We start from the raw sequence: 56,964 nt of genomic DNA, 5'->3' as shown, positions 1-56,964 counted from the left end.
CTGACCGTCACGGAAATCCTGTCCGAAAACCAGGCCACGTTCGACGTCATGCTGCAAAGCCTGGCGATCACCACGCTGGGCAGTTATGGCGAGGGCGACAGCGCCAACGTCGAGCGCGCGGCCAAGGACGGCGCCGAGATCGGCGGCCATCCGTTGTCGGGCCACGTGGACTTCACGTCGCAGGTGCTGATGGTGAAGTCCTCGGACACCAACCGCCTGATGCGCTTCAGCATCCCCGAGGCCTTCCGCAAATACGTGTTCGCCAAGGGCTACATCGCCATCAACGGCGCCAGCCTGACCGTGTCGGAAGTGAACCGCGCCGAAGGCTGGTTCGAGGTCTGGCTGATCCCCGAGACGCGCCGCATGACGGTCTTCGAGGACAAGCAGGTGGGCGACGCGGTCAACATCGAGATCGAGCGCAGCACGCAGGTCATCGTGGACACCGTGCGCGAAACCGTGCAGGAAAGCCTGGGCAAGCTGCAACCGCTGCTGGAAGCGATCCTGAAGGAAAAGGGACTGACGCTGGAAGATTTCGTCAGCCCGCAGGGCAAGCTGAAGTAATACCGCGTTTCACTCCGCCGAGAACGGCCGCCCCTGCGGCCGCACCCGCATCCCGGGCGCCAGACGCGTCCACGGCAGATCCGCGGGATCGGCCTGCATCGGGCCGGGCGCCTTGGCCACCAGCACCTCGTGCGCGATGGGCTGGAAGTCGGCCCGGAAATGCACCGAGCTTTTCACCACCAATATCCCCATCTCCTCGGGCTGCACGCCGCCGACGCGGAACAGGTTGCGGTCCAACATCTGCGCCTTGCCGGCGCTGACCACCACCCGCACGCCGCCGATCCTCAGCGTGGCCGTCCCGCCCAGGTCCACGTCCATGCCGTTCATCATCGGGCCGTCAAAGCGCAGCTTGCCGTCCGATAAGGCCTCGACCACAAACTTCCCTTCAAAGGCTGCGTCGCCCGCCACGCCGGATTGCCCGCCCAGCTTGAGCGCGACGGTCGCGCCGACGCCTGCCTCTGTGGCCTGACGCACCACCTCGGGGTCGTACAACAAGCCCAGCGCCGCGTTCTGCGCGTCCGCTTGCACCAGCGCGCGCAGCATGCCGGTGGTGTTGGCGTCGCCGCCCGCGCCGGGATTGTCCTGCGTGTCCGCAATGACGACAGGCCGCGTCGCGCCCGCAGCCAGGGACTGCGCACGGCGCACGGCCTCGGCCGGTTCAAGAAAGTCAGGCGACCACTCGGGTTCCAGTTCTAGCACGCGCGCATACAGCGATTCCGTGACCTGCTCGACTGCGGCGGCGTCCGTGCCGTAGGCCCACACCACCGGCCCGCATTCCGGAAAGTCCGCCGCCGGAAAGCCCGGCGCGAAGGAAACGGAGACGACGCCAGGCGTCTGCTCCAGGTCCGCCAAGAACGCGTACACGCCCTGCGACGGTTCAAGCATCGTGCACATGCCGTTGATGGGAATCAGGAAGGGCAGGCGGCGTTCGCTGCGGGCCCATTTGCCGCCGGCCTGAATGCGCGCCATGAGCAGCCTCGCGGCCTGCACGCCGGTGTCGGCCATGTCCACGTGCGGATAAGTGCGGAACGCCACCAGGCCGTCCGCGCTTTGCAACATCTGCGCCGTGACATTCGCGTGCAGGTCCAGGCTGGCGACCACCGGCATGGCCGGTCCCACGATCTCGCGCACGCGCGCAAGCAGCTCGCCTTCGCCGTCGTCCAGATGTTCCGTGACCATGGCGCCGTGCAGGTCCAGATAGATGGCGTCGAAGCCGCCCGCCCGCACCGCGTCCAGGATCTTGCCGGCGATGCGTTCGAAGGCGTCCCGTGTCACATGGGCCGACGGGCTGGCGCCCGCCCAGATCACGGTCTGCACGGTGTGGCCTTCGGCCGCCACCGCGTTGATGAAGCCGCCGGCCGGAATGTTGACCTCGCGCAGCGCCAGCATGTCCGCGCCCCGCACCATCGCGGGAAAGCCTTCGCCGCGCACGAAGTTGTCGTAGCCCGCCTTGGAGGGCGCGAAGGTGTTGGTCTCGTGCTGGAAGCCAGCAACCAGGATGTGCATGAGCGTTTTTCCTTGCCGATGAGGGTGAGGGGAATTCAGGCGTGCGGAAATTATTGGGGGCGGCGCCGCGATCGGCAATACCGCCGTCCGCACCAGGACGCGCCAATGCATCAACAAACCCGCCATCGCGGGAAATCCCTGATGAATCGCGCGTTGCGTGCCCCGAAGTTGCTCGCTTAGAATATTTTTATGAACTACATCGGTATTGCTAAGCAATACTTGAAAAGTAGACGGCAAAGCAGGGCATCGAATCGGATGCGGGCTATCGCGCCGGCCACCCAGGCGCATCAAAGTTGCAGGGAAGTCATGCGGACGGACGAGTACGAAGGGCAGGACGGATTGGCGTTGGCGGGGCTGGTTGCACGCGGGCAGGTGATGCCGGCCGAGCTGATGGAATGCGCGTTGCAGTTGGCCGAAACGCGCGGCGCGCCATTGAACGCGCTGACCTACGTGCAGCCTGAAACGGGCCGCAAACTGGCGAGCGGCTGGACCGAGCGCGGCCTGTTTCGCGGCATTCCCTTTCTGCTCAAGGATTCGGGCCTGCCGAGCGTGCGCTTTCCGTCGAGCCTGGGTTCGGCGCTGTTCGACGACACCGAGTACGCGTTCGACGCGACGCTGGCCCAGCGTTTCGAAGCGCTGGGACTGATCCCGTTCGCGCGGACCACGGTTTCCGAACTGTGCATGGGACCGTCCACCGAGGCGCGCCGCAACGGCGGCGCCACGCTGAATCCGCGTGCGCTGGACCGGTCGGTCGGCGGTTCCAGCGGCGGCGCGGCGGCGGCGGTGGCGGCGAGCATCGTGCCGGTGGCCCACGGCAGCGACGGCGGCGGGTCGATCCGCATTCCGGCCGCCTGCTGCGGCGTGTTTGGGCTGAAGCCCAGCCGCGGACGCGTGCCGATGGGGCCGGCGCGCGGCGAAGGGTGGGGCGGCATGGCCTGCGAAGGCGTGGTGACGCGCAGCGTGCGCGATACCGCGGCGGCGATGGACGGCATCAGTGGATATGCCCCGGGCTCGCCCTATGCCGCGCCGCCCGCGCCCGGTTCGTATCTGGATTCGGTGCGCGAGCAGCGCCGCGAGCCCCTGCGCATCGCCGTGTGGCGGCAGGCCTGGAACGGCATTCCCATCGCGCCGGAATGCCTGGCCGCCGTGGAACGCACGGCCCGCCTGTGCCGGGAACTGGGGCACGAGGTCGTGGATGCACCGTTGCCGGACCTGGACTACTCGGGATTCGTCCGCGCCCACGGCACGGTGCTGGCCACCAACATCGTGCTGGCCGTTCAAGCGCGGCTGGCAATCCGCGGCCGCGCGCTGCGAGACGACGACCTGGAACCGGTCATCCGCGACGGCCTGTCGGTGGGCCGCGAACTGACCTCCATGCAATACGTGGATTCGATCAACCGCTTTCACGCCATCGGACGCGCCATCGAGTCGGCCATGACGGACGTCGACCTGGTGCTGACGCCCACGCTGGCGCAACTGCCGGCCAAGCTGGGCGACCTGGCGCTGGAAGGCGAATTCTGGGCGTTCCGCGAAAAGGTGTCGCGCTATGCGACCTTCCTGGCGGTGATCAACGCCTCGGGCCAGCCGGCAGCCAGCCTGCCGCTGGACTGGACGGAATCGGGCGTGCCGGTGGCCAGCCAGCTTATCGGGCACTTTGGGCGCGAGGACCAGATCCTGCGACTGGCGGCCGAGCTGGAACGGGCCGCGCCCTGGACGGGGCGGCAGATCCTGTTGCCCTGATCCGCACCAAGGCCCGCCGGCACGCCGCCGGCGCAGGACCAAACCATAAAGGGGAAGTAATGAAGCGATCCTTTCTGTTTTCCGCAGCAATGTTCCTGGCCGCAGCCGCGCCGCTGGCCGCCGTGCCTGCCGCCAGCCAGGCCCAGACCACCGCCAAGTTCGTGATGCACGCGCCGCTGCGCGTGCTGGACCCGATCCTGACGTCGGCCTACGTCACGCGCAACCACGGCTATCTGGTGTACGACACGTTGTTCTCGATGGACGCGTCGGGACGTCCGCAGCCGCAGATGGTGGAGTCGTGGACGGTGTCCGAAGACGGCATGAACTATGTCTTCAAGTTGCGCCCCGGGCTGGTGTTCCATGACGGCGCGCCGGTCACGGCCGAAGACGTGGTCGCGTCCTTGCAGCGCTGGCAGGCGGGCGATGCCACGATCGGCAACCGCCTGAAGAACGCCACCGCCGAACTGACCGCGACGGGCGCCGACACCTTCGCGCTCAAGCTCAAGGCGCCCTACGGACTAGTGCTGGAATCGCTGGCCAAGGAAAGCTCGCCGGTGCCGTTCATCATGCCCAAACGCATCGCGTCCGTGCCGGCCTCGCAGGCGATCAGCGAGTCGATCGGCTCCGGACCCTACAAGTTCGTGCAGGCCGATTTCCAGGCCGGCGTGAAGGCCACCTACGTGAAGTTCGACGGCTACGTGCCGCGCAAGGAGCCGGCCAGCGCGTTCGCGGGCGGCAAGGTCGTCACCGTGGATCGGCTGGAACTCTTGAACATCCCCGACAGCCAGACCGCGGTGAACGCGCTGCGCAACGGCGAGATCGACTTCCTGGAAGACGTGCCGCCCGACTTGATGCCGCAGCTGAAGGACGCCAAGGGGATCGCGCTGAAGTCCTACGGCAAGAACTCCAATATGTTCACGCTGCGAATGAACTGGCTGCAGGCCCCGTTCAACAACGTGAAGGTGCGCCGCGCGGCGCTGGCCGCCCTGAGCGAAACCGATTACCTGGACGCGCAGATCGGCGATCCGGACGTCTACCAGGTGTGCGGGGCGGTGCTGACCTGCGTGTCGCCCTACGCGTCCGAGGCAGGCGCCACGCAGATCAAGGCGCCGGATCTGGCAAACGCCCGCAAGCTGCTGAATGAAAGCGGCTACGCGGGCGAAAAGGTGGTGGTGCTGCATCCGACCGATCTGCCCATCTTCGCGAACATCGCGCCGGTCACGGCGCAGGCGCTGCGCAGCATCGGCATGAACGTCGAGATCCAGTCGATGGACTGGGCCACGCTGCTCAGCCGCCGCAGCAAGAAAGAGGGCGTGGAGCAGGGCGGCTGGAGCATCTTCCAGTCGAACATGTCCAGCCTGGATCTGATCTCGGCGGTGGGCAATCCCAACCTGGACGGGCGCGCCGACTCCACTTATCCCGGGTGGACGCACGACGCCGTCATGGACGAACTGCGCAGCCGCTTCGCCGCCGCCCGCACCGAGGACGAACGCCGCGAACTGGCCCTGGCCATTCAGCGCCGCAACTATGAGCAGGTGATGTACGTGCCGCTGGGCGGGTACTCCAAGTTCAAGGGCTACAACGCCAAGTTCGCGGACATGGTCGATGCGCCGATTCCGCTTTTCTGGACCTCGCCCAAGTAGCGGGAAGGGATCTCCATCATGCTCAATCTGATCTTCAAGCGCGTGCTGGCCGCCATCCCCGTGATGCTGGTGGTGGCCACCGTGGTGTTCCTGCTGCTGCGGCTGGCGCCGGGCGACCCCGCCCGCGTCATCGCCGGCGACATGGCCAGCGAGGAGGCGGTGGCGCAGGTCCGCGCCGACATGGGCCTGGACCGCCCGCTGCCCACGCAATACGCCCTGGCGATGGGCGCGCTGCTCCAGGGTGATCTGGGCTCCTCGATCATTTCGAAGGATCCGGTGACCACGCTTATCGGCCAGCGGCTGGGGCCGACGATGGCGCTGGCGATCTGCGCGATTCTGCTCACCATCTTTGCCGCGATTCCGCTGGGCGTGTTTTCGGCGTGGTGGCACAAGGGGCTGTTCGACCGGGTGACGCTGGCGGTCACGGTCCTGGCATTTTCGGTGCCGGCGTTCGTGGTGGGCTATCTGCTGATTCTTGCGTTCTCGGTGAAGCTGAACTGGTTTCCGGTGCAGGGCTACGCGGGGCTGGCGTCGGGGTTCGGGACGTTTCTTTATCACATGGCGTTGCCGACCATCACGCTGGCGACGGTGTTCGTGGCGCTGATTACCCGCATCACGCGCGGCAGCATGCTGGAAGTGCTGGGCGAAGATTTCGTGCGCACGGCACGCGCCAAGGGCGTGCCCGAACGCTACGTGCTGTACCGCCACGCCCTGCGCAACGCCGCGGTGCCCATCGTCACCGTCATCGGCCTGGCGCTCACCACGCTGATCAGCGGGGTGGTCGTCACCGAGACCATCTTCAATATCCCGGGCGTGGGCCGCCTGATCGTGGACGCCGTGCTGGCGCGCGACTATCCGGTGGTGCAGGGCACGATCCTGTTCTTCTCGTTCGTGTATGTCTTCATCAACCTGGCGATCGACCTGCTGTATGTCGTGCTCGATCCGCGCATCCGCTACTGAGGCCGGACATGACCACAACTGCTCTGGATCGTCCCCGTTCCTTCTGGCCCGCGCTGACGCGCGATCCCATGATGTTCACCGGGCTCGCCCTGCTGGCGGCGCTGGTGGGGCTGGCCATGCTGGCGCCCCTGATCACCTGGCATGACCCCGCCACGCTGGCGCCCCGCATGCGGCTCAAGCCGGTCAGCGCCGAATACTGGCTGGGCACCGATTCGCTGGGCCGCGATCTGTTTTCGCGCGTGCTGTACGGCGGACGGCTGTCGATCACGCTGGCGGCGCTGGTCAGCGTGATCTCGGTGTGCGCCGGCCTGCTGCTGGGCCTCTTGGCGGGCTACTTCCGCCAGCTGGACGCGGTGGTGATGCGCATCATCGACGGCATCATGGCCATTCCCGGCCTGCTGCTGGCCATCGCCATGGTGGCGCTGGGCGGCGCGACCATCCCCACGATGGTGACGGCCATCGCCATCCCCGAGATTCCGCGGGTGGCGCGGCTGGTGCGCAGCGTGGTGCTGTCGGTGCGCGAGGAGCCTTACGTCGAAGCGTCCCTCGGCATGGGCACGGCGACCTGGCGCGTGCTGTGGCGCCACGTGCTGCCCAGCACGATCAACCCGCTGGTGGTGCAGGCCACGTTCATCTGTGCCTCGGCCATCCTGATCGAAGCGGTGCTGGGATTCCTGGGCCTGGGCTTTCCGCCCGAGATTCCCAGCCTGGGCAGCATCATTTCCGAGGGCCGCCCGTTCTTCCAGCGCGCGCCGTGGATCGTCCTGTTTCCGGGCGTCTTCCTGGCGCTGCTGATCCTGTCCGTGAACCTGTTCGGCGACGCGCTGCGCGATCGCCTGGACCCGCGCATGGCGCGCCAACGCAAGGGTTGAAGCCGATGTCCCCTCATCCCATTCTGGAAATCCGCGACCTGAAGGTCAGCCTGCCCGGCGCCGGCGACCGGCGTTATGCCGCCGAAGGCATCGCGCTGACCGTCAGCCCGCGCGAAATCGTGTGCATCGTCGGTGAATCCGGCTCGGGCAAGTCGGTCACGGCCAGCGCCGTGATGGGCCTCTTGCCCAAGAACGTGCTCAAGCTCGAAAGCGGACAGATCCTGCTGTCGGGCCGCGACATCACGCATGCGTCCCTGGCCGAGCTGCGCGCGCTGCGTGGCGACCGAATGGCCATGATCTTTCAGGAGCCCATGACGGCCCTGAACCCGCTGATGCAGGTGGGCGACCAGATCGCCGAGATCTTCCAGTTCCACGGTCCGTCGCTGTCGCGCCGCGAGGTCGTCCAGCGCGTGCTGGCGCTGCTGAACGATATGCGGCTGCCGTCGCCCGAAACCTTGCGCCACGCCTTTCCGCACCAGTTGTCGGGCGGGCAGCGCCAGCGGGTGATGATCGCGATGGCGCTGGCGATGGAGCCGGCGCTGATCATCGCCGACGAGCCGACCACCGCGCTGGATGTGACCTCGCAGGCGCAGGTGCTGCGCCTGCTGCACGGCCTGCGCGAGCGCCACGACACCGGCATCCTGTTCATCACGCATGACTTCGACGTAGTGGCCGAGATTGCCGACCGGGTGATCGTGATGCAGCACGGCCGCATCGTGGAGGCCGGCGCCGCCGCCGACGTGCTGGCCAACCCGCAGCATCCCTACACGCGCAAGCTGATCGACGCGGTACCCAAAGGCAAGTTCGGCGCCGGGGCGCCGCTGGCCGAGGGCGACCCCGTCATTTCGGTGGAGAACCTGGGCATGCGTTTCGTGACGTCCAGCCTGTTCCGCTCCAAGCGGCGCGAGGTCAATGCGCTGGACGGCGTGTCGCTGTCGCTGGCGCGCGGCGAAACGCTGGGCATCGTCGGCGAGTCCGGCTCGGGCAAGACGACGTTGGGCCGGTGCCTGGCGCACTTCGCACGGCCCACCTCCGGCCGCATCGTCATGAACGGCGAGGACGTGTCGAACCTGTCGCGCGCGGCCTGGCGCCAGTGGTGCAAGCGCATCCAGATGGTGTTCCAGGATCCGTACCGGTCCTTCAACCCGCGCCTGACCATCGAGGCCACGCTGTCCGAGGGGCCGCTGAACTACGGCGAGGACCCGGCCCGCGTGCAGGCGCGGATGCGCGACATGCTGGCGCTGGTCAGCATCGATGCCAGCGCGCTCAAGCGCTATCCGCATGAATTTTCCGGCGGACAGCGTCAGCGGATCTCGATCGCGCGGGCGCTGATGATGGAGCCGGAGATCCTGATCGCGGACGAGGCGGTGTCGGCGCTGGACGTGTCGGTGCAGGCGCAGATCCTGGATCTGCTGGAGCGCATTCGCGCGCAGCTGAACCTGAGCATGATCTTCATCACCCACGACCTGCGCGTGGCCGCCCGGCTGTGCCATCGCATCGCCGTGATGCAGCGCGGCCGCGTCATGGAGATCGGCCCCGCCGAGCAGATCTTCACGCGGCCCGGCAGCAGCTATACCCAGGAACTGCTGGCCGCCATTCCCGGCAAGGACGGGTTGGGCAGCCGGCCCCCGGCCGGACTGGCATTGGCCGGCGCTTGAAGGAAACTCCGATGACACGCGTTGCCTTATTGAGCCGATCGGCCAATCTTTCCTACTTTCAACCGTTGTTGCAGGGGCTGGCCCCCGAGCTGGACGTCGCCGTGTGGCCCGACCCGCGCAGCCTGCACGCCGACGTGGCGGTTTGCTGGAATCCGCCCGTGGGCGTGTATGACGACATGCCCAACCTGAAGCTGATCCACAGCATCGCCGCGGGCGTGGACAACCTGCTGGACGGCCAGCGCACGCGCGGGCTGCCCGTCTGCCGCGTGGTCGATCCGCAATTGGCGCAAGGGATGCTGCAGTACGTGCTGTGGTGCGTGCTGACGTTTCATCGCAAGCTGGACCTGGCGCTGTCCAACCAGCGCGCCGCGCGCTGGAGCCGGCCGCCGCAGACGCCGGCGTCGCAATGCCGGATCGGCCTGATGGGCCTGGGCGAACTGGGTGGCGCCATCGCCGCCGTGCTGCCCGCGATGGGCTATCCGGTCAACGGCTGGTCGCGCTCGCCGCGCGATATCGACGGCGTGCGCGTCTATGCCGGCGAAGCGGCCTTCGACGAATTTCTGGCCAATACCGACGTGCTGGTGTGCCTGGTACCGCTGACCGACGCCACCCGCGGGATCCTGAACCGCCGCACCTTCGACGCCTTGCCGCAAGGCGCTGCGGTGGTCAATTGCGGCCGGGGCGAACATCTGGTCGCGGCCGACCTGATCGACGCCCTGGAACGCGGGCAACTGCGCGGGGCCGTCCTTGACGTGTTCGCGCAGGAGCCGCTGGATCCGACCGATCCGCTGTGGTCGACGCCCGGCGTGATCGTCACCCCGCACATGGCGACCATGCCGTCGCCCGGCACCGTGGCCGAGCAGGTCGTGGCCAACATCCGCCGTCTGGGGCAGGGCGAGTCCCTGGCCCATACGGTGGACCTGACGCGCGGCTATTGACGCCGATACCCCGTTTTCCGATTGCCAACCCAAGACGAGACATTCCATGCATTTCGAAGATCCCGCGTTCACCATTCCGACTGGCACGCCTGCGCCCCTGGACCCGCAGATCGCCGAATTCCTGCGGCGCATGGCGGCGGACGCGTCGCAGTATCCGCGCCGCGACACGCTGTCCATCGAGCAGGGCCGCGCCAATGCCGAGAAGGTGCGCCTGCCGTGGGCCCAGGGCGGCCCCGAGATGGCGCGCACGGCCGAACATCAGGTTGCGACGCGCCATGGGCCGGTGCGCGTGCGGGTCTATTACCCCGCGCAGCGCCGGCTGCCGGGCGCCTTCATGTACATCCACGGCGGCGGATTCGTGCTGTTCAGCATCGACACGCATGACCGCGTGATGCGCGAATACGCCGAACGCGCCGGGGTCGTGGTCGTGGGCGTGGACTACACCCGCGCGCCCGAAGCCAAGTTCCCGCAGCCCCTGGAAGAGTGCGTGGACGTGCTGCGCTGGGTGGCCGCGTCGGCGGGCGAACTGGATATCGACGCGGGCCAGATCTTCGTGGGCGGCGATTCGGCCGGCGCCAACCTGTCCATGGGCACGGCGCTGACGCTGCGCGATGAGGGCGTGCCGCTCATCAAGGGGCTGGTGCTGAACTACGGCGGCTTCGGCAGCAACCTGTTCCGCAATTCCGTCGTGCGCTACGGCGCTGGCGAATACGGCCTGTCGCTGCACATGATGATCTGGTTCCGCGGCATGCACATCCGCCACGGCAAGGACTTCTTCGATCCGCGCGTGGACATTCTGCGCGCGGACCTGAAAGGCCTGCCGCCGGCGTGGCTGGTGGTGACCGAATGCGATCCGCTGCATGACGACAGCATCGAACTGGAGCGCAAGCTGCGCGACGCCGGCGTGGACGTCGCCTCCAAGGTCTACCCCGGCACCGCGCACAGCTTCCTGGAGGCCGTCTCGATTGCCGCCGTGGCGGGCGAGGCCTTCGACGACACGGCGCGCTGGCTGCACGCCAAGGCCTAGAGGGGGCGCCATGTATACCCCGCCGGCTTATGCCGAAGCCGATATCGGCGTCCTGCACGCGTTCATGCGCGCGCACAGTTTTGCCACCCTGGTGACCGTGGGCGCGGCGGGCGCGAACGCCACGCACCTGCCGTTCCTGCTGCGCGACGATGGCGGCCGGGGAACGCTGGTCACCCACCTGGCCCGCGCCAATCCGCAGTGGCGCGACCTGCAGGACGGCGCGCAGGCGCTGGTGCTGTTCCAGGGCCCGCACGCGTTCATTTCGCCAAGCTGGTATGTGAACCAGCAGACCTTCCCGACGTGGAACTACACCGCCGTTCATGCGCGCGGCACGCCGCGCCTCATCGAAGCGCCTGAGGCCATCCGCGCGGTGCTGGCGGAGACGGTGGCGCGCTACGACACGCCGCTGGGCGGCGAGTGGCGCTTTCCGGACATGCCCGAGACCCTGACGGCGCCGCGCCTGAAGGCGATCGCGGCGCTGGAGATCCCGATTGCCGGGCTGGAAGGAAAGATGAAGCTGAACCAGGATAAATCGGTGGGGGACCGCCTGGGCGTGATCCGCGAGTTGGAGCGGCGAGGCGACGCGGGGAGCCTGGCGATTGCACGGCTGATTCGCGCGCAGCCCGATCTGGCGGCAGACAACGCCTGAATTCAACCGGAGTCCTCATCATGCAAGAACCCACCGAAGCCCGCGTGCGCGACGAACTGGCGGCCCTGTACCGTCTGATCGCGCACTTTCGCATGACCGATCTGATCGACACCCACATCAGCGCACGGGTGCCGGGCACGAAAGATCATTTCCTCATCAACCGCTACGGCGTGCTGTTTCACGAAATGCGCCCGCAGGACCTGGTGAAGATCGATCTGGACGGCAATCCGGTCGATCCGGGCGACGCCGACAGTCAGCTGGTCAACGCGGCCGGCTTCACCATTCATTCGGCGGTGCATGCCGCGCGCCACGATCTGGCGTGCGTGGTGCATACGCATACCGCCGATGGCATCGCCGTGGCGTGTCAGCGCGATGGTCTCCTGCCGATCACGCAGCACGCGCTGCGCTTTTACAACCGGCTGGGCTATCACGATTACCAGGGCATCGCGCTGGACCTGGAAGAGCGCGAGAGCCTGGTTGCCAGCCTTGGCCGGCACAAGGCCATGATCCTGCGCAACCATGGCCTGCTCGCGGCCGGATCGTCGGTGGCGGAGGCCTTCGTCAACATCTATTACCTGGAGCGCGCCTGCCAGGCGCAGGTCAAGGCCCAATCGGCCGGCGCGCCGCTGGTATTCCCGTCGGAGGCGGTATGCGAACGCACCGCGAGCCAGTATGAACGGCCCACCGCCCCGATCTACACGCAGCGGGTATGGACCGCCGCGCGGCGTCTGTTGGAGCCGGACCTGGAGACAATCGAATGAAAGACAGCCTGACGACACCCCGCGCCGCAGTGGCCGGCCCGCAGTTCCTGCACACGCCCGGCCCGACGCACGTGCCCGATGCGGTCCGCGAGGCGATGGGCCGCCAATGCATGGACCTGTCCGATCCGCGGCTGGCCGAACTGATTGCGGATTGCGAGGCGGGCCTGGCGCGCCTGCTGGGCACCCGGCACGCGGATGTGCTGATGTACGCCGCCAACGGCCACGGCGCCTGGGAAGCCACCATTGCCAATCTGGTCGCGCCCGGCGCGCAGGTGCTGGTGGCGGGCAGCGGCCATTTCGCGGAAGCGTGGGCCGTGCATGCCGAGGCGATGGGCGCGACGGCCCTGCGCACGCCGACCCGGCCGGGACAGGCGCTGGATCCGTCCGCGATCGAGACGGCGCTGCGCGCCGACACGGCGCACCGCATCGCCGCCGTCTTTGCGGTGCATACCGACACGGCCAGCGGCGTGACCAGCGATATCGCGGCCGTGCGACGGGCCATGGACGCCAGCGGCCATCCGGCGCTGCTGGTGGCCGATGTGATCGCGTCCTTGGGCGCCACGCCGTTCTGCATGGACGAGTGGGGCGTGAACGTCGCGATCGGCGCGTCGCAGAAGGCGCTGATGGGACCGCCAGGGCTGTCCTTCACGGCGGTGGACGCGCGTGCAATGCAGGCGGCGCAGGCCAATCCCGCGCCGCGCGCCTACTGGGACTGGGCCAAGCGCAAGAGCGATCTGCTCTACCGAAAGTTCTGCGGCACGCCGCCGCAAAGCCTGCTGGCGGGCATGCGCGCCGCGCTGGATCTGATTGCCGCCGAAGGCGAGGAGACGGTGTTTGCCCGCCATCAGCGCGTGGCCAACGCAGTGCATGCGGCGGTGAACGCGTGGTCGGGCGGCGGCGCGCTGAAGCTGTTCGTTGAAGACCCGGCGGCGCGCGCGGTGTCGGTCACGACCATCTCGGTGGCCGACGGCGTGGACGTCGAGGCTATGCGAACCATAGCGCGCGAACGCTTCCACGTTGCGGTGGCGGGCGGGCTGGGGCCGCTTGCCGGCCGCATGTTCCGCATCGGCCACCTGGGCGACGTGCATCCCGCCATGATTCTGGGCGCGCTGGGCGGGGTGGACGCCGCGCTGCGGGCGTGCGCCATTCCCGTGGGCGACGGGGCGCTGCAGGAGGCGGTGAAGGCGCTGCACGATTGAATCTCACCGCTGAATCGCAAGACTGAAACGCACCCCTGAAACGGTTTTCTGGCGCGGCCCGGACGCGGCCGCCATTTCTTCTTCACCTTGAATCGGGATAAGACGATGAGACAACGTGGTTTCGCGGCGGCCGCCCTGGCCGTCCTCGCGGTGGCGGTTCCCCTTTTTCCGGCCCAGGCCGAGCCGGTCAACGCCAAGGTGGTCATGCATGCGCCCCTGCGCGTGCTGGACCCTGTGCTGACCAACGCGTACATCACGCGCAATCACGGCTACATGGTGTACGACACGCTGTTTTCGCTGGACGCGGCGTCACGCCCGCAGCCTCAGATGGTCGAATCGTGGACGGTGTCGCCCGACCAGCTGACGTACGTCTTCACGCTGCGGCCGGGCCTGAAGTTCCACGATGGCGCGCCGGTCACCGGCGAAGACGTGGTGGCTTCGCTCAAGCGCTGGGCGCAGCGCGATCCCATCGGTTCGCGCCTGTCAGCGGTCACGCAAAGCATGGAAAGTCCATCGGCCGACACCTTCCGCATCGTGCTCACAAAGCCGTATGGACTGCTGCTGGACGCACTGGCCAAGCCGGGTTCGCCCGTGCCGTTCATCATGCCGCGCCGCATCGCGGCGACGCCGCCGTCGGAAGCCATCAAGGAAACTGTCGGCTCGGGACCTTACAAGTTTGTGCAGGCCGAATTCCAGGCGGGCGTGAAGGCTGCGTATGTGAAGAATGCGGATTACGCCCCGCGCAAGGAACCCGCCAGCCGCTTCGCGGGCGGCAAGGTCGCCATGTTCGACCGGATCGACGTCGTCAACGTGCCGGACGCGCAGACCGCCGTCAACGCGCTGCGCCAGGGCGAAATCGACTTCGTCGAGAACGTGGCGCCCGACTTGCTGCCGCAACTGGACGGCGTGAAGACCGTGACGGTGCAAAGCTATGGCGACGCGTCGGAAACCTACACGCTGCGCATGAACTGGAAGCAGCCGCCGCTGGACAACGTGAAGGTGCGCCGCGCCGTGCTGGCCGCGCTGTACCAGGCCGACTACCTGGACGCGTCGCTGGGCGATCCCGCCTATTACAAGCTGTGCGGCGCCATGCTGAGCTGCATCTCGGCCTACCAGACCGAAGCTGGCGCCACGCAGACCAAACCCGCCAATCTGGCGCAGGCGCGGGCCTTGCTGAAGGACAGCGGCTATGCGGGCGAGAAGATCGTCGTGCTGCATCCCACCGATGTGCGCAGCCTGTCCACGCTGGCGCCGGTGACCGCCCAAGCTCTGCGCAGCATCGGCATGAACGTGGAAGTGCAGTCGATGGACTGGGCCACGCTGCTGTCGCGGCGCAGCAAGGATGCGCCGCTGGCCGACGGCGGCTGGAGCATCTTCCATTCCAGCCTGACCAGCATGGACCTGCTCAACCCCATCGTGAACGCCAATCTGGATGGGCGGGGCGAGGGCGGTTATCCGGGCTGGACCAAGGACGACACCATCCAGCGCCTGCGCGCCGAGTTCGAGTCGGTGACGGGATTGGACGCGCAAAAGCGCGTGGCGGCCGAGATCCAGCAGCGCGCCTACGAACAGGTGATGTTCGTGCCGTTGGGCGGCTATTCGGAGTTCAAGGCGTACGACAAGAAGTTCGACGGCATGGTGGCCGCGCCGTTGCCGTTGTTCTGGCGGGGCCAGTAGTCGGGCAGGGCGGCGGGCGGGCGGTCAGGACAACCCGACCTTGCCGCTCAGCCCCCGCGCCGCAGTCAGCAGCAGCGGCGAATAGCGCCGCGCGAATTCCGCCGGGGAGGCCCATTCGGACACCAGCCCCGCGATCTGAATGGCCGCCACCGGACGGTGGCGGTGATCCAGGATGGCGGCGGCCAGGTTCAGCTCGCCCAGCATGCTTTCCTCGATGGCCGTCGCATAGCCGTCCTGGCGCGCCTGCTGGACCAGGCCGCGAATGCGGTCCGGGTTGTTGTCGGTCTTGGGCGTGGTCGGAATGGTGGCAAGCGGCATGTCCTTGGACCGCGCCAGGATGTCCTCGACTTCCTCTTCGGGCATGTGGGACATGATGGCGCGGCCGCCGGCCGTCTGCACCATGGGCAGGGCGCGGCCGGCCAGCGTGCTGCTGAAGGTCTGGCGTTTGGTCTGGCGGCGCAGCGCAAAAATGATGTACAGATCGTCGAACAGGCTCAGTTCCACGCGCTCATTGGTCTCGCGCTGCATCTCGGCAATCAGCGGGGTGGCGCGTTCAAGCAGGGGCACGCTGCGCATGTAGTCGAAGCTGCGCTGCAGGATCTTCTTGCCGGGCGTGTAGCCCTTGCCGCCGGCGCCGCGTTCCAGGTATCCCAGCGTGACCAGCGTGTGCGTCATGCGCTGCGTGGTGCTGCGGTCGAAGCCCGTGATTTCCATGAGCTCGTTCATGCTCATGGTGGACGGGCGTTGCGCAAAGGCTTCCAGCAGTTCGAAGCCTTTGGCCAGGGATTGAACGAAGAGTGGGTCGGGACGGCTCATGGGAATCGCTCGAAAGGTGGCGGTGGGCGTCCGCGCCGGGACTGGAAACCAGTGATTTTATAAAGATTCCTAGGTATTTCCTAGAGATACTTGCGTGCTCGCAAACCGGCAGGGGGTTGGCGTCGGGCCGTGCCCGGGATTGACATAGAATGGCCGCACATCAGCGGTCATTTCGAGGTAACTATGTCGGTCACGTCCGATATCAAACTACGCCCGCTCGAACGCGGCGACCTGCACTTCGTGCACAAGATCAACAATAACGACGTCATCATGCGGTACTGGTTCGAAGAGCCCTACGAGGCCTATGACGAACTCGTCGCGCTATACGACCGCCACTTGCACGACCAGAACGAGCGCCGCTTCATCATCGAGCACGATACTGGGCAGCCCGCGGGGCTGGTCGAGCTTGTCGAGATCGACTACATCCACCGCCGCGCCGAATTCCAGATCATCATCGCGCCCAGCTACCAGGGCCGCGGCTACGCCAAGGCCGCCACGCGCATTGCGGTGGGCTACGCGTTCCGCGTGCTGAACCTGCACAAGGTGTATCTGGTGGTGGACAAGGACAATACCGCCGCGGTGCACGTCTACGAGCGCTGCGGTTTCCAGATCGAAGGCCTGCTCAAGGAAGAATTCTTTTCCAACGGCGCGTACCGCGATGCCTATCGGATGGCGCTGTTGCAGCACGACCATCTGCGCGACGTGGGACCGGGCGCGCCGGACGCGCCCGTGCTGCGGGACTGGCCGCAGGAAGACCAGGCGGGCTAGCGCCCGCCTGCGGTGTTTTACTTTTACTTCAGGGCTTGAAGAAAGCGGTCGGCGTCATCAAGCGGTTTTCCTGGCTGATCAGGTAGCCGGCCTCGGCGCTTTTCGTCAGATAGGTCGCCCAGGCCGGATCCTTCTGCAGCGACTGGCGCTTGGCTTCGCGGTCGGCGGCGCTGTCATAGACCCAGATGTGCATGTAGGAATTGACGTTGCCCGTCTCGGTCTGCATATAGGCGAGGGGCTTGCCCAGATGGCGGCTCTGCACCTCGTAGCCGTGCTCGGCATACAGCGCCAGGTGCTTCTTGATGGTGCCGGCGCGGCAGGTGTAGGTACGTACGTCGTAAAGCATGATGAATCCTTGATGTCGGTTGCAAAAACGGGTGTCAGTCGGCGGTGGCGCCGGACTGCTTGACCAGCACGCTCCAGCGTTCCACTTCCGTGTTGACGTATTTCTGGAAGGCGGCGTGGCCGTCGCCCACGGGGTCGGCGCCCAGGCCCTTGAGCTTGTCCTGCACGGCCGGGTCGGCGATGCCGTCGGTGATGGCCTTGGACAGTTTTTCCACCACGGGGGCGGGCGTGGCGGCCGGCACGAACAGGCCGAACCACGAACGCGCATTCATGGCCGTGTAGGCCGTCTCGGAAAACGCCGGCACGTTGGGCAGGGCGGCGTGGCGCTGCGTGCCGGTGACGGCGATGGGGGTGAGGCGGCCCGCCTGCACCTGCGACAGCACCTCGGGCAGATTGGCGAACATGATCTGGACCTGCCCGCCCATGAGGTCGTTGAGCGCCTGCGCGCCGCCCTTGTACGGGACGTGCGTCATCTGCGCGCCGGCCAGCGAATTGAACTGCGCGCCGGCCAGATGCGAGGCCGTGCCGGTGCCGCCGGACGCGTAGTTCACCCGGTTGCCGTTGGCCTTGGCGTAGTCGGCCAGTTCCTGCGGCGTCTTGGCCGGCACCGACGGGTTCACCACCAGCACCAGGGGTACCGATGCCAGATTCGACAGGCCGGCGAAATCGCGCGTCAGGTTGTAGTCGAGCTTGTGATAGAGCGAGGCGTTGATGGCGTGGCTGGACGTGGCCATCAGCAGCGTGTAGCCGTCGGCGTCGGAGCGCGCGGCCATGACGGCGCCGATGTTGCCGTTGGCGCCGGCCTTGTTTTCCACCACGACGGGTTGGCCGAGCCGGGTGGCCATGGACTGCGCCACGGTGCGCGCGATCACGTCGGTGGCGCCGCCTGCCGCGAACGGCACGATGATGCGCAAGGGGCGTTCGGGGAAATCGGCCGCGGTGGCCGAGGCGGCCGCGCCCAGCGAGGCGGCGGTCATCAGGAAGGCGGCGGCCAGGCGGCGCGGGGTCAGGGTTGTGGTCATGTCTCTCTCCAGTGTTGGATTTTTTTATGGGGTCACCGGGCCTGATTGATCAGGCGCCGGCGGTGCGCGCCTTTTCGCGCAGGCTCGTCAAAGTGGCCCGGGGCGTGATCACCTCGGGGTCCAGACTGAGTTCGATCAGATAGGGGGAACCGCTGTCCAGCGCACGCGCCAGCGCGGGGCCGAACGCTTCATGGGTGTCCACGCGTTCGGCCGCCACGCCAAACGATTGGGCGTAGGCCACGAAATCGGGGTTGCACAGGTCCGTGCCGATGGTGCGGCCGGGGTAATGCACCTCCTGGTGCATGCGGATCGTGCCGTACATGCCGTTGTTGAACACGATGAAGACGATGCCCAGCTTGTGCTGCTTGACGGTGGCCAGCTCCTGCGAGGTCATCAGGAAGCAGCCGTCGCCCGCCAGGCAGATCACCTGGCGTTCGGGGTGGCGCAGCTTGGCCGCGATGGCCGCGGGCACGCCGTAACCCATGGCGCCGCTGGTGGGCGCCAATTGCGTGCGCGGGTGGCTGAAGCGGTAGTAACGATGCGCCCAGGCGCTGTAGTTGCCCGCGCCGTTGGTCAGGATGGCGCGCGAATCGAGCTGGTCGCGCAGCGCGGCAATGACGCGCGCCGGGTCCATGTCTCCGCGTGCGGCGGGCGGCTCGGTGTAGCGCAGGTAGTTGCCGCGCAGGCGTTGCATCCAGTCGCGCCACGGCGATGCATCCACGGGCGCCAACGCCGCGGCCGACGCCGCAAAGGCGTCCATGCCCGATTGAATCTTCAGCGCGGGCTGATACACGCGGCCCAACTCTTCCGGGCTGGTCAGCACGTGGATCAGCGTCTGGCTGGGCACCGGCGATTGCAGCAGGGTATAGCCGCCCGTCACCATCTCGCCCAGCCGCGCACCCACGGCCAGGATGACGTCGGCCTGGCGCACGGCCTCGGCCAGTTCCGGGTTCACGCCGATGCCGACTTCGCCGACGTACTGCGCGTGGTGGTTGTCAAAAAGGTCCTGGCGGCGGAACGAGCACGCAACCGGCAGGCCGTTCATCTCGGCAAAACGGGTCAGGCCTGCCAGCCCCGTGTCGGTCCAGCCGGAGCCGCCAGCGATCAGCAGGGGACGCTGCGCGCCCGCCAGCAGCGTGCGCATGCTGGCCAGGGCGTCGGGCGCGGGGTAGGCCTGCGGCACCTGGATCGTGCCGCAGGGCAGGGCCGGGGCCACGTCCGTCAGCATGTCTTCGGGCAGCGCCAGCACCACGGGGCCGGGCCGGCCGGACGTGGCAACGGAAAAGGCGCGGTTCAAGTATTCGGTCACGCGCGCGGCGCTGTCGATCTGCGCCACCCACTTCGTGAACTGGCCGAACATGCGGCGGTAGTCGATTTCCTGGAAGGCCTCGCGCTCGACCATGTCGTTGCCGACCTGGCCGACCAGCACGATCATCGGTGTGGAATCCTGGAACGCGGTCTGCACACCGATGCTGGCATTGGTGGCGCCGGGGCCGCGCGTCACCATGCAGATGCCGGGCCGGCCGGTCAGCTTGCCGTGCGCCTCGGCCATGAATGCCGCCGCGCCTTCGTGCCGGCAGGACACCAGGCGGATGCGCTCGCGCTGCGCATACAGCGCGTCCAATACGTCCAGGTAGCTCTCGCCGGGCACGCCGAATACGGTGTCCACGCCGTGTTCCAACAAGGCCCGCACCACATGCTGGCCGCCCGTCATCAATGTCGAAGTGTCATTCATCGCAGTTTCAATCTGGCCGCAGCGCGGCGGGTTGAGTCCGGATGAACTTTACGCAGCCCGGGTCAGGGCGCGTTAGGACAGATCAGAGCTTGTTTTGCACTTTTTTGCGGGGCGGCCGTCATTCGATGGGGCGGTAATACTTCTTGCGGAAATCGCCGGGCGTGCAGCCCGTGTGCTTCTTGAAGAAGCGCGTGAAATACGCCGGATCCTCGATGTTCAGCTGGAACCCGATCTCGGCGATGCTCAGGTCCGTGTTGCACAGGAGCCGCTTGGCCTCCAGCGCAATGCGCTCCTGTACGAGCTGGCTGGCGGTGCGCCCCACGCTGCGCTTGACTGCGTCGTTGAGCTGGCGCTCGCTGACGCACAGGGCGTCGGCGTACTGGCGGATGGCCGAGAAGTCCAGGTAATGCTCTTCGATCAGCATGGTGAAGCGCTTGGCCAGCGAATAGCTGGGACCGGCGGCGGTCTCGCGATCGTCGGCCGGATACAGGCGGCGAAGCTGGGTCAGCAGGATCAGCAGGTACGAGCGCACCACGTCAAAGCGACCCGTCTGCCGGTCGCGCGTTTCGCGTTCAATTTCGGCCAGCAGCGGCAGCATGGCGTCGTGCTGCTCGCGCGTGAGGTAGATGACGGGCGGTCCGCCCGCCAGGTGAAAGAACGGAAATTTGGCGATGTCGTCCGCGCGCGGGAACATCTGCGCGAAGAACTCTGTGCTGATGTTCATGACGTAGCCGCTGGGCTTCACCGACGACGTCCACGCGTGGATCTGGCCCGGGGACAGGAAGAAGACCGAATGGTCGCGCACCGCGTGCTGCTCGAAGTCCAGCAGGTGCGTGCCCTGCGCCTCGGTCATCCACAGCAGGTGGTAATAGCGGTGCCGGTGCAGAAAGCCGCGCGGAATGTCGTCGTGATCCTGCAGGCGCACGAGATCGAAATAGAAGGATCCCTCTCCAGAGAAATCCGACGATTCAAAGGTGGGAAACGTTTCCGGGATGGGCGAATGCGAACCTGCGGACAAGCGGGAGTCTCCTTGATGGCGCGCGGGGCGGCTCTGTTTTTCGCCATCATACGGGCATTCGCTGCGGGGGCTGCGGCGGGGGGCGGCTCCGGATTGGCGCCGCCCGTGCAGTTCAGCGGCTGACCGGCGCGGCGCGCAGCAGCCGCAGGCCGTTGGCCACCACCAAGAGGCTGGCGCCCACGTCGGCAAACACCGCCATCCACAGCGTCGCGTGGCCCGTCACGGCCAGGGCCAGGAACACCACCTTGATCCCCAGCGCCAGCGCGATGTTCTGAACCAGCACGCGATGCGTCGCGCGCGACAGGCGCAGGAAGGTGCCGATCTTGCGCAGGTCGTCGTCCATCAGCGCCACGTCGGCGGTCTCGATGGCGGTGCCGGTGCCGGCCGCGCCCATCGCAAAGCCGATGTCGGCGCGGGCCAGCGCGGGCGCGTCGTTGATGCCGTCGCCCACCATGCCGACCCGCACGTCCGGCGCAAGCTTGCCTTCAATGGCGGTCAGCTTGTCCTCGGGCAGTTGGTCGCCGCGCGCCTCGTCAATGCCGACCTGACGCGCGATGGCCTGCGCGGTCGGCGTGTTGTCGCCCGTCAGCATGAGGGTGCGCACGCCCAGTCCATGCAGGTCGGCGATGGCTTGGGCGCTGGTGGGCTTGACCGTGTCAGCCACGGCCGCCAGCGCCAGCACGCGGCTGCCGTCGGACAGCGCGATGACGCTCTTGCCCTGGCTTTCCAGTTCGTCAAAGCGGGCGTCGAGCGCGGCGTTGGACACGCCCAGTTCGCGCATCAGGCGGCGGTTGCCCAGGTGGTAGGTCTGGCCGCCCACCAGGCCGCTGACGCCGCGGCCCGGCAGGGCAGTGAAAGCGTCGACCTCCAGCAGCGCGCTGCCGGCTTCGCGCGCCGCGTTGGCCACGGCAAGCGACACGGGGTGGTCCGAGCGCGCGGCCAGGCTGGCGGCAATCAGGGCGGCGGGGTGGGGACCGGTTTCGGGCGCGTCCCAGTCCTGCATGTCGGTCTGCACCGGCTTGCCGTGCGTCAGCGTGCCGGTCTTGTCCAGCGCCAGCCATTTCAGGTTGCGCCCTTCTTCAAGATAGACGCCGCCCTTGATGAGGATGCCGCGGCGCGACGCGGCGGTCAGGCCGCTGACGATGCTGACAGGCGTGGAAATGACCAGCGCGCACGGGCAGGCGATGATCAAGAGCGCCAGCGCGCGGTAGATGGCGTCGAACCACGGCTGGCCCCAGAGCAGCGGCGGCAGCACGGCCACGGCCGCCGCGATGACCACGACGGCGGGCGTGTAGATGCGCGAGAACCGGTCGATGAAGCGCTGCGTGGGCGCGCGCGCGCCCTGCGCCTGTTCCACCGCGTGGATGATGCGCGCCAGCGTGGTGTTGCCGGCCGCGGCGGTCACGCGGTAGTCAAAGGAGCCGGAGGTGTTGACGGTGGCCGCGAAGACGGGATCGTCCTGGGCCTTTTCGACGGGCAGGCTTTCGCCCGTGATGGGCGACTGGTCCACGGCCGACGTGCCGCTCACCACGATGCCGTCGGCGGCGATCCGCTCGCCCGGCCGCACGCGCACGATGCCGCCCGGCTGCAGTGACGCGGCGGGCACTTCCACCCAGCTGCCGTCCGGCTGGCGCAGCGTGGCGGTGTCGGGCGCCAGGTCCAGAAGGCCGCGCACGGCGTTGCGCGCCCGGTCCAGCGAGCGGGCTTCGATCAGTTCGGCCACGTTGAACAGGAACATCACCATGGCCGCTTCGGGCCACTGGCCGATCAGCACGGCGCCGGTGACGGCGATGCTCATCAGCGCGTTGATGTTCAGGTTGCCGTTGCGCACGGCGATCCAGCCCTTGCGGTAGGTGGTGACGCCGCAGGCCAGGATGGCGGCCACGGCCAGCGCGGCGGTCAGCAGCAGCGGGCCGCCGGAAAAATGCGAGAACTCGGACAGCGCGGCCAGCACGCCCGCGCCGCCGATCAGCCACCAGTTCACTGCCTTGGCGGCGGGGGCGGGCGCGGCCGCCGCGCCGTCGGCCAGGGGGTCGGGCGTCATGTCCAGCGACTTGATGGCCGCGACGATGCGGTCCAGCGCGCCCTCGGCGTGGACCACGGTCAGAATGCGCTGCATCAGGTTGAAGTCCAGCGCATGCACGCCGTCCACCCCGTCCAGCTTCTTGCGGATCAGTGTTTCCTCGGTGGGGCAGTCCATCTGGCCGATGCGCAGGCGCGCCAGCAACTGGCCCGGGCCGGCGATGAGTGTCGTGGCGGCGGCGGGTTGCAGGACGGCATCGCCGTGCGCGTGGCCGCAGCAGTCCGCGTCCTGGGCAGCCCGGGTTGGGGCAGCGGTCGCGCAGCAGGCATCGGCACCATGCTTGTGAGCGTGAGCGTGAGCGTGACCGGGGCTCTTGACCGGTTCCCGCGCATGATCGTGCCCGCAGCAGGCGTCATCGCCCGTTTTCTCGACGCGCGCCATCGCAATGGGTGCGGGCTGCGCGGGCGCGCGCTCGCCGCCGCAGCAGGGACCGCAATCCCCGCCCGATTGATGTTCGCGTTGTTTGACCGGAGGTAAAGACATCCGCTTGACCCTTCAAATAAGCTGATGACGCAATTCCACACCTTGGAGTTACTATAGGGTCAACCCCTAATCATCGGATCTGATCCGGGAGGCAGCGATGCGTATCGGCGAATTGGCCACGGCGGCCGGCACCACGGTCGAAACCGTCAGGTATTACGAGAAAGAGGGGCTGCTGCCGGCCCCGGAGCGCGGGCTCAACAACTACCGCACTTATGGCCAGATGCACCTGGAGCGTCTGCGCCTCATCCGCAACTGCCGCGCGCTGGACATGACGCAGGACGAAATCCGCGCCATCCTCTCCGTGGCCGACAACCATCGCACCGGCTGCGGCCCCATCAACCAGCTCTTTGACGAGCACATCTCGCACGTCGACGAGCGCATCGCCGAACTGACGCAGCTAAAGGGCCAATTGACCGAACTGCGCCAGCGCTGCCTGTCGGCGCGGCCCGACTCGGATGATTGCGGCATCCTGCACGGACTGAGCGAAATGCAGGTCGAAGAGCGGCAGGAGCGGCACACCCACCTGGGCTGAGCGCGCCGCCGGGATGCCCTTGTTGCGGTCCGGGGGATCAGCGACCGGTCAGACGTCATCGCGTACTATGAGAATCTGTTTCTTTCCCATTTGCGCATCGATCAATGACTGTAAACCAGACCGCCACGCCGCTCCACGCCCTGACCTCGCGCCGCTCCTTCAAGTTCCTGCGGGCGCCGGCGCCCAAACCCGACGAACTCGAACAGATCCTGCAGGCTGCCATGGCGGCCCCCGATCATGGCGCGCTGCGTCCGTGGCGCTATGTCGTGATCCAGGGCGAGGCCATCGGCAAGCTGGCGGACATGGCGCTGGACGCCGTCAAGCGCACCGGCGATCCGCGCATGACGCCCGAAAAGGAAAAGTCGGTTCGCGAATGGATGGCCAGCGTGCCGCTGTTCATCGCCGTGGCCCAGAAGATCGCCCACGGCAACACCAAAATCCCCGAACAGGAACAGCTGCTCGCTGCCGGCTGCTCGGTGATGAACATCCTGAACGCCGTCCACATGCTGGGCTACGCCGCGTTCTGGAGCACCGGCCTGGGCACGTACGTGGAAGACGTGCAGGACGCGCTGGGTCTGGACTCGCTGGATTACCGCTTCCTGGGCTTTTTGGCCGTCGGCACGCCCGCGTGCGCGGTGCCGCCCGCCAAGCGTCCGGACTACCGTGAATTCGTCACGGAATGGACCGGCGCCGTTTAAGCCGGACAGCGCGGTTGTCGGCCGCGCTTGCGCGCCAAGGAATAAATGACAATAATTCTTATTGTTAATTAGCTTGGCGCCTCGTTATGTCCTCATCCGCGCAGCCCACGGAGCACGCCGCTGCCGAGCTGTATGAAGCTCATCATTCCTGGCTGCAGGAGTGGCTGCGGCGCAGATTGGGCTGCCGTCACGACGCCGCCGATCTCGCGCACGACACCTTTGTGCGAATTCTGTCGGGCCGCCACGCCGAAGCGATTCGCGAACCGCGGGCGTTCCTGACCACCCTGGCGCAGCGCGCGCTTTTTACGTTCTGGCGTCGCCGCGACCTGGAACGCGCCTACATCGACAGCCTGCAGGCGATGCCGCAGGCTAGCGCGCCCAGCGAAGAAAGCCGCGCGCTTGTCGTCGAGGCTTTGATGCACATCGACCGCGTCCTGCACCGCCTGCCGCGCAAGGCGCGCCAGGCTTTTCTCTACAGCCAGATTGACGAGCTTGGCTACGCCGAGATCGCCACGCGCATCGGCGTGTCCGTCATCACCGTGCGGCGCTACATGAAGCAGGCCATCACGCTGTGCGTGGCTTCGCGGCTTGCGCCATGACGGCGCCCGCACTGCCGGCCGAACTGGAATCGGCCGTGGACTGGATGGTGCTGTTGTCCTCCGGCAGCGTTGCCGCGGCGGACCGGGTGCGCTTCGAAAGCTGGCGCCAGTCCGATCCGCGCCATGCCGCGGCCTGGGAGACAGTGAACACTGCGGTCAAGGGTTCTTTTGACGCCCTGGGCCAGGGCGGACAGCGGCGAGCCGCCGGGGCGGTGCTGAAGGAGCCGCCGGCTCGGCGCCGCGCATTGCGCAACATGCTGATGCTGGCGCTCGCCGCCGGCGGGCTGGCGGCGCTTGCAGACCGCCAGACGCCGTTGCGCACCCTGACCGCCGACCTACGTACGGGCACGGCCGAACGCCGCGTCTACACCTTGCCCGACGGCAGCGAATTGACGTTGAATGCACGGTCCGCGGTGGACCTGGATTTCTCTGCCGAGGCGCGCCGGGTCCGCTTGCGCAGCGGCGCGGTGCTCGTGCGCGTGGCGTCCGACGCCAGCCGGCCTTTCATGGTGGTCAGCGCCGACGGTGAGGTCCAGGCGCTTGGCACGGTGTTCGGCGTGGCCCGCCAGGGCGAAACTAGCGTGGCCAGCGTGCTCGAACACAGCGTCGAGGTGCGAGCGGGCGGACAGCGCCTGACCTTGCATACGGGCGAGGGCGTGCGTTTCGGCGCGGGCGGGCTGGGCCAGCCGGATGTGCAGCTGAGCGACGCGGCCGCGTGGCAGGGCGGAATGCTGGTTGTACATGACGAGCCCCTTGGCGCGGTGGTGGACGCCTTGCGTCCCTATCGGCGGGGCGTCATCAGGATCACGCCGGAGGCCGCGCGGCTGCGCGTGCTGGGCGCCTTCCCGCTGGACGACACGGACCGCACGCTGGAATCGCTGCGTCAGACGCTGCCCATCCAGGTCAGTTCGCTGGGCGGATGGCTGGTGGGCATCGACCTGCGCGCGGACGCCGCTGAAAAAAAATGATCGCTTTTGCCGGCCTCGCTGGACATACCTCCTGAAACGCCAAACTGTTTGCAGGAGATCCCATGTTTCACCACTATCCAGCCGCGCCGCTGACGGCCGCGCTGATCGTCGCTTTGGCCGCACCGGCGGTGCAGGCTCAGACACAGTCTCAGACCCCGGCCCCGGTGGCGACGCGCTACGACCTGCCGGCTGCGCCGCTGGGCGACACGTTGACCCGGATCGCCCGCCAAAGCGGGCGCGCGGTGTCGGTCGACCCCGCCTTGGTCGCGGGACGCACGGCTGCGGCGGTGGCGGGCAATTACACCCCCGAAGAGGCCGTGCGCCAGTCGCTGGCGGGCAGCGGGCTGGAGCTGGCGGTAACGGCCAACGGCACGCTGAGCGTGCGCCGCGCGCCGGCCAACGCGACGATGCTGGAACCGGTGCGCGTGACCGGCTCGGCGGAATCGCCCACCGGCCATGTCGACGGCTACGTTGCGCAGCGGGCGATGTCGGGCACGAAGACGGACACGCCGCTTATCGAGACGCCGCAATCGGTGTCGGTGGTCACCAGCGACCAGATCCGCGCCGTCAAGGCGGCGTCGCTGGCCGACGCGCTGGGGTACACGCCAGGTGTTTCCTCGCAGTCGCCGGCGTTCAGCCGGATGGTCGATGACCTGATGCTGCGCGGCTTCAATGTGGCCGCCGGCAACTCCGGGCAACTGCGCGATGGCCTGAAGCTGCAATCCAGTGTCTACGACGGCGGGCAGGAACCGTACGGCCTGGAGCGGGTGGAAGTGCTGCGCGGCGCGTCGTCCGTCCTCTATGGGCAATTGAGCCCCGGCGGCGTGGTGAACACCGTCAGCAAGCGGCCCACCGCCGACACGCTGCGAGAGCTGAACCTGGAGGCGGGCAGCTATAACCGCCGGCAGGTGTCGGGCGACTTCGCCGGCGCGCTGACCGAAGACGGCACGTGGACCTACCGGTTGACCGGCCTGGCGCGCAACGCCGACAACTGGGTGGATCATGTGCCGGACGACCGGACCTATCTGGCGCCGGCATTGACGTGGCGGCCGTCGGCCGCGACGTCCCTGACCCTGCTGGCGACATACCAGCGCATCCGCACCAAATTCGCCGCGCCAATGCCTGCCGCCAACACGCTGAACGGCCAGATCCCGCGCGATTTGTTCATCGGGGAGCCTGATTTCGACCGCTACGACACGGACACCTACACCGTGGGCTACGCGTTCGAACACGCATTCAACGACCGCGTGAAGCTGCGCCAGAGCGCGCGCTATTTCACGGCGGACGGCACCTGGGATTACCTGTCGTTCGGCGCCCTGCAGGCCAATGGCCGTACGCTGCGCCGCGGCGTCGTCAGCCGCAACGAGCATTCATACGGCGTCGCCACCGACACTTCGCTGGAAATGAAACTGGATGGCGGCCCCCTGCAGCACACCGTGCTGGCTGGCCTGGACTACTACCGCAGCGGCTACGATTCCCACCGCCATTCCGGCACCGTGGCCCCGCTGGCCGATATCTACAACCCGGTCTACGGCGCCGTGCCGGTGCTGAACACCGCGGCTGACTACGGCATCAACACGCGCTCCAGCGCGCTGGGCCTTTATGTGCAGGATCAGATCAAGATCCAGGACAAGTCGGTGGTCGTGCTGGGAGGGCGCCAGGACTGGGCCGATACCGACCAGAAAAGCTACACCAACGGCGTCACCACGCGGTTGCGCGACACGGCCACGACCGGCCGCATCGGCCTGCTTTATCTGGCCGACAACGGCCTGGCGCCTTACCTCAGCGCCAGCCAGTCGTTCGCGCCCACGGTGGGCGTGGACCGCGCGGGCAATGCGTTCAAGCCCACCAAGGGCACCCAGTACGAACTGGGGCTGCGCTACGAGCCGCCAGGCGGCAACATGCTGTACAGCGCCGCCATCTACGACCTGACGCAGACCAATGCGCTGACCAGCGATCCGGCCGATGCCACGTATTCGGTGCAGACGGGCAAGGCGCGTTCGCGCGGCCTGGAACTGGAAGCCAAAGCTCGCCTGGGCGCGCTGAACCTGACCGCGAGCTATGCGTACACCGACGCGCGCACCACGCGCAGCAACACGCCGGCCCTGGTGGACCAGCGCATCGCGTTGGTGCCGCTGCACAGCGCGTCGGTGTGGGCCGACTACAACCTGACAGCGGTTGGCGTGAGCGGCCTGACCGTGGGGGCAGGGGTGCGCTATGCCAGTTCGACCAATCTGCCGGGCTATCCCGCCAATGTGCCGGGGCAGTTCCTGGTGGACGCGATGGCCGCGTATGACTTTGGCGCGCTGGATCCGTCGATGTCCGGCCTGTCGCTGGCGCTGAACGCGCGCAACCTGTTCAACCGCGGCTACCTGGCTTGCGCCGGCAGCACCGGCTGCCGTTACGGCGATCCGCGCACCTTGTACGCAACGCTCAGCTACCGCTGGTAGAACGGGCAACCGGGCCTGCCGCAACGCAGGAAAACCCGTAGTCCAATGCGGCCCTCAGAGGCCGCGCGGCCCGCTCATCGGCCCTGTCCCCTGTGCTAATCTCGTCAACGGCTTTGCCCAAGTATCCCCGGGCGCAAGCCGTCGACGGCAGCGTCCGAGGTCACACGCCTCTGGCAACGCCTTGGTAGGAAGAAAACGCATGACACGATCAAGCGTGGAGACAATACATGAGCCAATATGGGCCGCTGAAGTTGCACGTCCCCGAGCCGACAGGGCGACCGGGTTGCAAGACAGACTTCTCCTATCTGCATCTTTCGCCGCCTGGCGAGGTGCCCAAACCCCCCATTGATGTTGCCGCGGTCGACACCGGTCCACTGGCCTATAGCCTGGTCCGCGTCATCGACGAGCACGGCCGCGCCGTCGGGCCCTGGGCGCCGGAGATCAGCCACGACATGCTGCGCGCCGGCATGCGGGCGATGCTCAAGACGCGCATCTTCGACGGGCGCATGCTGACCGCGCAGCGCAAGAAGAAGATTTCTTTCTATATGCAAAGCCTGGGCGAGGAGGCCATTGGCACCGCCCACGCCATGGCGCTGGAAAAGGGGGATATGTGCTTTCCCACCTATCGCCAGCAAAGCATCCTTCTGTCGCGCGACGTGTCGCTGGTGACGATGATGTGCCAGCTCATGTCCAACGAGCGCGACCCGCTCAAGGGCCGCCAACTGCCGGTCATGTATTCCGACCGCGAAAACGGCTTTTTCACGATTTCGGGCAACCTGGCCACGCAGTTCATCCAGGCGGTGGGCTGGGCCATGGCGTCGGCCATCAAGGGCGACACCCGCATTGCCTCGGCCTGGATTGGCGACGGCGCCACCGCCGAAGCCGACTTCCACACCGCGCTGACCTTCGCGCACGTCTACCGCGCGCCCGTCATCCTGAACGTGGTCAACAACCAGTGGGCCATCTCGACCTTCCAGGCGATCGCGGGCGGCGAGGGCGCGACCTTTGCGGGCCGCGGCGTGGGCTGCGGCATCGCGTCGCTGCGGGTGGACGGCAACGATTTCCTGGCGGTCTATTCCGCGTCAATCTGGGCCGCCGAGCGCGCCCGCCGCAACCTCGGCCCGACGCTGATCGAATGGGTAACGTACCGCGCCGGTCCGCACTCCACCTCCGACGACCCCACCAAGTACCGTCCCGGCGACGACTGGAGCCACTTCCCCCTGGGCGACCCGATCGAGCGCTTCAAGAAACACCTCATCCTGTTGGGCATCTGGTCCGACGCCGAGCACGACGCAGTCCGCGCCGAACTCGACGCCGAGATCCTGGCGGCCCAGAAGGAAGCAGAGAGCTACGGCACCCTGGTGGACGGCCACGTCCCCAGCGCCGCCAGCATTTTTGAAGACGTGTACAAGGACATGCCGGAGCATCTGCGCCGGCAGCGTCAGCAGCTCGGAGTCTGACCATGGCAATCGATAACAACGCTGGTCCGGCCTCGGCGCCGATGACCATGATCCAGGCTTTGCGCTCGGCCATGGATGTCATGCTTGAGCGCGACAACAATGTCGTGGTGTTCGGGCAGGACGTGGGCTACTTCGGCGGCGTGTTCCGCTGCACCGAAGGCCTGCAGGCCAAGTTCGGCAGCTCGCGCGTGTTCGATACCCCCATTTCCGAAGGCGGCATCGTCGGCGTGGCGGTGGGCATGGGCGCCTACGGCCTGCGGCCCGTGTGCGAAATCCAGTTCGCCGACTACTTCTATCCGGCCTCGGACCAGATCGTGTCCGAGGCGGCGCGCCTGCGCTACCGCTCGGTGGGCGAGTTCATTGCCCCCATGACCATCCGCATGCCCTGCGGCGGCGGCATCTACGGCGGACAGACGCACAGCCAGAGCCCCGAGGCCATGTTCACGCAGGTCTGCGGCCTGCGCACGGTGATGCCGTCCAATCCGTATGACGCGAAAGGGCTCTTGATCGCCGCCATCGAGAACGACGATCCGGTGATCTTCCTGGAACCCAAGCGCCTCTACAACGGCCCGTTCGACGGCCACCATGACCGACCCGTCACGCCGTGGACCGGCCGTCCCGGTAGTGTCGTGCCCACCGGCTACTACACCGTGCCGCTGGAATCGGCCGCCATCGTGCGTCCGGGTTCGGAGCTGACGGTGCTGACCTACGGCACCACCGTGCACGTGTCGCTGACCGCGGCCGAGGAAACCGGCATCGACGCCGAAATCATCGACCTGCGCAGCCTCTGGCCGCTGGATCTGGATGCCATCGTCAACTCGGTCAAGAAGACCGGGCGCTGCGTGGTGGTGCACGAGGCCACGCGCACCTGCGGCTTTGGCGCGGAACTGATTTCGTTGGTGCAGGAACACTGCTTCCATCATCTGGAGGCGCCCGTCGAGCGCGTGACCGGTTGGGACACTCCCTATCCGCACGCGCAGGAATGGGCGTACTTCCCCGGCCCGCGCCGGGTCGGCGAAGCGTTCAAACGCGCGATGGAGGCATGACATGGGGATTCATATCATCAAGATGCCCGATATCGGCGAAGGCATCGCAGAGGTCGAGCTGGTGGGCTGGCACGTCAAGGTGGGCGATACCGTCGCCGAGGACCAGCCGCTGGCTGACGTCATGACGGACAAGGCCACGGTCGAGATTCCCTCGCCGGTGGTTGGCAAGGTGATTTCGCTGGGCGGTGATGTTGGCCAGGTGATGGCCGTGGGCGGTGAGCTGATCCGGCTCGAAGTCGAAGGCGAAGGGAATGTGAAGGCGGGCGCTGCGCCGGCGGCGCCGGCGGCGAAGGCGGCTGTGCCTGCGGCTGGCGGGATTGCTGCCGATGGGGCGCAGCGTGCGGGAGGTCCGAGTCTGGTGGAAAGTGGCGTAGTGACGCCCGGCGTAGTGACGCCCGCGACTGCCACGCCGGCCAAGTCATCGACATCGGCATCCGCATCCGGCTCCGCGCCGGCGTCGGCCAGGTCGCCGGCCGGGCGCCAATCAGGCGGCGCGCCCGCCGCAGTCCGCCAGCCCGGCGAAAAGCCGTTGGCTTCGCCCGCCGTGCGCAAGCGCGCGTGGGACCTGGGCGTCGAACTGCGCTACGTGCAAGGCAGTGGCCCCGCCGGTCGCATCCTGCACGAAGACCTGGACGCCTGGCTGCAGGGGCAGGGCTCGGCCAGCAGCGCACGCGCCGGCTCGGCCTACGCCGAACGCAACGACGAAGACGCCGTGCCCGTCATCGGGCTGCGCAGGAAGATCGCGCAGAAGATGGCCGAATCCAAGCGCCGCATCCCGCACTTCAGCTACGTCGAGGAAATCGACGTGACCGAGCTCGAAGACCTGCGCGTGCAGTTGAACGCCAAGTGGGGCGAGTCGCGTGGCAAGCTGACGCTGCTGCCGCTCCTGGCCCGCGCGATGGTGGTGGCGCTGCGCGATTTTCCGCAGATCAACGCGCGCTACGACGACGAGGCCGGGGTGGTGACGCGCTACGGCGCGGTGCACATCGGCATTGCCACGCAAAGCGACGGCGGCCTGATGGTGCCCGTGATGCGCCATGCCGAGGCGCGCGACATCTGGTCCATGGCGGCCGAGATCACGCGGCTGGCGCAGGCGGTGCGCAGCGGCTCGGCCGGGCGCGACGAGCTGTCCGGCTCGACCATCACCATCACCAGCCTCGGTCCCTTGGGCGGCATCGTCACCACGCCGGTGATCAACCACCCCGAGGTCGGCATCGTGGGCGTGAACCGCATCGTCGAACGCCCAGCCTTCCGCAACGGCGCCGTGGTGGCGCGCAAGCTGATGAACCTGTCTTCGTCCTTCGACCACCGCGTGGTGGACGGCATGGACGCGGCGCGCTTCATCCAGGCTGTGCGCGCGCTGCTGGAACAACCCGCGCTGCTTTTCGTGGAGTAAGCATGAGCCAGATCACAAAGACAACGACATTGCTGGTGATCGGCGGCGGCCCCGGCGGCTACGTGGCCGCCATCCGCGCCGGGCAACTGGGCGTGCCGACCATCCTGGTCGAGGGCGCGCAGTTGGGCGGCACCTGCCTGAACATCGGCTGCATCCCGTCCAAGGCCCTGATTCACGCGGCCGAGGAATTCGACAAGGCGCGTCACTACGCCGGCGATTCGGCGCTGGGCATCGCGGTCGACGCGCCGCGCATCGACATCGCCAAGACCGTGGCCTGGAAGGACGGCATCGTCGGCAAGCTGACGGGCGGCGTGGGCGCGCTGCTCAAGAAGAACGGCGTGGAAGTCGTGCACGGCTGGGCCACGCTGCTGGACGGCAAGACCGCCGACGTCGAGACGCCTGACGCCGGCCGCATCCGCATCCAGTGCGAGCACCTGCTGCTGGCGGCGGGTTCCGAGCCCACGCCGCTGCCGTCGCTGCCTTTCGGCGGCACGGTGGTGTCGTCCACCGAGGCCCTGTCGCCCACCAGCATCCCGAAGCAGCTCGTGGTGGTGGGCGGTGGTTACATCGGCCTGGAACTGGGCACTGTGTACCGCAAGCTCGGCGCCGAGGTCGCCGTGGTCGAGGCGCAGGACCGCATCCTGCCGACCTACGACGCCGACCTCACCAAGCCGGTGGCGGCCGCGCTCGGCAAGATGGGCATCGCGCTGCATCTCGGACGCAAGGTGCTGGGGCTGAACGGCAAGGGTGACGCGGTGCGCGTGCAGGACGCCAGTGGCGCTGAAACGCTTCTACCCGCCGATCGCGTGCTGATCTCGGTGGGACGCCGCCCGCGCACGCAAGGCTGGGGGCTGGAAAGCCTGCAACTGGACCGCAAGGGCAACGCGCTGCGCATCGACGACCAGTGCCGCACGTCGATGCGCGATGTCTGGGCCATCGGCGACATCGCGGGTGAGCCCATGCTGGCGCATCGCGCAATGGCGCAGGGCGAGATGGTGGCCGAGCTGGTGGCGGGCAAGCGCCGCCACTTCCAGCCGGCGTCCATCCCCGCCGTGTGCTTCACCGATCCCGAGGTCGTGGTCGCGGGCCTGTCGCCGCAAGAGGCCGAAAGCGCCGGGCTGGACTGCGTGACGGCATCCTTCCCCTTCGCCGCCAACGGCCGCGCCATGACGCTGGAATCCACCGACGGGTTTGTGCGTGTGGTGGCCCGGCGCGACAACCACCTGATTGTTGGGTGGCAGGCGGTGGGGCGTGCGGTGTCCGAGCTGTCGACGGCGTTTGGGCAGTCGCTGGAAATGGGCGCGACGCTGGAGGATGTGGCAGGCACGATCCACGCGCATCCCACGCTGGGCGAGGCCGTGCAGGAGGCCGCGCTCAAGGCGCTGGGGCACGCGTTGCATATCTGAAGACAGGACACGGCGTGGATGCAATGTCCGCGCCGTGTCTGCCCCGCGCCCCTGCGTTCAGCGCCCGCCGTCGATATACGGCCGCGCCTGCAGGATCAGGATCTCGTCGCCTTGCACGGCCCATTCGATGTCCTGATCCCCATTTCCCAGCCGCGTCTTCACCTGCCGGCCTACGGTGGCCAGGCGCGCGACCAGCGCGTCATTCAGCACCTGCCGGGCGCCCTCGATGGGCACTTCGCGCACGCCGCCGCCCGCGGCGGCGACGAGCTGCGTGTCCTCAGCCGATCGGCTCAGCACCTGCACGGCCTTGGACCAGCTGGAATACATGACCTGCTCGGCCTGGCGCTTGCCTTCCACCACCTTGATGCCCAGCCCGCGCTTGGCGGACAGGTAGGTGACGTGGCGGCGCGAGGCGTCGAAGGGATCGCGCGTGATCATGACGCCCGAGCTGTCCGACGCGGCGGCCAACTGCACCAGCACCGCCATGACCACCGCGTCCTGATTGAAGCCCGCGGCGCGGCGCGCTTCATAGGCCTCGAAGTTGTAGACCGACGCCCAGACCGTCTGCACGGCCCGGGCCAGCGCGTCGGCCTGCGTGACGTTGGGCACGGTGGTGTACAGGCCCGCGCCGCTGAAGCCCGGCAGGTCTTCAGAATTGGATGAACTGCGTACGAAGACGCCGCGTCCGCCCAGCTGTTTTTCCCAGCGGACGAGCCAGGCGGCCAAGAGGGCGGCGTCGGGCGTCGCGTCGATGATGTCCTGACGCAGCTTGGCCAGTTCCGTGCGCCGCACATTGGCGTCGGACGCGAAGTCGGTTCGCTGTTCCAGCGCCGCCACGCGGGCAGGCACGCCCAGCTTGTCCATGAACGCCGCGTACTGGGCAAACGGAATGCAAAAGCCGTCGGGCACGCTGGCGGCGGGCGGCAGCAAGGATTTCAACGCGCCCAGGTTTGCGGCCTTGACGCCGCAGTGGCGGCTGTCGCGCGTGGTCATGCCGGACAGCGGCTTGATGGCGCGCACCGACAGGTCGGGCTTGGGCAGCGGCGTGGCGGTGGTTGGCGTTGCCGCCGCCGTCGGCGAGGCGGCCGCGGCGGGCTGCGCCATGCGCTGAACCCGATAGCCGTTGTTTTCCACGGTCAGCTCGACCCACTGGCCGTCATGCTCGCGCAGGACGGCCACGGCGTCGCGCACGTAGGCATTGGGAATGCGCCAGCCCTTGGCCAGCAGGTTCACATGCGAGAGCAGGGTGGACGGCCGCTGCGTGACCAGACCGGCCACAGGCGTCAGCGCGACGGGCACCTCGTCCAGCACCAAGATGTCCGTGGGCGACAGGTCAGGCGTCTCGTCCACGGATTGGACGATGCGCAGCCTGCCTTGTGCGCGCCCGGTGTTCAGCGGCAGGAAGGTCTGCTCGCGCAGCAGCGCCTCTTGCGTGACAACGTCCAGCCCGGCCCGCTGCGCGGTCTGCTCCTGCAGCGTGGAGTTGCTCTTGAATCGAAGCGGCTCGTAAAACGTGGCCGCCAGCCGCTGCGCGGTCAGGGTCAGCAGTTCCGGCGTCAGCAGATCGCCTTCCCAGAATTCATAGGTGTAGCCCGGCAGACCGTTTTGCCAGCTCAACGTGCCGAACAGCAGGCGCCGGTTCGGATCCTTGTACTGCGCGATCAGCTTGGCTTTGTCGCCCGACAACAGACGACGCTCGCGCGCAAAGGTCTCGTGCAGCCCATAGCGGGGCGTGTGCAGGTAATAGATGCGGTCCGCGCGCTGGCGGTCGATCACGAATAGCACGTGCGGAATTTCCAGCGGCGTGCCGGCGTTGTAGACCCGCGCCAGTTGATCGAATTCGGCCCGGGTCTGGATCCTCTCCAGAAACCGCGGGCCGCCCCACCGCGCGTCCTCCGCCTTGCGCGCCTCAACCTCGTCGGGGCGCAGGGGACGGCCGTTTTCGTAGGGGGAGGGTTTGCGGGCGGTTTGGGCTTGGGCGGGCGGCACACCGACGCTAGCCAGCAGCGTGGAAGCGGCCAATACGGCCAGGGACATGCGTAGCGGAGCAAAGGGCTTGAGCGGCGCGCGCGCGAGGGACATGGTCTGGGGGACAGAACGGCGAAGGCGCCATCATATCGGACCTTTGGCCCATCACCCTCCCATCACCGCCCGCGCAAACTCCTCCGGAGACGGGCTTTCAGGCCAGCTCGGCACATCAGCCGGCAAGTCCAGCCAGGCGTGTTTGCGCCGGGTCCAGATATGCGCGGCCGGCGTCAGCCCGGCCGCCTCGTCCAGCGTGCCGGCGCGCAACACGCGCATGCCGGGGGCGGCTTCGGTCGTGTTGTAGATGCGCGTGCGGCACTGCGCGCACAGAAATTGGCAAGACTGCTTTCCCTCGTGCTCATGGCGGTATTCGTCGAGCGTACCGGTTATGCTCATCGCCGTTTCCGGCAGCAGCAGGTGCAGCCCGAAGGCGCTGCCACTCCAGCGCTGGCAGTTCTGGCAATGGCAGGCATAGACGAGCGGCTTGCCCGCGAGGTCGATGGAGTAGCGGACGGCGCCGCAGCGGCATTGGCCGGTCAGGGTCATGAATGGGTTCCTTCAAACGGGTGAAACAGGATGCCCGGGATGCCGGCCGCCGGGAACCGCCAGAATGAACCATCCGTTAGCAGATTTTGTATGAGCATTGATTCTCTAGATTGGGAAAGCCAGCGTGTCTTTCTAGCCGTCTTGCGTACCGGCAGCCTGTCGGGCGCGGCCCGGATGCTGGGCATTGCGCAGGCCACCGCCCGCCGCCGCATCGAAAAGCTGGAAGCCAGTGTAGGCGTGAGCCTCTTTCTGCGGACCCCTGCGGGGCTGCAGCCCACGGACGCGGCGCGCGAACTGGGCGAGCACGTCGAGGCCATGGACGCGGCGGCACGGGCGTTCACCCGGCGGGCGGGCGAGGGGGCGGATGCGGCCGAGGGCGTCGTGCGCATCACCAGCAGCGAGTTGCTGGGCGTCGAGGTGCTGCCGCCAATGCTGCTGGAAATCCGCCGGACGCTGCCGGGCGTGCGGCTGGAACTGAGCGTGCAGGACCGGTTGGAGGCCTTGCCCCGGCAGGAAGCGGATATCGCGGTCCGGCTGCAGCGTCCCAGCGAAGCCAATGTGGTGGCGCGCCGCGCCGGCGCGTTGCGCGTCGGGCTGTACGCTACGGCGGACTGCATCCAGGCGTATGGGCTCCCGCATACCCGCGGCGACTTGCGGCACACGCCGATGATCGGCCCCGACCGCCGCCTGGCCGACCGCCGCGTGCTGGCCGAGCAGGGCGTGATCGACGCCGACCAGCCGTTTGCCGTGGCGTGCGACCACCACGTCGCACAGTTCGCAGCCCTGAAGGCCGGCCTGGGCGTCGGCGTATGTCCGCGCCAGCTTGCGAAGCCCCTGGGGCTGGTGCCGGTGCTGGCGCAGGAAATCGGTTTTGACGTCGACGTCTGGATTGCCATGCACGGCGATCTGCGGCGCGTGAAGCGGGTGGCGGGCGTGTTCGATGCGCTGGCGCGGCAATTGGACGGCTGGTTGGCGGGCTAGAAACAACAAGGCCCCCGGAAAGGGGGCCTTGCAGTCGAGCCGTCAGCCGGATTGGCAATCAGCCTTCTGCCGTTTCCGCCAACACGCGTTGAGCCTCTTCGGCCACGCGCTCGGGGGCGGTGCCGCCCACGTGCTTGCGCGCGGCGACCGAGCCTTCCAGCGTCAGCACCTGATGCACGTCTTCGGTGATGCTGGGGTGGTAGGCCGTGAGTTCGGCCGTGGACAGGTCGGCCAGATCGCAGCCGCGCTGTTCGCAATCGCGCACGGCGTGGGCCACGACTTCGTGGGCGTCACGGAAGGGCACGCCGCGCTTGACCAGGTAGTCGGCCAGATCGGTGGCGGTGGCAAAGCCTTGCAGCGCCGCGGCGCGCATGTTGTCGGCCTTGACCTTGATGCCGCCGGCCATGTCCGCGAAGATCGTGAGCGTGTCGCGCAGCGTGTCGGCCGTGTCGAACAGGCCTTCCTTGTCTTCCTGGTTGTCCTTGTTGTAGGCCAGGGGCTGACCCTTCATCAGGGTCAGCAGCGCGACCAGGTTGCCGTTGACGCGGCCGGTCTTGCCGCGGGCCAGTTCGGGCACGTCGGGGTTCTTTTTCTGCGGCATGATCGAGCTGCCGGTGCAGAAGCGGTCGGCGAGATCGATGAAGCCCACGCGCGGGCTCATCCAGAGCACCAGCTCTTCGGACAGGCGCGAGACGTGCGTCATGATCAGCGCGCCGGCGGCGCAGAATTCGATGGCGAAGTCGCGGTCGGAGACGGCGTCCAGCGAATTGCGGCACACGCCTTCAAAGCCCAGGGTTTTGGCGACGCGTTCGCGGTCGATCGGGAACGACGTGCCGGCCAGGGCGGCGGCGCCCAGCGGCAGGCGGTTCACGCGGCGGCGGCAGTCGGCCAGGCGCTCGGCGTCGCGGCCGAACATTTCGGCGTACGCGAGCAGGTGATGGCCGAAGGTGACGGGCTGGGCCACTTGCAGGTGCGTGAAGCCCGGCATGATGGTGCCGGCGTTTTCCAGCGCGACCGTCGCCAGGGCGTGGCGCAGCTGGCGCAAGAGGATCTGCAGGGTGTCGATTTCGTCACGCAGCCACAGGCGGATGTCGGTGGCGACCTGGTCGTTGCGCGAACGGCCGGTGTGCAGGCGCTTGCCCGCGTCGCCCACCAGTTCCACCAGGCGCTTTTCGATGTTCAGATGGACGTCTTCCAGGTCGAGCAGCCACTGGAACGAGCCGGCGTCGATTTCGGACAGGATCTGGGTCATGCCGCGCTGGATGTCGGCCAGATCCTGGGCGCCGATGATGCCCTGGGCGGCCAGCATGTCCGCGTGCGCGAGCGAGCCCTGGATGTCGTGGCGCGCCAGGCGCTTGTCGAAATCCACGGACGCCGTGTAGCGTTTGACGAGTTCGGAAACCGGCTCGGAGAACCGGGCGGACCAGGCCTGCGCCTTGTTGGCGAACTGGTTTTGATCGGGGGAGGGAGTCTTTGCCATGATGGCGGGGATTATAGGGCCTCGCGCCGCGCCGGGTGTGGCGGCCGCCCGTTATGCGGGGCCGGAACCCGCGATCGGGGCGAGTTGTCGGATAATCCCCGGTTAGTTTCAAGACCTGAAAAGCGAGTACGGATCCATGCCCCTGGAATGGGAAGAGCTAGTCACCCAACTTGATACCCACATGCCGCGGGAGATCTGGGCGCAGACGCTGATCGGAATCGGCGTGCTCATCCTGACCGCGCTGTTCGTGCAGTGGGTCGTCGCGCGCGTCGTCCTCTTGCTGGCGCACCGGCTGCTGGTGGCCAGCGGCCGCGTCGACTGGGACAAGGCGCTGCAGCGCCGCCGCGCGTATCAGAATCTTTGGTACGCGGTGCCGTTTGCGGTGGTGTCCGTGGGCATCGACCTGGTGCCCCACGCCGAACGGGCGATCTCCGTCGTGGGCCGGCTGGCGCACGCGGGCGCCTGGATCTGCGTGTTCATTGCGTTCTCGGGCGTGCTGAGCGCCTGGCAGGACACCTATTCAGCCACGACCCGCGCGCAGACCCGGTCCATCAAGGGCTACATCCAGATCGGCAAGCTCATCCTGGCGGCCGTATGCACCGTTCTGGTGCTTTCCATCCTGATCGACCGCTCGCCGCTGTGGATGATCTCCGGCCTGGGCGCGCTGTCGGCGGTGCTGCTGCTGGTCTTCAAGGACACGCTGCTGTCGCTGGTGGCCAGCACGCAGCTCACCAGCAACGACATGCTGCGCATCGGCGACTGGATCGAGATGCCGCAATGCAACGCCGACGGCTTTGTCAAAGACATCGCGCTGCATACCGTCAAAGTGCAGAACTGGGACAACACCGTCACCACGGTGCCGACCTACAAGCTGTTCTCGGAAAGCTACCGCAACTACCGGCACATGTTCGAATCGGGCGGCCGGCGCATCAAGCGCACCATCCGCATCGACGCCGCCAGCGTGCGCTTTCTGGCCGACGACGAACCGCAGCGCCTGATGAAGTTCCGGCTGCTGCACGACTACCTGCAGACCAAGACCCAGGACATCGTCCAGGCCAACCAGACGCTGGGCGAACTGGCCAGCGTGCCGGCCAACCGGCGCCGGCTGACCAACATCGGCACGCTGCGCGCCTACGCGCTGGCGTACCTGAAGCAGAATCCGGAAATCCGCCAGGACATGGCGATGATGGTGCGCATGATGGAGCCCACGTCCGAGGGCATTCCGGTCGAGGTCTATTGCTTTACCGCGGTGACCGCATGGGTCGAATACGAGCGCATCCAGGGCGACGTCTTCGACCATCTGCTGGCGATCCTGCCGGAACTGGGCCTGCGCTTGTACCAGCAGCCGTCCGGGGCGGACATCGGCGCCATGGGCAGCTATCTGCGCGACAGCGCCATCCAGGCGGCGCTGTCCGCCGAGCGCGACCGGCAGGGGGCTGTCGTGGACGGCGACGCGGCCCTGCCGTTCGAGCGGGGGCTGACGGACGGCAAGATGCCGCGCTAGGCGCCCTGGCCAGCCTGCGCAGCTGTCGCGCCCGCCGCCCACACGGGGCGCGGCCGGCAGAGGGCCGTGAGATAATCCGGCGGTTGTTTCCAGGGCCTCGGAATTCCAGGCCCCCAGGCAAAACCCCCAGCGAAACTCCAGGCGAAACCCCGATGTCGAACCCGTTCTTCAACCTGTATTCCCACGGCTTCGCCCGGGTCGCGGTCGGCGTACCCGAGTGCCGGGTCGCCGATCCCGCCTTCAACGCCGCGCAGACCATCGCGCTGGCGCAGCAGGCCGCCCAGGGCGGCGCGGTGCTGGCGGCGTTCCCCGAACTGGGCCTGTCGGCCTACACCTGCGACGACCTCTTTCACCAGAAGGCCCTGCTGGACGCTTGCGAGGCCGCACTGGCGCACGTGGTTGAGGCCACGGCCGATCTGGACATCGCCATCGTCGTCGGCGCGCCGTTGCGCGTGGCCCACCAGTTGTTCAACTGCGCGGTCGTTGCCGCGGGCGGGCGCATCCTCGGGGTGGTGCCCAAGACCTATCTGCCCAATTACGGCGAGTTCTATGAAGCCCGCCAGTTCAGCGCCGCCGATTGCGCCATCGATACGCAGATCGGGCTGCTGGGCCAGACGGTCCCGTTTGGGGCCGAGCTGCTGTTCCAGATGGAAAAGCTGCCGCTGTTCCAGTTCCACGTTGAAATCTGCGAAGACGTCTGGGTGCCCATTCCCCCGTCGTCCTATGCCGCGCTGGCCGGCGCCACGGTGCTGGTCAACCTGTCGGCCTCCAATATCGTCGTCGGCAAGTCCGAATACCGCCACCAGCTCGTCTCGCAGCAATCGGCGCGCTGCTTGTCGGCCTACATGTACACGTCGGCGGGGCGCGGCGAATCCTCGACGGATCTGGCCTGGGACGGCCAGGCGCTCATCTACGAAAACGGCGAGCTGCTGGCCGAATCCGAGCGCTTCCTGAACCATTCCCACCTGGTGTTTTCGGACGTCGACCTGGAACGCCTGTCGCGCGAGCGCATGCGCCAGAGCACCTTCGGCCAGTCCGTGCGCCGCCATCAGGACGAGGTCCGCAAGTTCCGCCGCGTGGCGGTGCCGGTCAATCCGCCCCTTGAAGACACCGAGCTGCCGCTCGAACGCCGCGTGGCGCGCTTCCCCTATGTGCCGGCCGACCCCCAGCGCCGCGACGCGCGCTGCAAGGAGGTCTACAACATCCAGGTGCAAGCGCTGGCGCAGCGGCTGTCGGCCAGCGGCATGAAGAAGGTGGTCATCGGTATTTCGGGCGGGCTGGATTCCACGCACGCGCTGCTGGTCTGCGCCAAGGCCATGGACGCCCTGGACCTGCCGCGCGCCAACATCCTGGCCGTCACGATGCCGGGTTTTGCCACCAGCACCCGCACGCTGCAGCAGGCGCGCCGTCTGATGGCGGTAGTGGGCTGCACGGCGTCCGAGATCGACATCCGCCCGAGCTGCCTGCAGATGCTCAAGGACCTGGGCCATCCCTATGCGAACGGCGAGCCCGTCTACGACATCACGTTCGAAAACGTGCAGGCGGGCGAGCGCACCAACCATCTGTTCCGCCTGGCCAACTTCAGCAATGCCATCGTCATCGGCACGGGCGACCTGAGCGAACTTGCACTGGGTTGGTGCACGTACGGCGTGGGCGATCACATGTCGCACTACAGCGTCAACGCCAGCGTGCCCAAGACGCTGATCACGCACCTGGTGCGCTGGGTGGCTGAATCCGGCCGCCTGGGCGACGACGGTGCGCAGGTGCTGCTGGACGTGCTGGGCACGGACGTCAGCCCCGAACTGGTGCCCGGCGGCGCGGACGACAAGCCCGAGCAAAAGAGCGAGGCGTCGATCGGCCCCTATGAATTGCAGGACTTCAACCTTTACTACACGCTGCGCTACGGCTTTGCGCCGACCAAGGTCGCGTTCCTGTCGTGGACGGCATGGCGCGACCGCGAGGCCGGCGCCTGGCCCGAAGCCGGACACGTCGCCCGCAACCAGTACGACCTGGCCGCCATCAAACGCAACCTGAAGATCTTCCTGGACAAATTCTTCCGGACCAGCCAGTTCAAGCGCACCTGCATCCCGAACGCGCCCAAGGTGGGCTCCGGCGGTTCGCTGTCGCCGCGCGGCGACTGGCGCGCGCCCAGCGACTCGGAATCGGTGGTCTGGATGCGGGAAGCCGACCGGATCCCGGACGAGGCGCCGGGCGTCTGACAGAAAACCGCATGGGGGCGGATACCGATCGCGCGGACACCGATCGTTACCGAAGCGATCGGTCCGGGTCTTCCCGTGCGGCGTAGGGCTGGCCCTTGCGCGGTGGTATTCTCTCGTTCATCGCGCTCCGTCCCACGCAACAGCCGCCGGCGGCGCGCCGCACAGATCAAAAAACCCAGGACGACCAACGTGAAACAAGTCACCGCCATCATCAAACCCTTCAAGCTCGACGAAGTCCGCGAGGCGCTGGCGGAAGTCGGCGTCAGCGGGCTGACCGTCACCGAAGTCAAGGGTTTCGGCCGCCAGAAGGGCCACACCGAACTCTATCGCGGCGCCGAATACGTGGTCGACTTCCTGCCCAAGATCCGCGTTGAAGTCGTGCTGCCGGACGATCAGGTGGAAGCCGCCATCGAAGCCGTCGTCAAGGCCGCGCGCACCGGCAAGATCGGCGACGGCAAGATCTTCGTGACCCCGGTGGAGCAGGCCATCCGCATCCGCACCGGCGAGAGCGACGAAGAGGCGCTCTGATCCGCATCTTTCACGGGCCGCGCCAACACGCGGCCCGTATTCCTACCTGATCAACTGGTTCATCTCCAGGATCGGCATCATCACTGCCAGCACGATCAGCAGGACAAATCCCCCCATCAGCAGTATCAGCGCCGGCTCCAGCAGGGCCGTCATCGCCATCGCGCGCCGCTCCAGGTCGCGCGACAGGTTCTGCGCGCCCCGGTCCAGCAACTCGGGCAGGCGGCCCGTCTTTTCGCCGCTGGCGATCAGGTGCACCAGCAGCGACGGAAAGACCTTCTGCGCGCCGAGCGATGACGACAGCGCCGCGCCTTCGCGCACCCGCGCCGCGGCCTCATCCACTGCCAGGCGAAGCACGTCGTTGCTGAGCGTGCGGCGCGCCGCCTCCAGCGCGGTCAACAGGGCCACGCCGCTGCCCGACAGGATGGCGAGTGTGGATGCAAAGCGCGCGGCATTCACCCCCAGCACGAATCGCCCGGCCAGCGGCAGCCGCAGCACCCGCGCGTGCCAGGCCCGCCGCGCGGCCGGCGCCCGCAGCGTGTAGCGCCACAGCGCGATGAGCGCCACCACGGCGATGCCCGTCATCGCGCCCCATTCGCGCACGTAGTCCGACAGGCCCAGCATCACGCGCGTCAGCATCGGCAATTCCTGCTTGGCCTGGCTGAAGGCCGACACCACCTGCGGCACCACATAGCCCAGCAGGAAGATGACGATGACCACCGACACGCTGGCCACCACCGCGGGGTAGATGAACGCCGTCATGACCTTGCTGCGCAGGGTGTTGCGTTCCTCGATGTAGTCGGCCAGCTTTTCCATGACTTGCGCCAGGTCGCCCGATTCTTCGCCCGCGCCGATCAGCGCGCGATAGATCTCGGGAAAGTCGCGAGGGCGCGAGGCCAGCGCGGCGGACAGGCGATGGCCGGCGCGCACGTCGTCGCGCACGCCGCCCAGCGTGGCGGCGATGTGCTTTTTCTCGGCCTGTTCCAGCGTGGCGCTGAGCGCGGCGTCCAGCGGCAGGCGCGCGGCCAGCAGGCTGGCGAGCTGGCGCGTCAGCCACGCAAGATCCGCATCTGACAGACGCGTGCGCAGCGCCGCGCCGAGGCCTTCGGCGCGCGCCGCCAGCGAGGTCGACAGCGGCAGCAGACCGCGGCCGCGCAACTGGTTGCGGGCGCCGCGTTCGGAGTCGGCGTCGATCGTGCCGCGCACGATTTTTCCGAGCGCGTCGGTGGCTTCATAGCGAAAGGAGGGCATGACTGTAATAAAGCGGAAGCACCTGCCGAAATCGCCAAGAGCCCCGAATTTAAAGGGTTTCCAGCCCGTCACCTTGCCTTGGAAATATGACCGGGATGTTGCAGTCACACCCCGTATACTCCGACGCGCTTTCACGTTTTCTCAAACGATTTCACGTCTCGGGCAACTATTTCGTCATGCGTCACATCGCGCAATTCAGCCTTGCTTTCCTGCTTGTTGCAAGCCAACTCGGACCCGCCGTCAGCACGGCTCACGCACAACAGGCGGACAACCGCGTCAGCCTGAACTTCGTCGATACGGACATCCCCGCGGTGTTGCGCGCGCTGTCCCTGTTCACGCAGCGCAACTTCCTGGTGGACCCCCGCGTCAAGGGCAAGCTCACGCTGGTTTCGGACCGGCCGGTGGATAGCGCGCAGGCCCTGTCCATGCTGACCGGCGCGCTGCGGCTTCAGGGTTTTGCCATCGTCGACGTGGACGGCGTGACGCGCGTGGTGCCCGAGGCCGATGCCAAGCTGCAAGGCAGCGCCGTCGTGGGCGGCCCCAAGCCGGCGGGCAGCGCGACCGCTGTGGGGGGCAGGGCGCCCGTGCCCGTGTCGTCCTTTGCCAAGCGCGGCGGCAACAGCGGTGAAATGCTGACGCGCGTGTTCCCCCTGAAGTACGAGAACGCCGCGAACCTGGTGCCGGTGCTGCGCCCCATGGTGCCGCCGAACAACCCGATCAACGCGTATCCCGGCAACAACACGCTGGTCGTGACGGACTATGCCGACAACCTGGAACGCATCGCCGCCGTGATCGCGCGCATCGACGTGCCCAGTTCGATGGACACCGACGTCGTGCCGGTGCAGTCGGCCATCGCGACGGACATCGCCATCCTGGCCTCGCAGTTGCTGGATACGCAGAGCAGCGATCCGACGCAGCGCATCGCCATCGTGGCGGATCCGCGCAGCAACAGCGTGCTGGTGCGCTCGGGCAGTCCGGCTCGCACGCGGCTCGCGCGCGAGCTGATCCAGAAGCTGGACGCGCAGCAGAACCGCGCGGGCAACCTGCACGTGGTCTACATGCGCAACGCGCAGGCCACGCGCATTGCCGAGGTGCTGGGCGGGCTGCTGACGGGCCAGGCCAATTCGGCGCCGGGCGCGGCCCCGGGCGCCAGCAGCACCGGCGGCACGCAGGGCGGAGCGCGTGCGCAGAACACGGCCAGCAGCACGTCGAACCAGGCCGGGCTCGGCATGTCCAGCCAGTCGGGCTCGTCGCGCGGCGGCCTGTCCGGCGAACAGGAGCGCATCGCGCGCGAAGACAACACGTCGCAGGCGGTGTCATATTCCGCGGGCGGCGCCACCATCCAGGCGGACCCGGCCACCAACTCGCTCATCATCTCCGCGCCCGAGCCGCTGTACCGCAGCCTGCGTGAAGTGATCGACCAGCTTGACCAGCGTCGCGCGCAGGTGCTGGTGGAAAGCCTGATCGTGGAAGTCAGCGAGGAAAAGGCCGCGGAATTCGGCATCCAGTGGATGACGGGCGCGGGCAACATCAACAGCAACGGCACCAGCTTCATCGGCGGCACGAATCTGGGCGGCAGCGGCATCACCGGCAACGGCCCGACGTCCATTGACGCGCTGGGCGGCGGCTTGAGCCTGGGCGTGGTGAAGGGCACGGTGGACGTGCTGGGCAACGAAGTCATCAACCTGGGCGTGCTGGCGCGCGCCATGCAGAACACCGGCGAAGCCAACATCCTGTCCACGCCCAACCTGCTGACGCTGGACAACCAGTCGGCCAGCATCCTGGTGGGCAAGACGGTGCCGTTCGTGACGGGGCAGTACGTGACGTCGGGCAGCAACGGCAGCTCGAACCCGTTCCAGACGATCGAACGCGAGGACGTGGGCCTCAAACTCAACATCCGCCCGCAAATCTCCGAGGGCGGCGCGGTCAAGCTGGACATCTATCAGGAAGTCAGCAGCATCGACGAAAGCCGCTCCAACGCCACCACCGGCATCGTCACCAACAAACGCGCCATCGACACCAGCGTGCTGATCGACGACGGCCAGATCATCGTGCTGGGTGGCCTGCTGGAAGACAACGTGACGCTGACGTCCAACAGCGTGCCGGGCCTGGGCTCGCTGCCCGTGATCGGTTCGCTGTTCCGCTACGACACGCGCAAGCGCACCAAGACCAACCTGATGGTGTTCCTGCGTCCCTACGTGGTGCGCGACGCCAACCGCAGCGCCAGCGTCACGATGGACCGCTACGACTACATGCGCCGCGCGCAGGGCGCCGTGCAGCCGCGCGACCACTGGGCGTTGCCGGACATGCAGGCGCCCATCCTGCCGCTGCCCGGGTCGGCGCCGTCGGTGTCCAATAACGCCTACGACCTGCGTCCCGAACAGCAGGCGCAAACGCTGCGCCGCCCGCCGCCCACGACGGTGGAAACCTTCGCGGTGCGCCAGTATCCCGGCACGCCGCCCGCGCCTGCGCAGCAGCCTATCCGCGCGCCCCGGCCGCTCATGATGACGGTGGCGGTGGACCCCGAGACGCTGCTATGAGCGCGCACCCCTTGCCCTATGCCTGGGCCCGCGCGCAGCGCGCGGTGCTGTCGCTGCGCGGGGGGCAGGCGCAGTTGACGGTCAGCCCGCGCACGCCCGACTGGGCGGTGCGCGAAATCCGGCGCTGCCACGGCGATATCGGCCTGACGCAGATCGACGACGAGGCGCTGGAGACGTTGCTGACGGCGGCGTACAGCCACTCGGAAGACGCGGCGTCGGTCATGGGCGTGGCGGAAAACGAGATCGACCTGGACCGCCTGATGCAGGACATGCCCGAGGTGGCGGACCTGCTGGAAGCGCAGGACGACGCGCCCGTGATCCGCATGATCAACGCGCTCTTTGCGCAGGCTGCGCGCGACGGCGCCAGCGACATCCACATCGAACCCTTTGAAACGCATTCCGTGGTGCGCTACCGCGTCGACGGGACGCTGCGCGATGTGGTGTCGCCGCGCAAGGCGCTGCACGCCGCGCTGATTTCGCGCATCAAGATCATGGCGCACCTGGACATCGCCGAAAAACGGCTGCCGCAGGATGGCCGCATCGCGCTGCGCGTGGGCGGGCGGCCGATCGACGTGCGCGTGTCCACGCTGCCGACCGGGCATGGCGAACGCGCCGTGCTGCGTCTGCTGGATAAGGAGGCGGGACGCCTGCAACTGGAAAAGCTGGGCATGAGTCCCGGCGTGCTTGCGCAGCTGGACCGCCTGATCCGCCAGCCGCACGGCATCGTGCTGGTGACCGGCCCGACCGGCAGCGGCAAGACCACCACCCTGTATGCGGCGCTGAGCCGGCTGGACGCCTCCACCAGCAACATCCTGACGGTGGAAGACCCTATCGAATACGACCTGGCCGGCATCAGCCAGACGCAGGTCAACGCGAAGATCGACATGAGCTTTGCGCTGGCCCTGCGCGCCATCCTGCGCCAGGACCCGGACGTCATCATGATCGGCGAAATCCGCGACCTGGAAACCGCGCAGATCGCGGTGCAGGCCTCGCTGACGGGCCACCTGGTGCTTGCCACGCTGCACACCAACGATTCGGTGTCGGCGGTCACGCGACTCACTGACATGGGGGTCGAGCCCTTCCTGCTGGCGTCGTCATTGCTGGGCGTGCTGGCGCAACGCCTGGTGCGAAAGCTATGCCCGGCGTGCAAGGCGCCGTCGATGCTGGACGGCGTGCAGGTGTTCCACCCCGTCGGCTGCGAGGCCTGCAACCACACCGGCTATAGCGGCCGTTCCGGCATCCACGAGCTGTTCACGGTAGACGACGAGGCCCGCCGCCTGATCCACGAAGGCCGCGACGAACGCGAACTCCGCCGCGCGGCGGCGGCATCGGGGATGCGCAGCATGCGCGAGGACGGGCAGCGGTGGGTGGACACGGGGCAGACATCGCCAGAGGAAATCCTGCGCGTGACACGGGACGCGTAGCGCCCGAAACCACTTGGTGTCAGACACCTTACTTACTAAACGGTGTCTGACACCTTCTCGCAATCGCCCCTATCGCCCGGATTTCCCCACGCCGAACGTCACCGTGTCGCCCGAGCGGCGGCCTAGCGTCGACATCAGTCCGTCCAGCGCGGCGCGGTCGGCATCGCTGGCTGACTGGGCGAACGTGGCTTCGCCCTGGAAGTTGATGCCCCGGGGGCCGGTGCCGCCCTGGCCCTTGACGTCGAGCAGGCCGCTTTCCGTGCTGAGGGTCAGCGTGGCGCCGGTTTTGCCGCCCTGCACGCGCAGCAGGTAAGTGCCCACCGGCGTGATGGGCGTGAGGGCAGTCGCGGCGTTGCGCCAGCGCAGGTCGACGGCCGGGCCGGGGGGAAGCGGGGCGCCCAGGCGCAGGGGTTGCCAGCTGATCTCCAGCATGCCTTGCGGCGACAACGTGTTCCACGGTGCGCCGAGCGCGGGCAGGACCGTCGCCGGCATGCGCAGGGACGACGCCGGGACCGCCAGACCGTTCCATCCCGGGCGCGCGCGCAGGGTGCCTTGCAGCCAGGGATGCGCAATGTCGAGCGCCAGCGTGTCCCAGCGCCAGTGCCATTGCACCGGTTGAGGGAGCACGCGGCGCGCGCCTTGGGAGCCAAGTGCGATCCAGGCGCTGCCGCGCCACAGCGTGCCGCTGGCGTCGGCCAGCGTGACCGGCGCGTCGTCGGGCAAGAGCGCCAGCACCCAGCGTGCGGGCAGCACGGCAGCGCCGGCGGCTGCGGCGCATAGGACGCCGGCGATCCACAAACTTGCGACGCGGCGCGAGGGAAGTTTCGCGGACATCAGTGGCTCCCCGCCGCCTGCGGCGGCAGCAACTCGACCTTGCCGTTGACCAGTCCCGGCAGCGGCCGCCCATTGGCGTTCGCGGCGCGCGTCAGGTCGACGTGCGAGATCGCCAGCCCCCAGTCGCGCCCTGCGCCGTCCAGCCAGCGCATCAGCGCCGAGGACGGCGCCTGGTCCAGCGACAGTTCCACGCCGCCCGCATCGGCATCCGCCAGCGTCCACTGCCCCGCGGGCAGGCCGGCGCGCTCCAGGCTGGCCGCCAATTCCGCTGTGCTGGGCATCGCGCCCGCAGGCGCGGCGCTGCGTTGGCGCAGGGCGGACGCTTGCGCGGTCAGGTCGGCGACTGTGGCGGCCTGGGCGCGCAGTCCCGGCAGCTCGGCCTGCAGCTTGCGCACCGTATTCAGGGCCGGTTCTATCAGGGTGACGAAGACGATCGCCGCGCCAAGTAGCAGGGCAGCGCCGGCGACGAGGCGGCGTTCGCGCGGGGCCAGCGCCTGGTAGCGCTGGCGGGCGCGTGCGAGCGCCGGGTCCACGGGTTTGCGCGCGGCCTGCCACGCGGCTTGAAGTCGGTAAAGCGGTTTCATGGTTGGCTGCGCACGATGCGCCAGGTGTTGTCGGTGTCGCCGCGTTCAAGCTTCAACCCCAGAGCGGCGGCCTGCTGGATCAGCGCGGGAGTCTCGGCGACGCGTTGCGCCTGCGGGCCGGCGTCCGCAAGCTGCAACGTGAGCGCCTGGCCCGCGTAGGTCAGATGCGCGACCTTGTCGGCGGCAAAGGGCAGTGCCTGTGCGGCCGCGCGCGCCAACGGCAGGAAGTCGCCGGCGTTGGCGGCGCCACGGTTGGCCTGCAACGCGTCCAGCCCTTGCTGCGCCTGACGCGCAGGATCCAGCACCACCGGCACGTTGGGAAAGGCCGCCAGCACCTGGTCGTGCATGCCGCGCTTCAAGGTGTCGGCCTCGCCGCGCAGCTGCGCTGCATAGATATTCAGTCCGGCAATCCACACGACGGCGGCCAGCGCGCCCCAGCGCCACACCGGCTGCCAGCGCGACACGCTGACCGGGGCAAGCTGCGGCATTGCCAGCGACCATGCTGGCGACGGCGCGTGCCAGCGCGGATCGGCAGGGTCGCGCAAGGGCGCATCCGTGACCGGCGCCAGCGCCTGCGGGGCGATCAGCGCGCGCACGCGCAGGCCGTGCTGGCTCAGCAGACCCCAAGCGCGCCGGACCGGCTCGCGCGGAGACCACGCCAGGGGCACGGAGCCGTCCGCCGCGCGCGTGCCGTATCCGATCGCCAGGCTGTCCAGGTCGCTGAGGACCAGCGGTTCCAGCGCGCCGCGCACGGCCGCGCCGAAATGCGCGCGCGCCACCGCCGGAATCTGCACCGTCGCCGCGATGACGTCGGCAGGATGCAGCACGGCTTCACACATGGCCTGCGGCCAGGCGTTTCCGAGGGCGCGCAGGGCCAGTTCGCCTTGCCGCACGCAGTGGCCGCGCCGGTCGAACCAGGCATAGGGCAGTGGCGAATCGGCGCCAAATTCCTCCAGCGCGGGCAGGGCGATGCGCAGGGTGTTCTTCAAGGTGTTTCTCTCGTCCAGATGGTTTCGGGAGCGGCCGGCGGGGCGCTGCGCATCAGCGCCTGCATGGAGACGCGCGCCCGTTCGTAGACCACGGTGCCGCTGGCCAGGAACCAGCCGCTGTTGGTGGAGACGGACGGGGCAGGCGTCTTCACGCCCGTCCCCGCCAGCCGATTGGCGAAGTCGCCGGTGTTGTTGAACCAGTTGCCGCGATCGCGCTCGCCCGCCATCGCGCGCGCCTGGGCCAGCGACAGCCCCGGCACCAGCGCCGCGATGACCTCGGCCGGCGCCGTGTTGACGTTAACGGTGGTGGCCGAAGGCAGCAGCGTCATCGTGCGCCGGAGCGCATTGCGCATCGGCGGCTCCAGCCCCAGCAGGGCGGCCACTTCGTCAACCCCGCGCGGCAATGGCGCGCGCGCCTGCGGCCCGGGCCGCGCCGCGGTATTCGGGGCGTCGGCCGCCAGCGCGGGCGGCTGGGCGGACGCCACGATGTCGACGATCCTCGCAGCCAGCGTCTCCGGCAGTTCCAGCGTGCCCAGCAGACGCCGCAGAATGTCTTCCTGCTCCGGTTGCGGCACGCCGTTACGCGCCAGGTTGTAAAGGTTGTACTTGCCCTGCTCGTCCTGAACCCCGCCCGAAAACACGGCCACGCGATCGTCGCCGGGGCGTTCGATGCGGGTGTCCAGCACCGGCGTGGCCCAGATCTGGTCGCCGCGGGTGGTGGGCTCGCGACGGCCGTGGTCACGCACCACCAGCCGCGCCCAGTCGATCCCGCCCGCCAGCATCGCACGCGCCTGCACCCGCGCCAGTTCGTTTTCCACGCGCCGCGTGCTGGCGGTCTGGCGCTGGAACAGGCTGGTGGTCAGCGCGGCTACGATGGCAACGACGATCAGCGCGCTGACGACCGCCGCGCCGCGTTGGCGGGCAGCGCTGGGGGTGTTGCGCGCGCCACTCGCGCCGTGGGCATGAACCACCGCGCCGTTCATGGCAGCTCCAGGATGCGCGTATAGCGCCGCAGGTCGCCCGGCACGCCGCGTTCAAAAGCAATCTCCAGGCCACTGGGCGCGGCCCCAAACGAGGCGTTCGCATCTGCCCAGCCCACGCCTGGCACCCACGCGCGAAGCGCAAGGGACCGTACCCCCGGCAGCAGCAGCACGCCGTCGTTCGCCGCAGGCAGCGGGCTGCGCGGCGCGGACGGGCCGCTGGCGCGCCACAGGCCGTCACGGCGAACCTGCCACTGGACCCGCTGCCACAACCCGTTGCCATCAGGATCGGGGCGCAGGATTTCCAGTGTCTGCCCGCCCGCCGCGCGCGGCAGCAGGCGCAGGCCCGTCGTGAACGCCACCGCGTCCAGTCCCGGCGAATCAAAGGCGGGACCCGTATAGGACAACTCGACGTCGCGCGCCATCTGGCCCAGCGTGCGCACGATGGCATCCGTGTCCTCGGCCTGCGCGGCGATCAGATCGCGCGCGCCGGACACGCTGGCCAAGCCGCGCCAGGCCATCAGACTGACCAGCGCCATCAGCGCCAGGGCGACCAGCACTTCGATCAGCGTGAAGCCAGCCTGCGATTGCGGAGAGCGGCGCATCGTCATCGCAAACTGGACAGCAGTCCGTCGAGCTGCAGCAAAATCGCCCCGTCACGCGGAGACGCGGCGTCATGGACCTTCACGGACACCTGCCGAAAGCTGCGGTTCATCGAATTCGTGAAGACCAGTTCGCATTGCAGCGCCAGACCGCCTTGCGGGCACGGCACCATCTGCGTGCCGGCGCGCGGCAGGGCTTGTTCCAGCCGCAATTGCGTAAGCGCGTTCTGCGCCGCCAGCAGTGCCAGCGTCTTGTCCTGCAAGGCGCGATTGTTCGCGGCCATGACCCCGGTGGCACGCAGCGCCGCGCCCATCGCCACCGCGATGATTGCCAACGCGACCAGCACTTCGATCAGCGTGAAACCGCGCTCGCGGTCGCGCGGACGCGGGCATGGCGCGCCGGCGGCGGCCTCGGCAACGCCCTTGGCCGATGCGTTAACGGATCTCATAGCGCCCCGCAGCGTCGCGTTGCAGCGTGACGTGTCCATCAGCCGCGCTCAGCGTCAGCGTCATCGGTGCGGCAACCCATTCCGTATTGAAGATCAGCGGACGATCCGGATCCAGGCGCCATTGCACCGGGGCCGCGGACCAGGACTGCGGACGCAGAACCTCGTCGCGTTCGAGCCGGTCGGGGGGCACCGGAATGTCGTCCTGCGCGGTGGGACCCGGCGCGCGGCCCGCGCGCTCGAACGACCAGCCCTGGCCGTTCGCCAGCCAGCGGATGTTGCGTCCGTCGCTGCGGGCTTCGCTTTGCGCCACGGTGAACGCGTCGGCCAGGCGTTCGGCATCGGCGCGCAGGCCGTTGTCGCTCCGGCCGACGGACAGGCTCACCATGCTCGCGGCAATGGCCACGATCACCAGCACCACCAGGACTTCGACCAGCGTGAAACCGCGCTCAGAGTTCCCAGGAACCGATGTCGGCATCGCCGCTTTCTCCGCCGGGCTTGTTGTCGGCGCCAAACGAGAAGACGTCGACGTCGCCTTTGACGCCGGGGCTCAGATATTGATAGGGATGGCCCCACGGATCGTTGGGCAGCTTGTCCAGATAACCGCGCCAGTTGGCCACGCCGTCAGGCTTTTGCGCCAGCGCGCGCAGACCCTGGGCGGTGGTGGGATAGCGGCCGTTGTCCAGGCGGTACAGCTTGAGCGCCTGCATGATGCCGCCGATGTCCTGGCGGGCAGCGGCCTGGCGCGCCTGGTCGGGGCGATCCAGCACACGCGGCACCACCAGCGCGGCCAGAATCCCCATGATCACAATCACCACCATGATCTCGATGAGGGTGAAGCCCTGCTGGCGGGCAAGCCCGCGCGGTAACTGACGCACTTTGCAACTCCGGTCTATCTGTTGAAGCCCGGGATTGTGGACATGAAATATGACAGTAATGCGCACCAGACTTCGCGGACCTGTCACGCGCCTACTTCTCCCGCGTAATCCCGCCCGGCGCATCCTGGGCCGCCGGCGCCGCCAGACGGCTGGCGCGGCCCGACTGTTCAACCGTCACGGCATCCGCCGCGATGTCACGCAGCAAAATTCCCGGCGCCACCTCCGCCCCGGCACGCCATGCCAGCGGCGGCCCGCCGTCCACGCTCAACACCGCCGCGCCGTCAGGACCGGCTGCAATCACGCCCAGCACCGTGATCTGCGTTCGCATGGCTTCATCCTTGCCGAACCACAGCGCGACCGGCGTGTTGTCGGCCGCCCGCGGCGCGGCGGCAGAGACGGCCGGGGGCAGGGGGCCGGGCTGCGGCGCAAGCAGAATCGACGCCCACACGCCAAGCCCCGCGGCAAATGCCAGCACGGCAAGAACACGCAGCGCGGCGGGCGCGGAGGGCAGGGGCAGGCGCAGGGACAAAGGCATGGCATTCAGGCACGGTCAACAAGACGCGGCCGACTATAGCGGCGTTTCATGACAGTCATGCAATAGCGGCGATGTGGCGGTGTCTGACACCCTGGGGAGGTCGTCGTCGGCTTGTAGCGCCGTCTCAGCGGGTGTCAGACACCTGGGCAATACGCGCGACGCACCAGCCACACGCAAAGCGTCAGCACGACGCCGCAAGACACCGCCGCACCGGACGCCTCAAGAACTCATCCCCCCGGGCCGCCGCCGCAAACCCTGCACTCCCTTGCCTCCCAAGCAATCAACCCGACCAAAATCCACCCCAGCATTGCGTCATACGCAAAAGAATCCTGATTCAGCAATCAGGGTTTCTCTCCTTTGCTTCACGGGTCTTTCACGTTCGGTCTCCACCATGTCGGCCAGCGTAAGACCCCCTTCATGAAAAAGAGAAGAGAAGCAATGCAGACATTGAATTGGAGAAGATGGTGCGCCACGTTGCTGGCGACCAGCGCGTTGGCCGGCTGTGGAGGCGGCGATGATGATGACGACGACGCGCCCGTCGCCCCACCGACACAGCCGCCCGTGACCGCCCCGGGCGAGGCGAGCGTCGACAAGGTGCTGTTTGTCGGCGTCGACGGCCTCACCTACGACGCGCTGCGTCGCGGCGCCGCCGACAACACGCTCCCCAACTTGAGCCAACTGACCGTCACCCGCGCCTGGACCGGCGGCGTCACGAACACGGTGACCCAGCAGCCCACGCTGACCGCCCCCGGCTGGGCCACCTTGCTGACCGGCCAATGGGCCGACGTGCATGGCGTGCGCTCCAATGCGCAAGGCCAGGGCATGAAAGCCCCCAGCCTGTTCCAACGCATCAAAACCGCCCAACCCGACGCCCGCACCGCCGGCGCCTTCAATTCGCCCGTCCTCGCCAGCCTGCTCGGCACCGACCGCGACGCCGGCTACGTACAGACGCTGACCGACTGCGCCGGCGCAGACGACTGCGTCGCCTCCCAAGCCCGCGACCGCATCGCCGAAGGCTACGACGTCGTCGTCGCCCAATTCGGCGCACCCGAACGCGCCGCCGCCGAAAACGGCTTCGGCGCCACCTACGAGGCCGTCATCCACCAGACCGACGCCGCCCTCGGCGTCCTGGCCAAGCAGCTCGCCGACCGCCGCGCCGCGCATCCCAACGAAAACTGGCTCATGGTCGTCGCGTCCAGCCACGGCCTCGACAAGACCGGCGGCAGCGACGGCCTGCCGTTCTCCTCCAACAAGACCATCCTGCTCGCTGCTAATCAACCGGTCCTGCTTGGCGGCAGCGCCGACGATGCCTCCTTCGATGGGGTATGGGACACCAATTGGTACGCGCTGCCCAGCGCCGCCGACGTCGCGCCCACCGTCCTCTCGCACCTCCACGCATTGCCCGAAGCCGCCGCCTACGACATGGCCGGCACCGCGCTCTCCGAGCCGCTCGCGCTGCGCCGCGTCGCCACTCGCACCTCCATGGACAACAAGAGCGTCACCGTCAGTTGGGTGCGCGTCGGCGAACCCGCCGGCGACATCGTCGTCAGCCGCGATGGCAAGGAAGTCGCGCGCCTGCCCGGCACCGCCACGGAATACGTCGACACCGGCTTCACCTTCGACGTCGAAGGCGTACATCAACTCGCCTACAGCGTCTCCGCGGGCCGCGCCGTCAGCGCCGCCCGCGCTTCGGTCGTCTACGCCAAGCCCATCTTGCTGCTGCCCTCGCTGCGCACCGGTCTCACCATGTTCTTCCCGTTCGAAGGCGACGTGGCCGACAAGGCGGCGGGCGGCGGCGCGATCACGCCGTACGACGGCGTGCAAGCCCCCGCCTACGCCGATCCCGGCATGCACGGCAAGAGCTTCCGCAACGAACGCAGTGCGGCCGCCCTGGGCGCCTTCAAGCTCGACTACCCCGCAGGCCTCATGGACAGCGTGCAGGCCTTCACCATCGGCTTCTGGTATCAGTCCGACGGCACCGCCAACGACCGGTCGATCCTGGGCAACAAGGACTACAACTCCGGCGCCAACCCCGGCATCACCATCGCCCAGTGGGCCGGTCCCGAGTTGCGCTTCAACCTGGCCGGCGGTTCGCGCGCCGACATCGAAGGCGTCAAGTTCACGGCCAACAAGCCCGTCTACATCGCCATGTCCGTCAACAAGACGACCAAGACCATGGTCGCTTACCGCTACGACAGCGAACTGGGCTTCACGCGGCTCACGAAAGCCACCGGCACCGTCAACCTCGCGCAGATCGCTGGCGTGTTCGGCCCGCATATCGGCCTGAACGAAGACGGCCGCGGCACCTACGGCATCTGCTGCGCCGGCACCAAGGGCCCGTACACGATGGTCTTTGATGACCTGGCGTTCTGGTCGCGCGAGTTGACCGAGGAAGAAGTGAAGTCCCTCGCCATGTCCGGCAAGTCCGTCTCCGAACTGTTTCCCTGAAGTCCCAAGGATAGATACCCCATGAGCAAGTCCATGATTTTGCGCGGTTTCCTGCGAGCCGGCGCGGTGCTGATGCTGACCGTCACCCTGGCCGCCTGCGGCGGCGGCGACGACGATGACGACGCGGGCACCCCCACCGACCCGGGCACCCCCACCC

49 protein-coding genes (1 of these 49 only partly in view) are annotated in these 56,964 nt (G+C 67.8%); 29 read left to right on the top strand and 20 right to left on the bottom strand.

The window, feature by feature from the left end; genetic code table 11:
- A protein-coding gene (locus tag AC6LJW_RS09310; protein WP_056569982.1) for a riboflavin synthase crosses the window boundary here: on the top strand, window positions 1-561 show its 3' portion. It extends 144 nt beyond the left edge of the window; the window shows 561 of its 705 coding nt (coding positions 145-705); its start codon lies beyond the left edge, outside the window; its stop codon occupies window positions 559-561.
- Between the two features lie 9 nt (window positions 562-570).
- Here AC6LJW_RS09310 and AC6LJW_RS09305 read toward each other — a convergent pair whose 3' ends face one another.
- Complete coding sequence (locus tag AC6LJW_RS09305) at window positions 571-2,067, bottom strand: M81 family metallopeptidase (RefSeq protein ID WP_498087037.1); 1,497 nt, start codon at window positions 2,065-2,067, stop codon at window positions 571-573.
- 306 nt (window positions 2,068-2,373) lie between these two features.
- On the opposite strand from AC6LJW_RS09305, the gene AC6LJW_RS09300 reads away from it, so the two are divergent.
- From AC6LJW_RS09300 to AC6LJW_RS09250, 11 genes are all read left to right on the top strand, one after another.
- Entirely contained in the window at window positions 2,374-3,807 is a 1,434-nt protein-coding gene (locus AC6LJW_RS09300; protein ID WP_498087036.1) for an amidase, read from the top strand.
- A 59-nt stretch (window positions 3,808-3,866) separates the two neighbouring features.
- Window positions 3,867-5,450: an ABC transporter substrate-binding protein gene (locus AC6LJW_RS09295; protein WP_498087035.1), complete on the top strand. Its 1,584-nt coding sequence runs from the start codon at window positions 3,867-3,869 to the stop codon at window positions 5,448-5,450.
- Between the two features lie 18 nt (window positions 5,451-5,468).
- Window positions 5,469-6,410 carry an ABC transporter permease gene (locus AC6LJW_RS09290; RefSeq protein WP_056569989.1) on the top strand — a complete coding sequence of 314 codons (942 nt, stop codon included), beginning with the start codon at window positions 5,469-5,471 and terminating at the stop codon, window positions 6,408-6,410.
- A gap of 8 nt (window positions 6,411-6,418) precedes the next feature.
- Complete coding sequence (locus tag AC6LJW_RS09285; RefSeq protein ID WP_056569990.1) at window positions 6,419-7,282, top strand: ABC transporter permease; 864 nt, start codon at window positions 6,419-6,421, stop codon at window positions 7,280-7,282.
- A 5-nt stretch (window positions 7,283-7,287) separates the two neighbouring features.
- On the top strand, window positions 7,288-8,940 hold the full coding sequence (locus tag AC6LJW_RS09280; RefSeq protein WP_498087034.1) for an ABC transporter ATP-binding protein: 1,653 nt from the start codon (window positions 7,288-7,290) through the stop codon (window positions 8,938-8,940).
- Window positions 8,941-8,951: 11 nt separating this feature from the next.
- Window positions 8,952-9,878, top strand: coding sequence for a 2-hydroxyacid dehydrogenase (locus AC6LJW_RS09275; protein ID WP_498087033.1), 927 nt, complete (start codon window positions 8,952-8,954; stop codon window positions 9,876-9,878).
- A 46-nt stretch (window positions 9,879-9,924) separates the two neighbouring features.
- Window positions 9,925-10,905, top strand: coding sequence for an alpha/beta hydrolase fold domain-containing protein (locus AC6LJW_RS09270; protein ID WP_056569996.1), 981 nt, complete (start codon window positions 9,925-9,927; stop codon window positions 10,903-10,905).
- 10 nt (window positions 10,906-10,915) lie between these two features.
- A complete protein-coding gene (locus AC6LJW_RS09265) occupies window positions 10,916-11,554 on the top strand; it encodes an FMN-binding negative transcriptional regulator (protein WP_498087032.1) in 639 nt (212 codons plus the stop codon).
- 20 nt (window positions 11,555-11,574) lie between these two features.
- Window positions 11,575-12,315: a class II aldolase/adducin family protein gene (locus AC6LJW_RS09260; protein ID WP_056570000.1), complete on the top strand. Its 741-nt coding sequence runs from the start codon at window positions 11,575-11,577 to the stop codon at window positions 12,313-12,315.
- Complete coding sequence (locus AC6LJW_RS09255) at window positions 12,312-13,514, top strand: pyridoxal-phosphate-dependent aminotransferase family protein (RefSeq protein WP_498087031.1); 1,203 nt, start codon at window positions 12,312-12,314, stop codon at window positions 13,512-13,514. Before AC6LJW_RS09260 ends, AC6LJW_RS09255 begins: the two co-directional genes overlap by 4 nt.
- Before the next feature lie 105 nt (window positions 13,515-13,619).
- The gene (locus tag AC6LJW_RS09250) at window positions 13,620-15,191 is read left to right on the top strand and encodes an ABC transporter substrate-binding protein (protein WP_056570004.1); all 1,572 of its coding nucleotides are present in this window, start codon (window positions 13,620-13,622) and stop codon (window positions 15,189-15,191) included.
- Between the two features lie 24 nt (window positions 15,192-15,215).
- On the opposite strand, the gene AC6LJW_RS09245 is transcribed toward AC6LJW_RS09250, so the two are convergent.
- Window positions 15,216-16,007 (bottom strand): IclR family transcriptional regulator, encoded by a 792-nt coding sequence (locus tag AC6LJW_RS09245; protein ID WP_498087030.1) that lies wholly within the window; start codon window positions 16,005-16,007, stop codon window positions 15,216-15,218.
- A 183-nt stretch (window positions 16,008-16,190) separates the two neighbouring features.
- Here AC6LJW_RS09245 and speG point away from each other — a divergent pair, with 183 nt between their 5' ends.
- Window positions 16,191-16,775, top strand: a complete 585-nt coding sequence (gene speG / locus AC6LJW_RS09240) for a spermidine N1-acetyltransferase (RefSeq protein WP_056570007.1) — start codon at window positions 16,191-16,193, stop codon at window positions 16,773-16,775.
- 28 nt (window positions 16,776-16,803) lie between these two features.
- On the opposite strand, the gene AC6LJW_RS09235 is transcribed toward speG, so the two are convergent.
- The 5 genes from AC6LJW_RS09235 to AC6LJW_RS09215 form a co-directional block, all read right to left on the bottom strand.
- A complete protein-coding gene (locus AC6LJW_RS09235) occupies window positions 16,804-17,121 on the bottom strand; it encodes an NIPSNAP family protein (protein WP_056570008.1) in 318 nt (105 codons plus the stop codon).
- A gap of 34 nt (window positions 17,122-17,155) precedes the next feature.
- Window positions 17,156-18,142 (bottom strand): tripartite tricarboxylate transporter substrate binding protein, encoded by a 987-nt coding sequence (locus AC6LJW_RS09230; protein ID WP_056570009.1) that lies wholly within the window; start codon window positions 18,140-18,142, stop codon window positions 17,156-17,158.
- A gap of 49 nt (window positions 18,143-18,191) precedes the next feature.
- Entirely contained in the window at window positions 18,192-19,877 is a 1,686-nt protein-coding gene (locus tag AC6LJW_RS09225) for a thiamine pyrophosphate-binding protein (RefSeq protein WP_498087029.1), read from the bottom strand.
- A gap of 118 nt (window positions 19,878-19,995) precedes the next feature.
- Window positions 19,996-20,895, bottom strand: a complete 900-nt coding sequence (locus tag AC6LJW_RS09220; protein WP_056570013.1) for a helix-turn-helix domain-containing protein — start codon at window positions 20,893-20,895, stop codon at window positions 19,996-19,998.
- A gap of 112 nt (window positions 20,896-21,007) precedes the next feature.
- Entirely contained in the window at window positions 21,008-23,359 is a 2,352-nt protein-coding gene (locus AC6LJW_RS09215) for a heavy metal translocating P-type ATPase (protein WP_498087145.1), read from the bottom strand.
- A 199-nt stretch (window positions 23,360-23,558) separates the two neighbouring features.
- Here AC6LJW_RS09215 and cadR point away from each other — a divergent pair, with 199 nt between their 5' ends.
- The 9 genes from cadR to lpdA all read left to right on the top strand — a co-directional run bounded on the left by cadR (window position 23,559) and on the right by lpdA (window position 34,016).
- Complete coding sequence (gene cadR, locus AC6LJW_RS09210; protein ID WP_498087028.1) at window positions 23,559-23,993, top strand: Cd(II)/Pb(II)-responsive transcriptional regulator; 435 nt, start codon at window positions 23,559-23,561, stop codon at window positions 23,991-23,993.
- Window positions 23,994-24,097: 104 nt separating this feature from the next.
- Window positions 24,098-24,691: a nitroreductase family protein gene (locus tag AC6LJW_RS09205; RefSeq protein ID WP_056570021.1), complete on the top strand. Its 594-nt coding sequence runs from the start codon at window positions 24,098-24,100 to the stop codon at window positions 24,689-24,691.
- 86 nt (window positions 24,692-24,777) lie between these two features.
- Window positions 24,778-25,290 carry a sigma-70 family RNA polymerase sigma factor gene (locus AC6LJW_RS09200; RefSeq protein ID WP_498087027.1) on the top strand — a complete coding sequence of 171 codons (513 nt, stop codon included), beginning with the start codon at window positions 24,778-24,780 and terminating at the stop codon, window positions 25,288-25,290.
- A complete protein-coding gene (locus tag AC6LJW_RS09195; protein ID WP_056570023.1) occupies window positions 25,287-26,258 on the top strand; it encodes a FecR family protein in 972 nt (323 codons plus the stop codon). The genes AC6LJW_RS09200 and AC6LJW_RS09195 overlap by 4 nt, the downstream gene beginning before the upstream one ends.
- Window positions 26,259-26,320: 62 nt before the next feature.
- Window positions 26,321-28,708 (top strand): TonB-dependent siderophore receptor, encoded by a 2,388-nt coding sequence (locus tag AC6LJW_RS09190; RefSeq protein ID WP_498087026.1) that lies wholly within the window; start codon window positions 26,321-26,323, stop codon window positions 28,706-28,708.
- A 227-nt stretch (window positions 28,709-28,935) separates the two neighbouring features.
- Window positions 28,936-30,168, top strand: coding sequence for a 3-methyl-2-oxobutanoate dehydrogenase (2-methylpropanoyl-transferring) subunit alpha (locus AC6LJW_RS09185; protein WP_056570032.1), 1,233 nt, complete (start codon window positions 28,936-28,938; stop codon window positions 30,166-30,168).
- A 2-nt stretch (window positions 30,169-30,170) separates the two neighbouring features.
- On the top strand, window positions 30,171-31,214 hold the full coding sequence (locus AC6LJW_RS09180; protein ID WP_056570033.1) for an alpha-ketoacid dehydrogenase subunit beta: 1,044 nt from the start codon (window positions 30,171-30,173) through the stop codon (window positions 31,212-31,214).
- A 1-nt stretch (window position 31,215) separates the two neighbouring features.
- Window positions 31,216-32,610 (top strand): dihydrolipoamide acetyltransferase family protein, encoded by a 1,395-nt coding sequence (locus AC6LJW_RS09175; RefSeq protein ID WP_498087025.1) that lies wholly within the window; start codon window positions 31,216-31,218, stop codon window positions 32,608-32,610.
- Window positions 32,611-32,612: 2 nt separating this feature from the next.
- Entirely contained in the window at window positions 32,613-34,016 is a 1,404-nt protein-coding gene (gene lpdA / locus AC6LJW_RS09170) for a dihydrolipoyl dehydrogenase (RefSeq protein WP_498087024.1), read from the top strand.
- A gap of 57 nt (window positions 34,017-34,073) precedes the next feature.
- Here lpdA and AC6LJW_RS09165 read toward each other — a convergent pair whose 3' ends face one another.
- Both AC6LJW_RS09165 and AC6LJW_RS09160 read right to left on the bottom strand, forming a co-directional pair.
- The gene (locus AC6LJW_RS09165) at window positions 34,074-36,098 is read right to left on the bottom strand and encodes a PEP/pyruvate-binding domain-containing protein (RefSeq protein ID WP_498087023.1); all 2,025 of its coding nucleotides are present in this window, start codon (window positions 36,096-36,098) and stop codon (window positions 34,074-34,076) included.
- A gap of 51 nt (window positions 36,099-36,149) precedes the next feature.
- Window positions 36,150-36,587, bottom strand: coding sequence for a GFA family protein (locus AC6LJW_RS09160; RefSeq protein WP_498087022.1), 438 nt, complete (start codon window positions 36,585-36,587; stop codon window positions 36,150-36,152).
- 90 nt (window positions 36,588-36,677) lie between these two features.
- On the opposite strand from AC6LJW_RS09160, the gene AC6LJW_RS09155 reads away from it, so the two are divergent.
- Window positions 36,678-37,568, top strand: a complete 891-nt coding sequence (locus tag AC6LJW_RS09155) for a LysR family transcriptional regulator (RefSeq protein ID WP_427988218.1) — start codon at window positions 36,678-36,680, stop codon at window positions 37,566-37,568.
- 58 nt (window positions 37,569-37,626) lie between these two features.
- On the opposite strand, the gene argH is transcribed toward AC6LJW_RS09155, so the two are convergent.
- The gene (argH, locus tag AC6LJW_RS09150) at window positions 37,627-39,048 is read right to left on the bottom strand and encodes an argininosuccinate lyase (protein WP_056570041.1); all 1,422 of its coding nucleotides are present in this window, start codon (window positions 39,046-39,048) and stop codon (window positions 37,627-37,629) included.
- Window positions 39,049-39,184: 136 nt separating this feature from the next.
- Here argH and AC6LJW_RS09145 point away from each other — a divergent pair, with 136 nt between their 5' ends.
- The 3 genes from AC6LJW_RS09145 to AC6LJW_RS09135 all read left to right on the top strand — a co-directional run bounded on the left by AC6LJW_RS09145 (window position 39,185) and on the right by AC6LJW_RS09135 (window position 43,299).
- Window positions 39,185-40,552, top strand: a complete 1,368-nt coding sequence (locus AC6LJW_RS09145; protein ID WP_056570043.1) for a mechanosensitive ion channel family protein — start codon at window positions 39,185-39,187, stop codon at window positions 40,550-40,552.
- A gap of 152 nt (window positions 40,553-40,704) precedes the next feature.
- Window positions 40,705-42,771: an NAD(+) synthase gene (locus AC6LJW_RS09140; protein WP_498087021.1), complete on the top strand. Its 2,067-nt coding sequence runs from the start codon at window positions 40,705-40,707 to the stop codon at window positions 42,769-42,771.
- A 189-nt stretch (window positions 42,772-42,960) separates the two neighbouring features.
- Complete coding sequence (locus AC6LJW_RS09135; RefSeq protein ID WP_006386376.1) at window positions 42,961-43,299, top strand: P-II family nitrogen regulator; 339 nt, start codon at window positions 42,961-42,963, stop codon at window positions 43,297-43,299.
- Between the two features lie 42 nt (window positions 43,300-43,341).
- Here AC6LJW_RS09135 and gspF read toward each other — a convergent pair whose 3' ends face one another.
- A complete protein-coding gene (gene gspF / locus AC6LJW_RS09130) occupies window positions 43,342-44,547 on the bottom strand; it encodes a type II secretion system inner membrane protein GspF (RefSeq protein ID WP_498087020.1) in 1,206 nt (401 codons plus the stop codon).
- Between the two features lie 176 nt (window positions 44,548-44,723).
- Between gspF and gspD the strand changes: the two genes are divergently transcribed.
- Window positions 44,724-47,087, top strand: coding sequence for a type II secretion system secretin GspD (gene gspD / locus AC6LJW_RS09125; RefSeq protein ID WP_498087019.1), 2,364 nt, complete (start codon window positions 44,724-44,726; stop codon window positions 47,085-47,087).
- Window positions 47,084-48,511: a type II secretion system ATPase GspE gene (gene gspE / locus AC6LJW_RS09120; RefSeq protein ID WP_056570048.1), complete on the top strand. Its 1,428-nt coding sequence runs from the start codon at window positions 47,084-47,086 to the stop codon at window positions 48,509-48,511. Before gspD ends, gspE begins: the two co-directional genes overlap by 4 nt.
- 69 nt (window positions 48,512-48,580) lie before the next feature.
- On the opposite strand, the gene gspN is transcribed toward gspE, so the two are convergent.
- The 9 genes from gspN to AC6LJW_RS09075 all read right to left on the bottom strand — a co-directional run bounded on the left by gspN (window position 48,581) and on the right by AC6LJW_RS09075 (window position 54,359).
- Window positions 48,581-49,345, bottom strand: coding sequence for a type II secretion system protein N (gene gspN / locus AC6LJW_RS09115; RefSeq protein ID WP_056570050.1), 765 nt, complete (start codon window positions 49,343-49,345; stop codon window positions 48,581-48,583).
- The gene (locus AC6LJW_RS09110) at window positions 49,345-49,929 is read right to left on the bottom strand and encodes a type II secretion system protein M (protein WP_056570052.1); all 585 of its coding nucleotides are present in this window, start codon (window positions 49,927-49,929) and stop codon (window positions 49,345-49,347) included. Before AC6LJW_RS09110 ends, gspN begins: the two co-directional genes overlap by 1 nt.
- Window positions 49,926-50,918 carry a type II secretion system protein L gene (locus AC6LJW_RS09105; RefSeq protein WP_498087018.1) on the bottom strand — a complete coding sequence of 331 codons (993 nt, stop codon included), beginning with the start codon at window positions 50,916-50,918 and terminating at the stop codon, window positions 49,926-49,928. The genes AC6LJW_RS09110 and AC6LJW_RS09105 overlap by 4 nt, the downstream gene beginning before the upstream one ends.
- Window positions 50,915-51,901: a type II secretion system minor pseudopilin GspK gene (gspK, locus tag AC6LJW_RS09100; protein ID WP_498087017.1), complete on the bottom strand. Its 987-nt coding sequence runs from the start codon at window positions 51,899-51,901 to the stop codon at window positions 50,915-50,917. Before gspK ends, AC6LJW_RS09105 begins: the two co-directional genes overlap by 4 nt.
- Window positions 51,898-52,509, bottom strand: coding sequence for a type II secretion system protein GspJ (locus tag AC6LJW_RS09095; protein ID WP_056570057.1), 612 nt, complete (start codon window positions 52,507-52,509; stop codon window positions 51,898-51,900). The genes gspK and AC6LJW_RS09095 overlap by 4 nt, the downstream gene beginning before the upstream one ends.
- Complete coding sequence (gene gspI, locus AC6LJW_RS09090; RefSeq protein WP_056570059.1) at window positions 52,506-52,949, bottom strand: type II secretion system minor pseudopilin GspI; 444 nt, start codon at window positions 52,947-52,949, stop codon at window positions 52,506-52,508. Before gspI ends, AC6LJW_RS09095 begins: the two co-directional genes overlap by 4 nt.
- Window positions 52,936-53,424, bottom strand: a complete 489-nt coding sequence (gspH, locus tag AC6LJW_RS09085; protein ID WP_498087016.1) for a type II secretion system minor pseudopilin GspH — start codon at window positions 53,422-53,424, stop codon at window positions 52,936-52,938. The genes gspI and gspH overlap by 14 nt, the downstream gene beginning before the upstream one ends.
- Window positions 53,396-53,824 (bottom strand): type II secretion system major pseudopilin GspG, encoded by a 429-nt coding sequence (gspG, locus tag AC6LJW_RS09080; protein ID WP_056570063.1) that lies wholly within the window; start codon window positions 53,822-53,824, stop codon window positions 53,396-53,398. The genes gspH and gspG overlap by 29 nt, the downstream gene beginning before the upstream one ends.
- Before the next feature lie 91 nt (window positions 53,825-53,915).
- Window positions 53,916-54,359, bottom strand: coding sequence for a hypothetical protein (locus tag AC6LJW_RS09075; RefSeq protein ID WP_498087015.1), 444 nt, complete (start codon window positions 54,357-54,359; stop codon window positions 53,916-53,918).
- A 438-nt stretch (window positions 54,360-54,797) separates the two neighbouring features.
- On the opposite strand from AC6LJW_RS09075, the gene AC6LJW_RS09070 reads away from it, so the two are divergent.
- Window positions 54,798-56,807: an alkaline phosphatase family protein gene (locus AC6LJW_RS09070; protein WP_498087014.1), complete on the top strand. Its 2,010-nt coding sequence runs from the start codon at window positions 54,798-54,800 to the stop codon at window positions 56,805-56,807.
- Window positions 56,808-56,964 lie beyond the last annotated feature (157 nt).

The sequence above is a fragment of the Achromobacter sp. 1012554356 genome (genome assembly GCF_059760815.1).
The sequence above is the reverse complement of the archived record's forward strand: the minus strand, read 5'-3'. Positions and strand labels throughout refer to the sequence as shown.

What these genes read in the sequence shown, in the direction of transcription:
- AC6LJW_RS09305 (WP_498087037.1), bottom strand. Translation starts at nt 2,067, where the DNA reads ATGCACATCCTGGTTGCTGGCTTCCAGCACGAGACCAACACCTTCGCG.
- AC6LJW_RS09300 (WP_498087036.1), top strand. Translation starts at nt 2,374, where the DNA reads ATGCGGACGGACGAGTACGAAGGGCAGGACGGATTGGCGTTGGCGGGG.
- AC6LJW_RS09295 (WP_498087035.1), top strand. Translation starts at nt 3,867, where the DNA reads ATGAAGCGATCCTTTCTGTTTTCCGCAGCAATGTTCCTGGCCGCAGCC.
- AC6LJW_RS09290 (WP_056569989.1), top strand. Translation starts at nt 5,469, where the DNA reads ATGCTCAATCTGATCTTCAAGCGCGTGCTGGCCGCCATCCCCGTGATG.
- AC6LJW_RS09285 (WP_056569990.1), top strand. Translation starts at nt 6,419, where the DNA reads ATGACCACAACTGCTCTGGATCGTCCCCGTTCCTTCTGGCCCGCGCTG.
- AC6LJW_RS09280 (WP_498087034.1), top strand. Translation starts at nt 7,288, where the DNA reads ATGTCCCCTCATCCCATTCTGGAAATCCGCGACCTGAAGGTCAGCCTG.
- AC6LJW_RS09275 (WP_498087033.1), top strand. Translation starts at nt 8,952, where the DNA reads ATGACACGCGTTGCCTTATTGAGCCGATCGGCCAATCTTTCCTACTTT.
- AC6LJW_RS09270 (WP_056569996.1), top strand. Translation starts at nt 9,925, where the DNA reads ATGCATTTCGAAGATCCCGCGTTCACCATTCCGACTGGCACGCCTGCG.
- AC6LJW_RS09265 (WP_498087032.1), top strand. Translation starts at nt 10,916, where the DNA reads ATGTATACCCCGCCGGCTTATGCCGAAGCCGATATCGGCGTCCTGCAC.
- AC6LJW_RS09260 (WP_056570000.1), top strand. Translation starts at nt 11,575, where the DNA reads ATGCAAGAACCCACCGAAGCCCGCGTGCGCGACGAACTGGCGGCCCTG.
- AC6LJW_RS09255 (WP_498087031.1), top strand. Translation starts at nt 12,312, where the DNA reads ATGAAAGACAGCCTGACGACACCCCGCGCCGCAGTGGCCGGCCCGCAG.
- AC6LJW_RS09250 (WP_056570004.1), top strand. Translation starts at nt 13,620, where the DNA reads ATGAGACAACGTGGTTTCGCGGCGGCCGCCCTGGCCGTCCTCGCGGTG.
- AC6LJW_RS09245 (WP_498087030.1), bottom strand. Translation starts at nt 16,007, where the DNA reads ATGAGCCGTCCCGACCCACTCTTCGTTCAATCCCTGGCCAAAGGCTTC.
- speG (WP_056570007.1), top strand. Translation starts at nt 16,191, where the DNA reads ATGTCGGTCACGTCCGATATCAAACTACGCCCGCTCGAACGCGGCGAC.
- AC6LJW_RS09235 (WP_056570008.1), bottom strand. Translation starts at nt 17,121, where the DNA reads ATGCTTTACGACGTACGTACCTACACCTGCCGCGCCGGCACCATCAAG.
- AC6LJW_RS09230 (WP_056570009.1), bottom strand. Translation starts at nt 18,142, where the DNA reads ATGACCACAACCCTGACCCCGCGCCGCCTGGCCGCCGCCTTCCTGATG.
- AC6LJW_RS09225 (WP_498087029.1), bottom strand. Translation starts at nt 19,877, where the DNA reads ATGAATGACACTTCGACATTGATGACGGGCGGCCAGCATGTGGTGCGG.
- AC6LJW_RS09215 (WP_498087145.1), bottom strand. Translation starts at nt 23,359, where the DNA reads ATGGCGCGCGTCGAGAAAACGGGCGATGACGCCTGCTGCGGGCACGAT.
- cadR (WP_498087028.1), top strand. Translation starts at nt 23,559, where the DNA reads ATGCGTATCGGCGAATTGGCCACGGCGGCCGGCACCACGGTCGAAACC.
- AC6LJW_RS09205 (WP_056570021.1), top strand. Translation starts at nt 24,098, where the DNA reads ATGACTGTAAACCAGACCGCCACGCCGCTCCACGCCCTGACCTCGCGC.
- AC6LJW_RS09200 (WP_498087027.1), top strand. Translation starts at nt 24,778, where the DNA reads ATGTCCTCATCCGCGCAGCCCACGGAGCACGCCGCTGCCGAGCTGTAT.
- AC6LJW_RS09195 (WP_056570023.1), top strand. Translation starts at nt 25,287, where the DNA reads ATGACGGCGCCCGCACTGCCGGCCGAACTGGAATCGGCCGTGGACTGG.
- AC6LJW_RS09190 (WP_498087026.1), top strand. Translation starts at nt 26,321, where the DNA reads ATGTTTCACCACTATCCAGCCGCGCCGCTGACGGCCGCGCTGATCGTC.
- AC6LJW_RS09185 (WP_056570032.1), top strand. Translation starts at nt 28,936, where the DNA reads ATGAGCCAATATGGGCCGCTGAAGTTGCACGTCCCCGAGCCGACAGGG.
- AC6LJW_RS09180 (WP_056570033.1), top strand. Translation starts at nt 30,171, where the DNA reads ATGGCAATCGATAACAACGCTGGTCCGGCCTCGGCGCCGATGACCATG.
- AC6LJW_RS09175 (WP_498087025.1), top strand. Translation starts at nt 31,216, where the DNA reads ATGGGGATTCATATCATCAAGATGCCCGATATCGGCGAAGGCATCGCA.
- lpdA (WP_498087024.1), top strand. Translation starts at nt 32,613, where the DNA reads ATGAGCCAGATCACAAAGACAACGACATTGCTGGTGATCGGCGGCGGC.
- AC6LJW_RS09165 (WP_498087023.1), bottom strand. Translation starts at nt 36,098, where the DNA reads ATGTCCCTCGCGCGCGCGCCGCTCAAGCCCTTTGCTCCGCTACGCATG.
- AC6LJW_RS09160 (WP_498087022.1), bottom strand. Translation starts at nt 36,587, where the DNA reads ATGACCCTGACCGGCCAATGCCGCTGCGGCGCCGTCCGCTACTCCATC.
- AC6LJW_RS09155 (WP_427988218.1), top strand. Translation starts at nt 36,678, where the DNA reads ATGAGCATTGATTCTCTAGATTGGGAAAGCCAGCGTGTCTTTCTAGCC.
- argH (WP_056570041.1), bottom strand. Translation starts at nt 39,048, where the DNA reads ATGGCAAAGACTCCCTCCCCCGATCAAAACCAGTTCGCCAACAAGGCG.
- AC6LJW_RS09145 (WP_056570043.1), top strand. Translation starts at nt 39,185, where the DNA reads ATGCCCCTGGAATGGGAAGAGCTAGTCACCCAACTTGATACCCACATG.
- AC6LJW_RS09140 (WP_498087021.1), top strand. Translation starts at nt 40,705, where the DNA reads ATGTCGAACCCGTTCTTCAACCTGTATTCCCACGGCTTCGCCCGGGTC.
- gspF (WP_498087020.1), bottom strand. Translation starts at nt 44,547, where the DNA reads ATGCCCTCCTTTCGCTATGAAGCCACCGACGCGCTCGGAAAAATCGTG.
- gspD (WP_498087019.1), top strand. Translation starts at nt 44,724, where the DNA reads ATGCGTCACATCGCGCAATTCAGCCTTGCTTTCCTGCTTGTTGCAAGC.
- gspE (WP_056570048.1), top strand. Translation starts at nt 47,084, where the DNA reads ATGAGCGCGCACCCCTTGCCCTATGCCTGGGCCCGCGCGCAGCGCGCG.
- gspN (WP_056570050.1), bottom strand. Translation starts at nt 49,345, where the DNA reads ATGTCCGCGAAACTTCCCTCGCGCCGCGTCGCAAGTTTGTGGATCGCC.
- AC6LJW_RS09110 (WP_056570052.1), bottom strand. Translation starts at nt 49,929, where the DNA reads ATGAAACCGCTTTACCGACTTCAAGCCGCGTGGCAGGCCGCGCGCAAA.
- gspK (WP_498087017.1), bottom strand. Translation starts at nt 51,901, where the DNA reads ATGAACGGCGCGGTGGTTCATGCCCACGGCGCGAGTGGCGCGCGCAAC.
- AC6LJW_RS09095 (WP_056570057.1), bottom strand. Translation starts at nt 52,509, where the DNA reads ATGACGATGCGCCGCTCTCCGCAATCGCAGGCTGGCTTCACGCTGATC.
- gspI (WP_056570059.1), bottom strand. Translation starts at nt 52,949, where the DNA reads ATGAGATCCGTTAACGCATCGGCCAAGGGCGTTGCCGAGGCCGCCGCC.
- gspH (WP_498087016.1), bottom strand. Translation starts at nt 53,424, where the DNA reads ATGCCGACATCGGTTCCTGGGAACTCTGAGCGCGGTTTCACGCTGGTC.
- AC6LJW_RS09075 (WP_498087015.1), bottom strand. Translation starts at nt 54,359, where the DNA reads ATGCCTTTGTCCCTGCGCCTGCCCCTGCCCTCCGCGCCCGCCGCGCTG.
- AC6LJW_RS09070 (WP_498087014.1), top strand. Translation starts at nt 54,798, where the DNA reads ATGCAGACATTGAATTGGAGAAGATGGTGCGCCACGTTGCTGGCGACC.